This is a genomic window from Actinoalloteichus sp. GBA129-24, assembly GCF_001941645.1.
Lineage (GTDB): Bacteria > Actinomycetota > Actinomycetes > Mycobacteriales > Pseudonocardiaceae > Actinoalloteichus_A > Actinoalloteichus_A fjordicus.
Genome location: NZ_CP016077.1, coordinates 5,115,309 through 5,172,979 on the forward strand (window position 1 = coordinate 5,115,309; position 57,671 = coordinate 5,172,979).

The 57,671-nt window shown below is 70.8% G+C and carries 44 protein-coding genes (2 of these 44 cut by a window edge); 21 read left to right on the top strand and 23 right to left on the bottom strand.

The features are described from left to right. Positions 1 to 13, bottom strand: the beginning of a protein-coding gene (gene pyk / locus UA75_RS21825; protein WP_075741851.1) for a pyruvate kinase. The gene continues 1,412 nt to the left of window position 1, outside the view; the window shows 13 of its 1,425 coding nt (coding positions 1-13); its start codon is at positions 11 to 13; the stop codon falls past the left edge of the window. 234 nt (positions 14 to 247) lie between these two features. On the opposite strand from pyk, the gene UA75_RS33310 reads away from it, so the two are divergent. Further along, on the top strand, positions 248 to 688 hold the full coding sequence (locus UA75_RS33310; RefSeq protein ID WP_232237360.1) for a VanZ family protein: 441 nt from the start codon (positions 248 to 250) through the stop codon (positions 686 to 688). A gap of 138 nt (positions 689 to 826) precedes the next feature. On the opposite strand, the gene UA75_RS21835 is transcribed toward UA75_RS33310, so the two are convergent. After that, positions 827 to 2,212: a M28 family peptidase gene (locus UA75_RS21835; protein ID WP_075744066.1), complete on the bottom strand. Its 1,386-nt coding sequence runs from the start codon at positions 2,210 to 2,212 to the stop codon at positions 827 to 829. 369 nt (positions 2,213 to 2,581) lie between these two features. Between UA75_RS21835 and UA75_RS21840 the strand changes: the two genes are divergently transcribed. Continuing rightward, positions 2,582 to 3,424 carry a siderophore-interacting protein gene (locus tag UA75_RS21840; protein ID WP_075741853.1) on the top strand — a complete coding sequence of 281 codons (843 nt, stop codon included), beginning with the start codon at positions 2,582 to 2,584 and terminating at the stop codon, positions 3,422 to 3,424. Positions 3,425 to 3,484: 60 nt separating this feature from the next. Here UA75_RS21840 and UA75_RS21845 read toward each other — a convergent pair whose 3' ends face one another. After that, on the bottom strand, positions 3,485 to 4,990 hold the full coding sequence (locus UA75_RS21845; protein ID WP_075741854.1) for a glutamate synthase subunit beta: 1,506 nt from the start codon (positions 4,988 to 4,990) through the stop codon (positions 3,485 to 3,487). Further along, a complete protein-coding gene (gene gltB, locus UA75_RS21850) occupies positions 4,983 to 9,626 on the bottom strand; it encodes a glutamate synthase large subunit (RefSeq protein WP_075741855.1) in 4,644 nt (1,547 codons plus the stop codon). The genes UA75_RS21845 and gltB overlap by 8 nt, the downstream gene beginning before the upstream one ends. A gap of 511 nt (positions 9,627 to 10,137) precedes the next feature. Here gltB and UA75_RS21855 point away from each other — a divergent pair. The 5 genes from UA75_RS21855 to UA75_RS21880 all read left to right on the top strand — a co-directional run bounded on the left by UA75_RS21855 (position 10,138) and on the right by UA75_RS21880 (position 16,650). Beyond that, on the top strand, positions 10,138 to 11,124 hold the full coding sequence (locus UA75_RS21855; RefSeq protein WP_318533263.1) for an ABC transporter substrate-binding protein: 987 nt from the start codon (positions 10,138 to 10,140) through the stop codon (positions 11,122 to 11,124). A 512-nt stretch (positions 11,125 to 11,636) separates the two neighbouring features. Further along, a complete protein-coding gene (locus UA75_RS21865) occupies positions 11,637 to 12,728 on the top strand; it encodes a FecCD family ABC transporter permease (protein WP_412459526.1) in 1,092 nt (363 codons plus the stop codon). After that, positions 12,725 to 13,513 carry an ABC transporter ATP-binding protein gene (locus tag UA75_RS21870; RefSeq protein WP_075741857.1) on the top strand — a complete coding sequence of 263 codons (789 nt, stop codon included), beginning with the start codon at positions 12,725 to 12,727 and terminating at the stop codon, positions 13,511 to 13,513. The genes UA75_RS21865 and UA75_RS21870 overlap by 4 nt, the downstream gene beginning before the upstream one ends. A 13-nt stretch (positions 13,514 to 13,526) precedes the next feature. Next, positions 13,527 to 14,174, top strand: coding sequence for a hypothetical protein (locus UA75_RS33315; protein WP_157434358.1), 648 nt, complete (start codon positions 13,527 to 13,529; stop codon positions 14,172 to 14,174). Positions 14,175 to 14,856: 682 nt separating this feature from the next. Further along, the gene (locus tag UA75_RS21880; protein WP_157434359.1) at positions 14,857 to 16,650 is read left to right on the top strand and encodes a hypothetical protein; all 1,794 of its coding nucleotides are present in this window, start codon (positions 14,857 to 14,859) and stop codon (positions 16,648 to 16,650) included. Positions 16,651 to 16,741: 91 nt separating this feature from the next. Here the strand turns inward: UA75_RS21880 and UA75_RS21885 are convergent, their stop codons facing one another. The 5 genes from UA75_RS21885 to UA75_RS33320 form a co-directional block, all read right to left on the bottom strand. Continuing rightward, complete coding sequence (locus UA75_RS21885; RefSeq protein WP_157434360.1) at positions 16,742 to 18,961, bottom strand: NB-ARC domain-containing protein; 2,220 nt, start codon at positions 18,959 to 18,961, stop codon at positions 16,742 to 16,744. Between the two features lie 167 nt (positions 18,962 to 19,128). Next, on the bottom strand, positions 19,129 to 21,342 hold the full coding sequence (locus UA75_RS21890; RefSeq protein ID WP_075741861.1) for a thiamine pyrophosphate-dependent enzyme: 2,214 nt from the start codon (positions 21,340 to 21,342) through the stop codon (positions 19,129 to 19,131). A 282-nt stretch (positions 21,343 to 21,624) separates the two neighbouring features. Then, positions 21,625 to 22,548, bottom strand: a complete 924-nt coding sequence (locus UA75_RS21895; protein ID WP_075741862.1) for a LysR family transcriptional regulator — start codon at positions 22,546 to 22,548, stop codon at positions 21,625 to 21,627. Positions 22,549 to 22,596: 48 nt separating this feature from the next. Beyond that, a complete protein-coding gene (locus tag UA75_RS21900; protein WP_075741863.1) occupies positions 22,597 to 26,259 on the bottom strand; it encodes a caspase, EACC1-associated type in 3,663 nt (1,220 codons plus the stop codon). Then, complete coding sequence (locus tag UA75_RS33320; protein ID WP_157434361.1) at positions 26,256 to 26,852, bottom strand: hypothetical protein; 597 nt, start codon at positions 26,850 to 26,852, stop codon at positions 26,256 to 26,258. The genes UA75_RS21900 and UA75_RS33320 overlap by 4 nt, the downstream gene beginning before the upstream one ends. A gap of 156 nt (positions 26,853 to 27,008) precedes the next feature. On the opposite strand from UA75_RS33320, the gene UA75_RS21910 reads away from it, so the two are divergent. The 8 genes from UA75_RS21910 to UA75_RS21945 all read left to right on the top strand — a co-directional run bounded on the left by UA75_RS21910 (position 27,009) and on the right by UA75_RS21945 (position 36,524). Continuing rightward, a complete protein-coding gene (locus UA75_RS21910) occupies positions 27,009 to 27,989 on the top strand; it encodes an MBL fold metallo-hydrolase (RefSeq protein ID WP_075744069.1) in 981 nt (326 codons plus the stop codon). Positions 27,990 to 28,339: 350 nt separating this feature from the next. Then, positions 28,340 to 30,433 (top strand): UvrD-helicase domain-containing protein, encoded by a 2,094-nt coding sequence (locus tag UA75_RS21915; RefSeq protein ID WP_157434362.1) that lies wholly within the window; start codon positions 28,340 to 28,342, stop codon positions 30,431 to 30,433. Continuing rightward, on the top strand, positions 30,430 to 30,930 hold the full coding sequence (locus UA75_RS21920; protein WP_198042810.1) for an HNH endonuclease: 501 nt from the start codon (positions 30,430 to 30,432) through the stop codon (positions 30,928 to 30,930). Before UA75_RS21915 ends, UA75_RS21920 begins: the two co-directional genes overlap by 4 nt. Positions 30,931 to 31,352: 422 nt before the next feature. Beyond that, on the top strand, positions 31,353 to 32,429 hold the full coding sequence (locus UA75_RS21925) for a serine hydrolase (RefSeq protein WP_075741865.1): 1,077 nt from the start codon (positions 31,353 to 31,355) through the stop codon (positions 32,427 to 32,429). Positions 32,430 to 32,433: 4 nt separating this feature from the next. Then, positions 32,434 to 32,997 (top strand): ArsR/SmtB family transcription factor, encoded by a 564-nt coding sequence (locus UA75_RS21930; protein WP_075741866.1) that lies wholly within the window; start codon positions 32,434 to 32,436, stop codon positions 32,995 to 32,997. 109 nt (positions 32,998 to 33,106) lie between these two features. After that, positions 33,107 to 34,594 (top strand): alpha/beta fold hydrolase, encoded by a 1,488-nt coding sequence (locus UA75_RS21935; RefSeq protein WP_198042811.1) that lies wholly within the window; start codon positions 33,107 to 33,109, stop codon positions 34,592 to 34,594. Beyond that, positions 34,591 to 35,880 carry a sensor histidine kinase gene (locus UA75_RS21940; RefSeq protein WP_083683457.1) on the top strand — a complete coding sequence of 430 codons (1,290 nt, stop codon included), beginning with the start codon at positions 34,591 to 34,593 and terminating at the stop codon, positions 35,878 to 35,880. Before UA75_RS21935 ends, UA75_RS21940 begins: the two co-directional genes overlap by 4 nt. Beyond that, positions 35,871 to 36,524 carry a response regulator gene (locus UA75_RS21945; RefSeq protein ID WP_075741869.1) on the top strand — a complete coding sequence of 218 codons (654 nt, stop codon included), beginning with the start codon at positions 35,871 to 35,873 and terminating at the stop codon, positions 36,522 to 36,524. The genes UA75_RS21940 and UA75_RS21945 overlap by 10 nt, the downstream gene beginning before the upstream one ends. A 160-nt stretch (positions 36,525 to 36,684) precedes the next feature. Here UA75_RS21945 and UA75_RS21950 read toward each other — a convergent pair whose 3' ends face one another. The 10 genes from UA75_RS21950 to UA75_RS33325 form a co-directional block, all read right to left on the bottom strand. Continuing rightward, positions 36,685 to 38,241, bottom strand: a complete 1,557-nt coding sequence (locus UA75_RS21950; RefSeq protein WP_083683458.1) for an aldehyde dehydrogenase family protein — start codon at positions 38,239 to 38,241, stop codon at positions 36,685 to 36,687. 448 nt (positions 38,242 to 38,689) lie between these two features. Continuing rightward, the gene (locus UA75_RS21955) at positions 38,690 to 39,286 is read right to left on the bottom strand and encodes a GNAT family N-acetyltransferase (RefSeq protein ID WP_075741870.1); all 597 of its coding nucleotides are present in this window, start codon (positions 39,284 to 39,286) and stop codon (positions 38,690 to 38,692) included. Beyond that, complete coding sequence (locus UA75_RS21960) at positions 39,283 to 40,077, bottom strand: pseudouridine synthase (RefSeq protein WP_083683460.1); 795 nt, start codon at positions 40,075 to 40,077, stop codon at positions 39,283 to 39,285. Before UA75_RS21960 ends, UA75_RS21955 begins: the two co-directional genes overlap by 4 nt. Next, the gene (scpB, locus tag UA75_RS32110; RefSeq protein WP_075744074.1) at positions 40,064 to 40,963 is read right to left on the bottom strand and encodes an SMC-Scp complex subunit ScpB; all 900 of its coding nucleotides are present in this window, start codon (positions 40,961 to 40,963) and stop codon (positions 40,064 to 40,066) included. The genes UA75_RS21960 and scpB overlap by 14 nt, the downstream gene beginning before the upstream one ends. Positions 40,964 to 41,103: 140 nt before the next feature. After that, a complete protein-coding gene (locus UA75_RS21970; protein ID WP_075744075.1) occupies positions 41,104 to 41,949 on the bottom strand; it encodes a segregation and condensation protein A in 846 nt (281 codons plus the stop codon). 227 nt (positions 41,950 to 42,176) lie between these two features. Beyond that, positions 42,177 to 42,539 carry a hypothetical protein gene (locus UA75_RS21975; protein ID WP_075741871.1) on the bottom strand — a complete coding sequence of 121 codons (363 nt, stop codon included), beginning with the start codon at positions 42,537 to 42,539 and terminating at the stop codon, positions 42,177 to 42,179. A 76-nt stretch (positions 42,540 to 42,615) separates the two neighbouring features. Then, entirely contained in the window at positions 42,616 to 43,557 is a 942-nt protein-coding gene (locus UA75_RS21980) for a ParA family protein (protein WP_075741872.1), read from the bottom strand. Between the two features lie 244 nt (positions 43,558 to 43,801). Beyond that, positions 43,802 to 44,659, bottom strand: a complete 858-nt coding sequence (locus UA75_RS21985; RefSeq protein ID WP_198042812.1) for an SDR family oxidoreductase — start codon at positions 44,657 to 44,659, stop codon at positions 43,802 to 43,804. Positions 44,660 to 44,936: 277 nt separating this feature from the next. Next, positions 44,937 to 45,842 carry a site-specific tyrosine recombinase XerD gene (locus tag UA75_RS21990; RefSeq protein ID WP_075744077.1) on the bottom strand — a complete coding sequence of 302 codons (906 nt, stop codon included), beginning with the start codon at positions 45,840 to 45,842 and terminating at the stop codon, positions 44,937 to 44,939. A 548-nt stretch (positions 45,843 to 46,390) separates the two neighbouring features. Continuing rightward, a complete protein-coding gene (locus tag UA75_RS33325; protein ID WP_157434363.1) occupies positions 46,391 to 46,534 on the bottom strand; it encodes a hypothetical protein in 144 nt (47 codons plus the stop codon). Between the two features lie 43 nt (positions 46,535 to 46,577). Between UA75_RS33325 and UA75_RS34070 the strand changes: the two genes are divergently transcribed. From UA75_RS34070 to UA75_RS22025, 6 genes are all read left to right on the top strand, one after another. Next, entirely contained in the window at positions 46,578 to 47,174 is a 597-nt protein-coding gene (locus UA75_RS34070; RefSeq protein ID WP_075741873.1) for a DUF1707 domain-containing protein, read from the top strand. A gap of 72 nt (positions 47,175 to 47,246) precedes the next feature. Continuing rightward, the gene (locus tag UA75_RS32115; protein WP_157434364.1) at positions 47,247 to 49,238 is read left to right on the top strand and encodes a sensor histidine kinase; all 1,992 of its coding nucleotides are present in this window, start codon (positions 47,247 to 47,249) and stop codon (positions 49,236 to 49,238) included. Positions 49,239 to 49,240: 2 nt separating this feature from the next. After that, positions 49,241 to 49,945 (top strand): response regulator transcription factor, encoded by a 705-nt coding sequence (locus UA75_RS22005; RefSeq protein WP_075741874.1) that lies wholly within the window; start codon positions 49,241 to 49,243, stop codon positions 49,943 to 49,945. 155 nt (positions 49,946 to 50,100) lie between these two features. Further along, on the top strand, positions 50,101 to 51,315 hold the full coding sequence (locus UA75_RS22015; protein ID WP_083683463.1) for an alpha/beta hydrolase: 1,215 nt from the start codon (positions 50,101 to 50,103) through the stop codon (positions 51,313 to 51,315). Then, a complete protein-coding gene (locus tag UA75_RS22020; RefSeq protein WP_075741877.1) occupies positions 51,315 to 52,562 on the top strand; it encodes an acyltransferase family protein in 1,248 nt (415 codons plus the stop codon). The genes UA75_RS22015 and UA75_RS22020 overlap by 1 nt, the downstream gene beginning before the upstream one ends. Before the next feature lie 68 nt (positions 52,563 to 52,630). Continuing rightward, a complete protein-coding gene (locus tag UA75_RS22025) occupies positions 52,631 to 53,119 on the top strand; it encodes a DUF1707 domain-containing protein (protein ID WP_075741878.1) in 489 nt (162 codons plus the stop codon). 162 nt (positions 53,120 to 53,281) lie between these two features. Here UA75_RS22025 and UA75_RS22030 read toward each other — a convergent pair whose 3' ends face one another. From UA75_RS22030 to steA, 4 genes are all read right to left on the bottom strand, one after another. Continuing rightward, on the bottom strand, positions 53,282 to 53,971 hold the full coding sequence (locus UA75_RS22030; RefSeq protein ID WP_083683464.1) for an NUDIX domain-containing protein: 690 nt from the start codon (positions 53,969 to 53,971) through the stop codon (positions 53,282 to 53,284). Then, entirely contained in the window at positions 53,968 to 55,677 is a 1,710-nt protein-coding gene (locus UA75_RS22035) for a CTP synthase (RefSeq protein ID WP_404799998.1), read from the bottom strand. Before UA75_RS22035 ends, UA75_RS22030 begins: the two co-directional genes overlap by 4 nt. Before the next feature lie 143 nt (positions 55,678 to 55,820). Then, positions 55,821 to 56,855 carry a copper transporter gene (locus tag UA75_RS22040; RefSeq protein WP_075741879.1) on the bottom strand — a complete coding sequence of 345 codons (1,035 nt, stop codon included), beginning with the start codon at positions 56,853 to 56,855 and terminating at the stop codon, positions 55,821 to 55,823. Continuing rightward, positions 56,852 to 57,671: the 3' portion of a putative cytokinetic ring protein SteA gene (gene steA, locus UA75_RS22045; protein WP_075741880.1), read on the bottom strand. The gene runs 365 nt beyond the window's last position; the window shows 820 of its 1,185 coding nt (coding positions 366-1,185); the start codon falls outside the window, past its right edge — the gene reads right to left on this strand; its stop codon occupies positions 56,852 to 56,854. Before steA ends, UA75_RS22040 begins: the two co-directional genes overlap by 4 nt.

Here is a 57,671-nt window from a genome sequence, read left to right on the forward strand (position 1 = left end):
CACGTCGACTCACGTCTGGTCAGCGTAGTCCGCCCACTGGACCGATTCTGCCCCACGCGGCAGAAAAGTTGTCTCATTCTGCAGTCGATCAGTCGTTCGAGCACCGGGAGTGACCGGTCTGCCCACCCAGGGCAGCCTGGGCGAGCCGCTCACCTGCGCGGAGTGGGTGATCCGCGACTCGCAGCGACGGCGCAACCGGCCCGGCGCGCGGCCCGGCCGGTTGCGGCCGGCGTGCGAGACTGCTCGCGTGTCGCTCCGGCAGCTGCTCTTCCCCCTCGCCGTGCTGATCAGCCTCGTGGTGTTCTTCATGCCCGCGGGCGGGGTGCCCTCGGCGCCGCCCGGCACGGACAAGGTGGTCCACGGGGCGGTGTTCGCCATGCTGGCGGTGACCGGGCTCCTGGCGGCCGTCTCCCGGCTGCCGCTGTCGCTCGGCCTCGTCGGCTATGCCTGCCTCACCGAGGTGCTTCAGGCCGTCCTCCCGCTGGGCCGCAGCGGCGATCCATGGGACGTGCTCGCCGACCTCGTCGGGCTCGGCATCGGCTGGGGACTCGTCCGGTTCGGCGGGCGGCTCGCTTCGCGTCGCTCCTCGGCGTCCCGTGCCGACCCGTCGCAGGCGTCGGCCGCCCCGGCGGAAGCCTCGGCGACCGTCGCCGAAGCCCCGAGCCGGGATCTGAACGCGGCCTCCTGAGGCGGCAGGAGCAGCGCCGGGAGTCCGACGCCAGGAGACTCCCTCTGGTCGAGCCGGATCGTCCTCGGCACCGACGTCGGGCCTCGGCGGTTGACGGCGGACCGGGCCCCGCCATGCGACGAGGCCCGCTCACACCGCTCAGCGCGCCCTGGCCACCTCGTACACGGCCGAACCGACCAGTTCGAGGGAGACCTGCAGCCGTTCGTTGCTGACGTTGCCCGCCACGGTGTCCTCCGGCGTGTGATAGACGGGCTCCAGCAGGTGCGGTCCCGCCTCCCCTCGCCAGCTGAAGTTGGCCGCCGCGATCCCGCGCTCGTGGAACGGGACGTGGTCGCTGCCGCCGCGCGCCGTGGGGCCCGCGACGTCGGCCAGGTAGCCCAGTCGGGACGCGGCCTGGGCGACCGTGGCGGTGGCGAGGTTGTCCGCGCCGTCGACGGATAAGAGCCAGTACAGGTCCGCAGGCGGGTGGCTGGTGGCGACCATGTCGTTCTGGAAGCACGCGGCGATCCGACCTGCGGCATGGTCGTCGAGCTGGTTCACGTAGTAGCGGGAGCCGATCAAACCCTGCTCCTCCGAGCCCCAGAGCGCGAACCGCAGCGCCTTCTGGGTCGGCAGGCGCCGCAGGACGCGAGCCAGTTCCAGGCAGAGCGCCGAGCCGCTGGCGTCGTCGTTGGCGCCGGGCGAACCGGGCACCGAGTCGTAGTGCGCGCCCACCATGACGACCTCGTCTCCGGCGGGAAGGGAAGCAGGTCGTTCCGCGAGCACGTTGTACGAGGTGAGACCGGTGTGCGCCGTGACGATCACCCGCAGGCGCACCGGCCCGGCGACCAGCCGTCGACGCAGCCACTCGCCGTGGGCCTGGCCGAGACCGAGCACCGGCACCCCGACGGGCGCCGCCAGGGTGGGCAGGAACGCGCCTGCCTTGCGCTCCGGATCGGCGGACGCGGCGATCAGCAGCACGCCTGCCGCGCCGCGTTCGACGGCGCCGCGCACCTGAGCGTCCCGGTCGGCGGTCCGGTGGTCGATCAGGGCGAACTGTCCGGTGACGTCTCGACCGGAGTAGTCGGTGTCGTTCCCGACTCCCCCGCCGCGCACGTCCACCACGGCGGCCTGGACCTCCGTGTCGAATGCGCCCTGCGGAGAGGCGCTGGCCTGCCATCTCTCGCCGTCGGGCAGGACGAGGTCGGCGAGGTACTTGTCCGCGACGGGGAAGGGCTGGCGGGTGACCTGATAACCCAGCTCCTCGAACCGCGCGGCGGCGTAGTCGGCGGCGCGGTGCTCGGACTCGGTGCCGCCGATCCGAGGGCCGATGGTCCCGGCGAGATGCTGGATGTGGGTCAGGGCTCGCCGGGCGTCGACCGAGGCCGCCACCGCACGGTCTCCGAGCCCGAGCGTCGGCGCGGAGCCCGCACCCGGCCGCACCCTCGGCGCGGCGAACGCGTTCGAGGTGGTGGCGCCGACCATGGCGAACGCCGCCAGTGCGGCCGCTCCCCCGATGAGATCGCGGCGCTTGAGTCCTGACATCCGACCACTCCCCGCCCCGAGCGCGATCCGCTCGCAGAATTCGACCAAAAGTCACCGTGTGTAGCCATCAACCAAAATTCGGCACATCGTCACACGAACAGGTGCCCAAATTTGGAATCTACGGCGCGGGAAATCGACTGACAAGCATCGCTGCGTTCACGAGCAGCGGTTAGTTCCCCACTGGAGTGACACCGATCAGGGGAGGCGGGTTCGAAGGCGCAGGCGGACGGTCCCCGCCTGCGGCGCGGCGGCGAGCCGCGATCGGCGACCGACCGGCCTGCTCGCGAATCGCCCCCGGCGGGGCATGTTAGGGTGCCCTTAGTTCCTGGGGACGTATCGGCAAGACCGAAGGAGAGGCGACACCGGTCGATGGGCATCGCGCAGCAGGAGATCCGCGTCCTGCGTTACGAGCTGCGGCCTCGGCTGCTCCAGGTGACCAGGGTGGTTCGCATCACTCCGCGAACCACGCGGATCACGTTGGCGGGCGACGACCTCGACGGCTTCCAGACCAACGACTACGCCGACCACGTCAAACTGTGCTTCCCGGAGCCGGGCGCCGAACTGCCCACGATGCCCACCCTCGGCGAGCGAGGCATCGTCCCGCCGCCGACGGACGGGCCGCAGCCGATCTTCCGGGACTACACGGTGCGACGCTTCGACCCCGAGGCAGGCGAGCTGGACATCGACTTCGTTCTGCACCCGCACGGCATCGCGGGACGCTGGGCCACCGACGCCGTCCCCGGCGCTCGCCTCGGCGTACTCGGGCCGCGCGGTTCGCACCTGGTGCCGAACGACTTCGACTGGTATCTCCTCGCGGGCGACGAGACGGCGCTGCCCGCCATCGGGCGCCGCCTGGCCGAGCTCGCCGAGCTGCACCCGACCACCCGGGTGCAGGCCTTCGTCGAGGTCGACGGCCCCGCCGAGGAGCAGGACCTGCGTCGTCCGCCCGACACCCGACTGACCTGGCTGCACCGCGACGGCACCGAGGCGGGCGGGCGCGAGCTACTGCACGAGGCGCTCTCGGCGTTCACCACGCCCGAGGCTGCGGGTTACGTCTGGGTCGCGGGCGAGGCAGGCGACCTCAAGCCGATCCGCCGTCATCTACGGTCCCTCGGTCTCAACCGCAGGCACTACAAGGTCGACGGCTACTGGAAGCGCGGCGCGGTCAAGCATGATCACCATGTCGAGGACGACGGCGACGCCGAGGCGTGAGCCGTCGAAAGCGGTGAACGGGACGCCCGAGCGCGTCGGACGTCCCGTTCGGTGCTCTCGTCAGACCACGGCCAGCGGAAGGGCCGTGGGGTGTACCGGCGACGGCAGGATCGAGTCGCCGGTCAGGTACGAGTCGACCGCGTTGGCCACCGAACGGCCTTCGGCGATGGCCCAGACCACGAGCGACGCGCCCCGGTGGGCATCGCCGCAGACGAAGACTCCCGGCGCGCTGGTCTCCCAGTTCGAGCCGCAGCCGATGGTGCCCCGGCCGGACAGCGAGATCCCCAGCTCGTCCAACAGGGGCATCGGCTCGACGCCCTCGAAACCGATCGCCAGCAGCACCAGGTCGCAGGGCAGCCGATCAACCTCGGCGGAGGCGGGCACCACCCGCCGCACGCCCTGTTCGTCGCGCTGCACCTTCACCCGCCGCAGCTCGATCTCGCGGACGTGCCCGGCCTCGTCGCCGATGAAGCGTTCCACGGCGACCTCGTATCGCCGCTCGCCGCCCTCCTCGTGCGCCGGGTAGTTGCGCAGGATCAGCGGCCAGCTCGGCCACGGCGACCGCGCGTCGTCTCGCGCTGTGGGCGGCTTCGGGTACTGGTCGAGCTGAAGGACGCTCGCCGCCCCCTGCCGATGCGCCGTGCCCAGACAGTCGGCACCGGTGTCCCCGCCGCCGATGATCACGACGTGGCTGCCCTCGGCGCTGATCGACGTCGGTCCGTCGCCCTCGCACTCCCGATTGGCAGGCACCAAGTGCTCCATCGCCAGGTGCACGCCGGTCAGCTCCCGCCCGACGATGTCCGGGGCGTCCCGACCGCGCAGCGCGCCGACGGCCAGCACGACCGCGTCGTAGTCGGCGCGCAGCTGCTCGACGGTGAGGTCAACACCGACCTCGCATCCGGTCACGAACCCGGTGCCCTCGGCCCGCATCTGCGCCAGCCGCCGGTCCAGGACGCGCTTCTCCATCTTGAACTCGGGAATGCCGTAGCGGAGCAGGCCGCCCAGCCGGTCGTCCCGCTCGAAGACGGTGACGTCATGACCGGCTCTGGTGAGCTGCTGAGCTGCGGCGAGCCCTGCGGGTCCCGAGCCGACGACGGCCACCCTCCTGCCGGAGGAGATCGTCGCGGGCTGCGCGGCCACCGACCCGTTGTCCCAGTTCACGTCCGCGATGCTCTGCTCGACGCGCTTGATCGCGACCGCGCCGCCCGCCAGCGGCGACACCGCGAGCACGCAGCCCGCCTCGCAGGGCGCGGGGCAGAGCCTGCCGGTGAACTCAGGGAAGTTGTTGGTGGCGTGCAGCCGCTCGCCCGCCTCGGTCCACTGACCGCGCCGGACGAGGTCGTTCCACTCCGGGATCAGGTTGCCCAGCGGGCAGCCCGTCGTCTCGGAATGACAGAACGGAATGCCGCAGTCCATGCACCGGGCAGCCTGGGTGCGGACCTCGTCGTCCCGCCGCTCCGGTGGCAGCGCGGCGTAGACCTCCTGCCAGTCGCCCAGCCGCTCGTCGACGGGACGCTTGCCCGGCTCAGTCCTGCCGTGCTTGAGAAAGCCGTGTGGATCAGCCACGGGACGCCTCCATGATCGCCTCGTCCTCGTCGCGGCCCTCGGCGCGGGCGATGCGCACCGCCTCCAGGACACGCTGGTAGTCGCCGGGCATCACCTTGGTGAACCCTGGCGAACGGCGCGGCCAGTCGCCCAGCAGGGACGCCGCCACCGCCGAGCCGGTGGCCTCGTGATGCCGCTGCACGATCTCGCGCAGCCACCGCAGGTCGTCCGGACTGGGCCGCTGCAACTCGACCATCGCCGGGTTGACCATCCTCGGATCGAGGTCGAGCACGAACGCGATGCCGCCGGACATCCCCGCCGCGAGGTTGCGACCGGTTCCGCCGAGCACCACGGCCCGCCCCCCGGTCATGTACTCGAACGCGTGATCGCCGACGCCCTCGGCCACCAGCAGTGCACCCGAGTTGCGCACGGCGAAGCGCTCGCCGACCTGTCCACGGAGGAAGATCTCCCCCGACGTCGCGCCGTAGCCGATGACGTTGCCCGCGATCACCTGATGCTCGGCGACGAACGAGGCATCCGGATGCGGCCGCACCACGATCCGGCCGCCCGACAGGCCCTTGCCGACGAAGTCGTTCGCGTCGCCGATCAGGTCGAGCGTGATCCCCGACGGCAGGAACGCCCCGAGGGACTGGCCCGCAGAGCCGGTCAGCTCCACCGTGACGGTGCCGTCGGGCAGGCCTTCCCCGCCGAACCGGCGGGTCACCTCGGAGCCGAGCAGGGTGCCGACCGTCCGGTTGACGTTGCGCACCGGCAGCTCCAGCCGCACGACGTGGGCGTCCTCCAAGGCTGCCTCGGCGAGCTGGATCAACGTCCGGTCCAGCGCGTGGTCCAGCCCGTGATCCTGGTCGCGAACCCGACGACGCATCGTTCCGTAGGCGGCGGTGCCGTCCGCGATGCCGACCGGGACGGCGAAGACCGGGGTGAGATCCAGGCCCTCGGCCTTCCAGTGGTCCACGGCCTCGCGGGTGTCGAGCATCTCGGCGTGGCCGATCGCCTCGTCCAGCGTGCGGAACCCGAGCTCCGCGAGCAGCTCACGAACCTCCTCGGCCACGAACTGGAAGAAGGTCTCCACGAACTCCGGCTTGCCGGTGTAGCGCTTGCGCAGGTCGGGATTCTGCGTCGCGATACCCACCGGACAGGTGTCCAGGTGGCAGACGCGCATCATCACGCACCCCGCCACCACCAGCGGCGCGGTGGCGAAGCCGTACTCCTCGGCGCCGAGCAGCGCCGCGACGAGCACGTCTCGGCCCGTCTTCATCGCGCCGTCGACCTGCACGGTGATCCGGTCGCGCAGCCCGTTGAGCAGCAGCGTCTGCTGTGTCTCGGCGAGCCCGACCTCCCACGGCGTCCCCGCGTGCTTCAGCGAGGTCAACGCCGCGGCACCCGTGCCGCCGTCGTGACCAGAGATCAGCACCACGTCGGCGTGCGCCTTGGCCACGCCCGCCGCCACCGTGCCGACGCCGACCTCGCTGACGAGCTTCACGTGCACCCTGGCCCGCTCGTTGGCGTTCTTCAGGTCGTGGATGAGCTGGGCGAGGTCCTCGATCGAGTAGATGTCGTGATGCGGCGGCGGGGAGATCAGTCCGACACCCGGCGTCGAGTGTCGAGTGCGAGCGATCCAGGGATAGACCTTGTAGCCGGGCAGCTGCCCGCCCTCGCCGGGCTTGGCACCCTGAGCCATCTTGATCTGGATGTCCGTGGAGTTGACCAGATATTCACTGGTCACACCGAAACGACCCGACGCGACCTGCTTGATCGCCGACCGACGCTCCGGGTCGTAGAGGCGCGCGGTCTCCTCGCCGCCCTCCCCGGTGTTGGACCGACCGCCGAGCCGGTTCATCGCGATCGCCAGCGTCTCGTGGGACTCGGCCGAGATGGAGCCGTAGGACATCGCGCCGGTGTTGAAGCGCTTGACGATGGCCGAGACCGGTTCCACCTCCTCCAGCGGGATGGCGGGCCGTTCGCCCTCGCGGAAGCGGAACAGCCCTCGCAGCGTGCCGCCTGCCTTGGCCAGCCGGTCGACCTCGGCGGTGTACTTGCGGTACACGTCCATCTGACGGGTCTTGGTGGCGTGCTGCAGCAGAAAGACGGTCTCGGGGCTGAACAGGTGCAGTTCGCCCTCGCGGCGGTAGGCGTACTCGCCGCCGACCTCCAGCCGCCGATGCGACCGATCGGTCGGATTCTCGGGGTAGGCGAGCCGATGGCGGCGGGCCACCTCCTCGGCGAGTACGTCCAGCCCGACGCCGCCCAGCTTGGAGACCGTCCCGGTGAAGTACTCCCGGACGACGTCCCCGGCCAGCCCGACAGCTTCGAAGACCTGCGCTGCCGTGTAGGCGCCCACGGTGGAGATACCCATCTTGGACATCACCTTCAGGACGCCCTTCACCAGGGCCTGGACGTAGTTGCGCACCGCCTTGGCAGGCTCGATGCCGGTGATCTCCCCCGTCGAGACCATGTCCTCGATGGTCTCGAAGGCCAAGTAGGGGTTGACCGCAGCGGCTCCGTAGCCGAGCAGCAGCGCGATGTGGTGCACCTCTCGCGCATCGCCGGACTCCACCACCAACGCGACCTGCAGGCGTTCCTTGGACCGGACCAGGTGGTGGTGCACCGCCGAGACCAGCAACAACGCCGGGATGGGCGCGTGCGCGTGATCGGAGTCGCGATCGGACAGGACCAGGACCCTGGCGCCGCCCGCGATGGCGGCGCTCGCCTCGCGACGGACCCGGTCGATCGCCTGGACCAGCGCGTCGCCGCCCCCGTCGACCTCGTAGAGCCCGGAGACGACGCTACAGGCGAAACCGGGGAGGTCGCCGTCGTCGTTGATATGGATCAGCTTCGCCAGCTCGTCGTTGTCGATCACGGGCCGAGCCAGCACGACGTGCCTGCACGACGCGGGCGAGGGATCGAGCAGGTTGTGCTCCGGCCCCATCACCCGCGCCACCGACGTGACGATCTCCTCGCGGATCGCGTCAAGCGGGGGGTTGGTGACCTGGGCGAAGCCCTGCACGAAGTAGTCGTAGAGCATGCGAGACCGCGCCGAGAGCGCCGCGACCGGGGTGTCCGATCCCATCGAGCCGGTCGGCTCGGCGCCGGTGACGGCCATCGGCGTCAGCAGCACCCGCAGCTCCTCCTCCGTGTAACCGAAGGTGAGCTGTCGCCGGACCACCGAGTCGTGACTCTGCACGACGTGGTCCCGATCGGGCAGCGTGTTCAGCTTCACCATGCCCGCGTGCAGCCACTCCGCGTAAGGCCGCTCGGCGGCCAGGCTGCTCTTGACCTGGTCGTCGTCGACGATCACGCCGGCCTCGGTGTCGATCAGGAACATGCGGCCGGGCTGCAGTCTGCCCTTGGCCACCACCTGCTCCGGCGCGATGTCGAGCACGCCTGCCTCGCTGGCCAGCACGACGCGGTCGTCCGCGGTGCGCCACCAGCGCGCAGGCCGCAGGCCGTTGCGGTCGAGCACCGCGCCGACCAGGGTCCCGTCGCTGAAGGTGACGCACGCGGGACCGTCCCACGGCTCCATCAGGCTGGCGTGGAACTTGTAGAACGCCCGCCGAGCCGGATCCATGCCGGTGTGGTTCTCCCACGCCTCCGGGATCATCATCAGCACCGCGTGCGGCAGGCTCCGCCCGGTCAGGTGCAGCAGTTCCAGCACCTCGTCGAAGGACGCGGAGTCGGAGCCGTCCTCGGCACAGATGGGGAACAGGCGGTCCAGGTCGGCGTCACCGCCATCGGGGTTCGAGCCGTCGGCGTGCAGGCCCTCGGGGTTCGGTCGCCGCGCCAGGTGGTCGGAGGCCAGCAGCGCCTCTCTGGCAAGCATCCGGTTCCGGTTGCCGCGAATCGTGTTGATCTCGCCGTTGTGGGCGACGAAGCGGAACGGGTGCGCCAGGGGCCAGGAGGGGAAGGTGTTGGTCGAGAACCGGCTGTGCACCAGGGCGATGGCGCTGATCAGCCGGGGATTGCGCAGGTCTGGGAAGAACGCCGGGAGCTGTTCGGTGGTGAGCATCCCCTTGTAGACCAGGGTCCGGGAGGACAGCGAGGGGAAGTACACCCCGCAGCCCGCTCGCACGGTCTCCCGCTCGGCGCGCTTACGGAGGCAGAAGGCCATTCGGTCCAGCTCGAGCCCGGCGGCCTGCTCGCCGTCGGCGTTCGGCAGGCCCTCGGCGAGGAGCATCGCGAAGTGGGGCATACAGGAGCGCGCACTGGGACCGACGTCCGCGCCGTCGGGATCGACCGGCACGTCCCGCCAGCCGAGGACGCGCAGTCCCTCCTCCGCCGCCAACTCCGCCACCACGGCCTTCGCCGCATCACGATCCGTCTCGTCCACTGGCAGGAAGGCCATCCCCGCGACATAACGATGCGCGCCGCTCGCAGCAGGCTCGGGAAGCCGCACGCCGCTCTCCGCGCGAAGCAGCCGGTCCGGGAGCTGGAGCAGGATGCCCGCACCGTCCCCGCTGCTGGGCTCCGCGCCCGCAGCTCCCCGGTGGTCGAGATTCGCCAATGCGATGAGCGCATCGCGCACGATGTCGTGGGACCGACGTCCCTTGACATCGGCGACCATCGCCACGCCGCACGAGTCGCGCTCGTCCTCCGGGTGGTACAGGCCCTGCGGGCCCGGGATGGCGGAGAAGATCACGAACAGACCTCCCTCGTCGTCCTGTCGGCTTGGATCAAGCCGGTGGTGGGTGGTCGGGACGACGGTGGCCCGCGGTTAATGCGCCCGTAACCTGGGATGGGCGATCAGTACATGGGACTGTAACAGCCATGTGAATAATTACGAGACCCTCGAAAGTGATCCTCGCCATGCATGGTAACGCTTTGGCATACTGAACCGATACCACAGATCACCTGGTATTTCAGCGCTTCCAGCCAGGTTACCGTGCGCCGTTGCGACAGGCGTTTCGCCTGGTAGGGTCCGCTCGCCAGCAGGTCAACCGCCTGCAGGCGCCTCCAGATGGCCGAAGTCCGGTGCGAGTCCGGCGCTGTGCCGCAACTGTAATGCCCCGTCTCGGGGACGAGCCAGGTCGACCACCGGAGCGCGACGCCAACACTCCCGACGCAGGGGTTAACGCGTCCACCGGATCATCGTCTCCCACGGTCCTGCGGATCGCCGTCTACCCGACGTCGGCCGAGCACGAGGAACCGCTGTGATCAACTCGAACCCGCAGGCGCCCCTCGGCGCCACCCGCCGACGCCCGCATCGCGGGCCCGCCGCGCTGCTGCTCCTGGCGCTGGTGGGGGTGCTGGGACTCACGGGCTGCGCGAGCCGCGAAGAGTCCGTCGACACCTCGGCGGAGCAGGTCGACGGCGACTTCCCGGTGGAGGTCTCCGTCGCAGGCGGCGCGCCGGTCACCATCGACCGACGGCCCGTCCAGATCGTCTCGCTCAGCCCCAGCGCCACCGAGATGCTCTTCGCCATCGGCGCGGGCGATCAGGTCATCGCCGTCGACGACAACTCGGATTACCCGCCGGAGGCGCCGACCAGCGACCTCTCCGGCTTCTCTCCCAGCCCCGAGGCCGTCGCCGACCAGAATCCGGACCTGGTGGTCGCCTCCGCCGACTCCGAGGGGCTCGTCGAGGGCATGGGCGCCGTGGACGTGCCGGTGCTGCTGCTCCCGGCCGCCGAGGACCTGTCCGACACCTACGCCCAGATCGAGGCCCTCGGCGAGGCCACCGGCCACGCCGAGCCTGCCCGCGCCCTCGCCGCCGACCTGGAGAACCAGATCGACGAGATCGTGGCCGCAGCCGAGGTCCCCGAAGGACTGAGCTTCTACCACGAGGTGACCGAGGACCTCTACAGCGTCGGATCGGCGACCTTCATCGGCCAGATCTACGGCTTGTTCGGCATGACCAACATCGCGGACGAGGCAGCCGGGGGCGGCGACTACCCACAGCTCGCGAACGAGTTCGTCGTCGACGGCAATCCCGATCTGATCTTCCTGGCCGACGTCGACTGCTGCGGACAGTCCGCCGAGACGATCGCCGAACGTCCCGGCTGGGAGACGATGACCGCAGTCCAGACGGGTGCTGTCGTGCTGCTCGACGACGACGTGGCCTCCCGCTGGGGCCCTCGAGTGGTGGAGTTCGTCGACGCCGTCGCCGAGGCCGCAGGCACCACCGAACAGTCCGGCTGATCCCGACCCGCCCAGGCCGTGACGGCGTCGGGCGCGGGCCGACCGCCGCCCGCAGGCCTGCCGATGTGCCGAGCCGGTATTTGCAGGCCAAGGAAGTCGGGAGGGCGGCAGGTGACGAACGGCGGCAGGTGACGGAGCACAGCCGGCTACCACCCGTCGGTCTGGTCCGCGGCTGTCAGACCGGCGGCTGTCTGTGCGCGGCTGTCTGTGCGGCGGCGGTCAGGCCGACGGCTGTCTGTGCGGCGGCGGTCTGTGCGCCGGCTGTCCGTGCGGGGGGTGGCGCCTTGGCCCTCCGAACCGCAGCCGTCATCACCGGCTCGGACGGCCCTGACACCACCGACCAGCTCCCGTCCGCGCAGGGCGCCCGACGACCAAGGCGCCCGACATACTCAGGCCCGCCGCTGCCGACCGGCCGGATGAAGATCGAGGCGGCGGCGCCCGACAGCGCCTCCCGCCTGCTCTCGTCCCCGAACAGCCGGACCGCACGCCCGAGAAGGAGTCCCGAGCCCGCCGTGAGCACCTCCGACCCGCATCGGGGCCGCCGGACCGCATCCGCCGACTCGGCCCCGCCCGTCGCCGTGCTGCCTCGCCCCACCCGACTGCGGCCGCGACATCTCATCGTCGGCACCGCCGCGCTGCTGGCGGTGGTCACGGTCTCGGTGCTGATCGGCGCGGTCGACCTCGGCCCGACACGGGTGCTCGCCGAGATCGCCGCCCAGTTGACCGGTGGCGTCTCCCCGCTGTCGGAACGAGAGGCAGCCATCCTCTGGCAGCTCCGCGTTCCGAGGGTGGTGCTCGCCTGCCTGGTCGGCGCAGCGTTGGCTTCGGCAGGTGCCGCGTTCCAGGGTGTCTTCCGCAATCCCCTGGCGGACCCGTACCTGCTCGGTGCGGCTGCGGGCGCCGGGCTGGGCGCCACACTCGCGCTCACCGTTCTGCCCAGCACCGCAGACTGGGTCCTCGGCCCGGTCCAACTGGCGGCCTTCATCGGCTCGCTGGGTGGCGTCAGTCTGGCCTGGCTGCTGGGCCGATCGGCGGCGGCCGGGTCGGCGACGCTCGTTCTCGCTGGTGTCGCGGTCGCCTCCTTTCTGACGGCGGGACAGACGCTGGTGCAGCAACTGCACACCGAGGATCTACGGCGGATCTACGCCTGGGTGCTCGGCGGGATCAGCACGACCGGCTGGCACGACGTGCTGCTGGTCCTGCCGTACGTGGTGTTCTGCTCTGCGGTGTTGTGCGCCTGCGGACGGCTGCTGGATCTGCTCGGAGTCGGCGATGAGGAGGCCACCGCCCTCGGGGTGCGACCAGGCCGGGTACGCCTGGCCGTACTGGTCGCGGCCTCGCTGGCGACGGCCGCCGCCGTGTCCGTGGCCGGACTGATCGGCTTCGTCGGCATCGTGGTGCCGCATCTGGTACGGCTGATGGTGGCGAGCAGTTACCGGGTGGTCGTGCCGCTCTCCCTTCTGGGCGGCGGCGCGTTCCTGGCCGCCGCAGACGTGGTGGCTCGAACGGTTGTCGCCCCCGCCGAGCTGCCTATCGGAGTGATCACCGCCTTCGCAGGCGCCCCCTTCTTCGCCCTCATACTGCGAACGAGGAGTCGAGGATGACGGCACTGAGCATCACCGGCCTGACCGTGAGCTATCGGACCGGCCCGGTGTTGACCGATGCGGTCGCCACCGTCGGCGTGGGCGACTGGCTCGGAGTGATCGGCCCCAACGGCGCAGGCAAATCGACCCTCCTCAAAGCCGTCGCCGGCCTGGTGCCTCATCAGGGCTCGGTGACCGTCGATGATCGCCCGCTACACACGATGACCACTCGCGAGCGAGCCAGGGCGATCGGCTACTCCCCGCAGATCCCCCAGATCCCTCCCGGCATCTCCGTCACCGACTACGTACTGCTGGGCCGCGCCCCGTACCTGCCCGCGCTGGGCAGGGAGGGCCGTCGAGATCTCGCGGTGGTCGGCGATGTGCTCCTGAGGCTGGACCTCGTGTCGCTGGCTGATCGCGAGCTGCGAACCCTCTCCGGTGGAGAACGGCAACGGGCCGTGCTCGCCAGGGTGCTCGCCCAACAACCCCGCCTGCTCCTGCTGGACGAGCCGACCACCGGCCTCGACGTCGGCCATGCGCAGGCGCTTCTGGAGCTGGTGGATCGACTGCGCATCGAGGACGGGGTCACCGTCGTCAGCACGCTGCATGATCTGACCCTCGCGGGGCAGTACTCCACGCGCCTGCTCCTGTTGGATCACGGGCGGGTGGTGGCGGACGGCGCACCTCAGGACGTCCTGACCGAGTCGCTGCTCGCCGCGCACTATGACGCCACGGTCGCCGTCGTGACTGCTCCCGATGGCAGCCGAGTCGTCGCCCCGGTCCGTGGTCACACGACGGGGCCGTGACAGGCCGTGCCCCATGCTCGCATCGGTCGTGTCGGGAACATGGAGTTCGGCCCGGTTTCAGCAGATCGCCCGCGCCGTGCCGGACTCGGTCGAGACGAACGAGCGCCGTGTGCCGGGACGGCGGGGCAGGCCCCGTACGGCGACCACCGCCGGCTCTTTCCGAGCGGGAGTGGACCCGGACATCCTCACCGGGTGGCGAACCGCACCGGCACGGACGTCGATCAGCACCGCCACCATGACGCAGGCCGAGCCGAAGGGGACCGGACGTAGCGATATCGACGCACGCCGTGTGCACGCCGACGCAAGGTTGGCGGGCGGCCACGCGCGACGAACGCCTGCGGTCGGCGTGACGCCGTGGCTCGGGCCGCCCGCCGGGCGCAGGCTCTCGGCGGCCGCCAGCCGGCTGCGGAGCACGAAGATCGTCGAGCCTGCGGGGAGGCGGCGGATGCGTCGAGCCGCCTCGGCGATGTCGGAGACACGGCAGTCGATCGTGCAGCGCCCCGTGCAGGAGGCGACACAGGCGATGCAACCGGGAGGAGCGCGTCCCGGCCACGGCACGGGCGGGAGCACCGCGAGAGCCGACCCGGCGCCGGAGGCGATCGAGAACAGCATGGGTACGAAGTCGACGGGGAGAGACGGCGTGGGAGGCGCTGTGTTCTGACATGATTCGATGATCGAACACGTGTTCGATCATCGCAAGATATCGATCGAGTGGATCTCTGTCCGCTGTTGCCGTCATCGGCCCCACCAGCGACGAGAGAGCACGCAGGGTGCAGCACGAACACTCCGGCCACGCAGGGTCCAGGACCATCCGGCCCCAGGCCGGGAAAGGCGCCCACGGCGGCGACGAGCCGGGTCGAGGCCGACACCCACTCGACAGGACACGGCACCACGCTTCGCCGTCACCGGACGCACCCTGCCCACGAGAGGCATCGAGGCGCTCGAGCCTCGAAACCGAGGCGCATCAGCGTGCCTGCCGCGTCCGCGGCCGATCTCGGCAGACGACGGCGATCATCTCTCCGAGGCGGTCCCCGCCATGATCTCCTGCCTGTCAGGAACGTCGTGGCCCGAGGTACTCGTTCGCCACCACGATCGCCCCGCTGACCTGCGACGACTATCACAGCAGGTGCCGAGATGGTCATAGCGAGGTGGGCAACGCGGCGTGCGCGGGGACACCGAGACGTACCGGCCCGTTCAGAGACGTCCGCCGCCGGTCGAGCCGGAACGAAGCCGCCTGCGAGACGCAGGGAACAGCCGACCGACGCTCCGCATCACGGTAGCTTTGTCACCTTCGTCGGGTCACGGGAAAGCGTCGCGGACCGCGTGCACGTCAAGGAGGTCGGATGAGGCGTGGAGTCCGCCGCCACACGCGTCGAGACCGCCTGCACGCTGACCGCTGGGACACGGTGCGGCCCGAGCGCCGAGTGCTCGCCATCACGCGAAACGTCACCACCGTCGACCGACTCCTGGACGTGCTGCCGCTGTTGTCGGCAGATCGTCGGATCGAGATCTCCTTCACCGTGAACCACGGCTCCGCGTTCGAACCGGGACTGCACGAGTTCCTCAACGACATCGGTGCAAAGCTCCGCCCCTGGTCGGAGGCCGTTCGCGAGGATTTCCACCTGGCGGTGGCCGCCAACGTCAATGCGGGAATGCGGGGATTGCGCTGCCCGTTGATCGTGCTGCCGCACGGCGTCGGCTACAACCGCGTCGTGCCCTCGGCCACCGGCGATCACGTCTCACCGACCGGCCTGTCCCGGCGCGAGCTGATGCACCGCAGAAGGCTGATCCCCTCGGTGATCGGGCTGTCCCATCCCGAGCAGCTCGATCGGCTGGCCCGATCCTGTCCGCCCGCGCTCGCAGCGGCTCGGGTGATCGGAGATCCCGCACATGACCGGATGATCGCCAGTCTGCCCCGACGCGATCGATATCGGCAGGCGTTGGGCCTGACCACCGGGCAGCGGCTCGTGGTGATCAGCTCGACCTGGCACGATCAATCCCTGTTCGGCACCTGGCCGGACCTGCCGGACCGGCTGACCGCAGCACTGCCGATGGACGAGTATCGCGTCGCACTGGTCCTGCATCCCAACATCTGGTCCAAGCACAGTCCGTTCCTGGTGCGTTCCTGGCTCCGCAACGCCATGGACGCCGGACTGCTGGTGATCCCGCCGACCGACGGTTGGCGAGCTGCGCTGATCGCCGCCGACTGGGTGATCGGCGACCACGGCTCCGTGAGCGTCTACGGCGCGGCCCTCGGCCGTCCCGCGCTGCTCGCCGCCACGGGCGAGGGCGAGATCGCACCCGGTGCTCCGACCGCGACGCTGGGCCGAGGCCTGCCGAGGCTGGACCCGGCTGGCGATCTCTTGGGGCAGTTGCAGGAACTGGCATCCCGACACCGCGCGACCGAGCAGCACGCGCTCACTGAGACGGTGCTCACGGCGCCGGGGTCGGCGCATGCCGCGCTACGCAGCACCTTCTATGAACTGCTGGGCCTGTCCGAGCCTGCCCACGCCGCCCGATGCCCCCCGATCGGATTACCTCAGCCGGAGGCCGGGGAGCCTCCGACGGCGTTCCTGGTCGACGCCACGGCCCCGGACGCGTCAGGTGTCGTGACGATGCACCGCTATCCGGCGCTGCTGGACGCCGAACAGCCCGGCGGGCCGGTCGACCCGATGCTCGTGGTGGAGGACGACGAGGCCGATCCTCGGCTGCACCAGAGCGCGGACCTGGTGGTGAGCCGCAGCCCGGTTCCGACGGACGAGGCTGACGAGCGGGCAGCCGAGCTGGCGGGGCGTCATCCGGGGGCACGGGCTGTCGCGGTGACCGTGGCCGACGGCGGCGGCTGCCTGATCCGATCCGACGACGGCCGCACCGCGCTGGTGCATGATCGGAGTTCGCCCGGTGGCGTGCTCGATCCCGTGCTGACGGCGGCGGGCTGGATCGCCGCCTGCTCAGCGGCGACAGACCCGCCTGCGGAGTGGGGCATCCGCCTCGGCACGAGGGTTCGACTGCTCGCAACGGGCTCCCCCCCCCGGACGCTTTCACCCGGGTCGGCTGTCGACGGGCCTCCCGACACTCCTCCGCCAGAGTCCGCCGCCGATCCGCTCGACGGCTTGGCGGTGCCGCCGAGCAGTTGATCGGCATGGCCTGTGTCTCGGTGCGGACGGACCGCGAACAGTCGAGCAGAACGGACCGCGGTCGATTCGGCCAGACCGGTCCGCAGGCAGGTCACTGATCGCCGACCTCAGGCTCTCGCGCCGACGACGCGTCCGCAGCGCGTCGGGCACCTCGGGCGCGGTGGCGCTGCTCGGCCGACGAGGGCATCGACGTCGAGTCGATGGAACTCGCCGCCAGCTCCTCGAGCCGTCGACGATGCACCTCGGCGGCGGCGGTGTCGCCGAGTTCGGAACGAATCTCCCCCGCCGCGCGCCGCGCCTCTGCCTCCCGCCGAGACAGCCCGAGCGCGCTGGCGGATGCCGCAGCCGCCTCGAACTCCGCGACCGCCGCTGCCGACCGCCCCAGCTCGCGCAGCGTATGTCCCAGCATGATCCGCAGCTTGGCCGCGATGGACCCTTCTCCCTCTAGTCCCTGAATCCGTTGCAGGACCCTCGTCACCTCGTCGACCGCCTCGTCGAGGCGTCCACAGCCGTACAGCGCCTCGGCCAGGTGATATGTCTGCACCGCGACACCGTGTAGATCCTCCGCTGCCGCGTTGGCCGCCTTCGTGCGGCGGAACACCTCCACGGCGTCGGCGAACCGTCCCGAGGCACAGTGCACCAGCCCGGTCGACTCCAGCACGGCGGCCTCCACCTGGGCGTGCCCGGCGGATCGAGCCGCGACCAGTGCGTCGACCAGTTCGCGCCCTGCGGCGTCGAGTTCGCCGAGTTCCAGACGTGCCCGGCCGAGCTGGTTGTGCATTCGCGCCAGCGCCGCGAGATCACCACACCGCCGGGCCGCCTCGACGCCGAGCCGGTGTGACTCGATCAGGTCCGCGTGATGTCCCCGTTCGTGGTAGAGCTGCCACAGCGCCTCGCAGAACTGCCAGACCGCCTCGTCCATGCCCAGCCGGTCGGCGAGACGGACGGCCGAGATCAGGTTCACCCGTTCCTGATTCAGCCACTGCCAGGCCCGGGTTCCGTCGGCGAACACTCCCGCAGCGCCGGGTTCGGGACGGGCGAGCCGCAGGCGGGTCGGCGCCATGGTCACGTCGGCGGTCTGGACACCCAGCAGATACCAGGCCACTCCCCTGGCCTGCGCGGCCGCACGCTCCGCAGGAGATCCGTCGGCCGTCGCCTGTGCTGTGGCGTGCAGCAGGACCAGGGCATGGAACCGGTACCGATCCTCGGCGATCTCGGTGAGCAGGTGAGCCTCGCACAGTTCTTCCAGCGCGTCGTCGAGGTCCGGCTCCGCCAGCTCGGTGAGCACGGCGGCCACCTCGACGCCGAAGTCGGCACCGGGATGGTCGGCCAGCCGCCGGTACGCCTGCCGCGCCGTCGGCGACAGCTCCGCGTAGGCGGAATCGAGGTGGGCCTGCATGGTGACCTCCTCATCCGACGCGCCGCCGAGCAGTCGGCTGCCCTCGGTGAGCCGAGCGATCAGCCGTGGCAGGGAGCTGCGGCGCCGGGCGGCGAGCCCTCGACCCGCCACACAGAGCGCGAGAGGGAACCCGCCGCAGAGCCGGACGAAGTCACCGAGCTCGTCCGGACGCAGGTCGGGGCGGATCGCACCGAGCAGCTCTCCGACGAGGGCGATCCCGGCGTCCTGACTCAGCGGCGGGACGGGCAGCGGGCGCGCTCCCCGCACCACGAGGCCGCTCAGCTGCCGACGACTGGTGATCAACACCAGCCCCGTGCCGGAGGCGGGCAGCAGCTGTCTCGCCTCCGCGGGCTGCAGCACGTCGTCCAGTATCAGCAGGACCCTCCGGTCCGCCGTCCTGGCACGGTAGGCGTCCAGTCTGGCGCCCAGGCCTGCGGGCACCGCCTGGCCCGGCACGCCGAGGGAGCGAAGCAGGATGCCGAGGACGTCGGCGACGTCGACGCCGCCCCGATGGCGCAACACGCCGAGGTCCACGAACAACGTGTCATCGAACAGATCGCGATGTCGTCGAGCCCAGTGCACCGCCAAGGCCGTCTTGCCGACCCCGCCCGCGCCGTGGATCACGACCGATCGAAGGCGATCCCGCAGGGCGTGCTCGGCATGATCCGACAACAGAGCCAGCTCCGCCGCCCGATTGACGAAGTACGGCGGGTCCAGCGGCAGCCTGCCCGGTCGTTCGAGGGTGACGACCGGTGTGTGGAAGTGGACGTGACCGATGCTCCCCGCCTGAACGACCTGACCGGCGGCGGACCCGTCGATTCGGTTCGCGGCCGAGCCGTCCGGGCTGCCGATGTCCGACTGCTGCATGAGCACCGCCTCCGCACCGAGGATCACGGCGGTTCGCCCGCACAAGATCGAGACTGCTTACGGTGACGATCAATCTACGCCACGAATCCGAGCGGCGGAGCGCAATCAAGGGTCTGCAGGCGACCGGCGCAGGTCGGGGCGCGGCCGTCGTCACGCCGCGCACCCTCGATTCGCCGCGATCATCCGACCCGCCGAGGCCGGACGGGCCTCGATCAGGCCAGCATGTCCAGCGCGGCTGCCTCGATGGTCGCCTCGTCCACCAGCACCCGTTCGGCGGCCCTGCCGAGTGGAATGAAGCTGTCCTCGCTGGTCACGCGTCGAAGCCGCCCGTGGAAGCCGTGGTCGACGAGCGCGGTCACGACCCCTTCGGACACACCCCCGCTGCGCCGTGTCTCGTCCACCACCAGGACCCGGCCGGTCGCCTCGGCTTCGGCCACCAGGTCTGCGACCGGCAGCGGCGCCAGCCAGCGCAGGTCCACCACGCGCGCCCCGACGCCCTGTTCCGCCAGCCGGTGGGCCACCCGAAGGCTCATCCGCAGTCCGTTGCCGAAGCTGACCAGGGTGAGGTCCGGGCCGTCGCCATAACGGCGGGCCCGCCCGATCGGCACCGCTCCGGCGGGGCTCGCCGGTACCGGATACGGCGCCGCCCAGGCACCGTCGCCGTCTTCGTACAGGTCACGAGTGTGATAGAGCGCGATCGGCTCGAGGAAGACACACACCGCGCCGTCGACACGAGCGGCGGCGACGCAGGTTCGCAACATCGCGGCCGCGTCATCCGGCCGAGACGGCGAGGCCACCACCAGGCCGGGCACGTCCCGGAGTGCCGCCACCCCGTTGTCGTTGTGGAAGTGCCCGCCGAAGCCCTTCTGATAGCCGTAGCCCGCCACCCGCACGACCATCGGGTTCCGGTACTGCCCGGCGGAGAAGAACCGGAGTGTCGCGGCCTCGCCTCGGAGCTGATCGGCGGCATTGTGCAGGTAGGCGAGGTACTGGATCTCCGGGATCGGGAGCAGGCCTGCGAGGCCCGCACCCAGTGCGGTGCCCAGCACGCTCTGCTCGTCCAGCAGCGTGTCGAAGACCCGGAGCCTGCCGAATCGCTGCCGCAGCCCCTTCGTGACGCCGTAGACGCCGCCCTTGCGCCCGACGTCCTCACCGAAGACGAGCACGCCGTCGTCTGCGGCGAGCAGGTCGGCCAGCGACCGGTTGACGGACTGGGCGAGGGTGAGCGGGCCCTCCGACTCCGGGAGTCCGTCCGGAAACGCCGCCGCGCGGCGCGCGACGGGCGCCGCCGACGCCGCTCGCCGCGCCGTCTCCGCCGCACGCGGCAGAGCAAGGGGACGGACGATCTCCGCCGCCGAGGTCAGCTTCGGCAGCGTGACCGCCTCCGCCGCGACCGCAGCGACCTCGGCCCGCAGCTCCTCGTAACGGTCGAGGAGCCGACCCGGCGTGACGACGCCCGCGTTCACCAGCAGGCGGGCCGTGCTGGTCACCGGGTCTCGTGCGTGGTCGGCCAGGATCTCCGTCCGGCTGCGGTACCCGGACTCGAGGTCGGAGCCCGCGTGACCCATCAGCCGCACCGTCGACAGCCGCAGGAACACCGGACGCCGCTCGCTGCGCACCCGGTCGACGGCCGTCCTGGCGACCTCGAGCGCGGCAGGCAGGTCGGAGCCGTCCGCCTCCAGGTACTCGAGGCCGGGGCGGTCCCGGTGGCTTCGGCCGATCCAGCCTGCCGGGGTGCGAACGCTGATCCCGATGCCGTTGTCCTCACAGACGAACAGCAACGGCAACGGCACGCCCTGGTAGGCACAGTGCATCGCGGCGTTGATCGCCCCGGTCGCCGTGGAATGGTTGGCCGACGCGTCGCCGAGACTGCAGACGACCACCGCGTCCGAGGGCCGGTCGGTCGCGACGCCGATGCTCTTGGCCCGCTCCAACGCGAAGGCGAGGCCGACGGCACGCGGCAGATGCGAGGCGATCGTGGAGGTCTGCGGGATGACGTCGAGATCTCGGTTGCCGAAGACCTTGTGCCTGCCGCCCGAGATCGGTTCCGCCGCTGCCGCCACGACGCCGAGCAGCACGTCCCGCAGCGGGCGCTGCCCCGGCACCTGGGCGGCGCGCTCCAGGTAGAAGGCGCCGGAACGGTAGTGCAGCAGTGCGGGATCGGTCGGCCGCAGCGCGGCGGCCACGGCCGCGTTGCCCTCGTGACCGGACGATCCGATGCTGTAGAACCCCTGGCCCGCCGCACCGAGGGCGCGCGCGGCGAGATCGAGGTGCCGACTTCCGGCCTGCGCATCGAAGAGGCTGAGCAGCCGAGTACCGGTCACGCCAGGGTGGCCGGGGATCGGCGCGTCCGGGTCGACGGGGTCGACGGCGGCAAGCCCCGCGATCTCGGTCAGGAAGTACTCGTCCACCGGGTTCTTCGTCACACGCACCCCTCGCGCAGGCCGGGCCGGATCTCGACGGCCGCGCAGCCGCTCGGCGAGCGGTGGCCGTTCTCCACTCCAGCATGGTCGCCGCAGGCGACGCCGTCCAAGGGTCCGCAGCCGACCAATCGGTGGGTCTCAGCCGCAGCAGCCCTTCACTGTCCGGCGTGTCGAGGCGCGGTCGTCTGCCGACCGGGGTAGCGGCGGGCCCCGTGTCGGACGACGGCCGGGCAGTGGCCCGCGACGACGAGCCCGGCGAAACGGACCCGGCGGCTACCGGCTGGCTCAGGAGTGCGCCTCGTGCAGCACGGCACAAGGCAGTTCCGCGCTGACCTGTGCCAACCGCTCCAGCATCAGGGGAAGCAGCGGGTTGGTGTTGCCGGGACGGAACAGCGCCAGCACCCGTCGACACGGCTGCCAGCCGACCAGGCGCAACACGCGCAGCGACTCGTCGCTGATGGCCAGGCCGGGCAGCAGGGCAACGCCCAGCCCGCGCGCGACGAGGTCCCGGACCACCCCGTAGTCGTTGCTCCGACACACGATTCTGGGCACGAAGTTCGCCGAGGCTGCCAGCCTGGTCAGCGCCCGCGCGCCTGCGGTGTCCTCCCTGGTGCAGATCCACGCGTCGTCAGCAAGCTCGCCGATGCCGATCTCCTCCTGCCCGGCGAGGCGATGATCGGCGGGCACCGCCAGTCCGAGCACCTCGGTGAAGAGCTCGACGCGGGACAGCTCCACCGGCCAGGACCGGGGGTCGAGGTCATATTCGAAGACCACCGCCGCGTCGAGCGTGGCGTCCAGGACCCCGGCGAGCACCTCGTCCGGTTCTCCCTCGTCGAGATGTACCTCCGCACCGGGCCGGTCGGCCACGACCGCGGCCAACGCGGCAGGCAGCACTCGCGCGTTGGCCGTGGCGAAGCTGCCGATCCGCAGCCTGCCCCGATCGCCGACGACCATCGCCCGCACCTCGCGTTCGAGCTGGTGCAGCGCCCCGAGCGCGTCCCGGCTGCGCACGGCCAGCAGGTCGCCGACGGCGGTGCTGCGGACCGACCTCGCCGACCGCTCGAACAGCGGAGCACCGACGGCCCGCTCCAACAGCATCATCTGCTGCGACACCGCCGAGGCGGTGTAGCCCAGCGCCCGCGCGGCCTCGGCGAACGAACCGGTGCGCACGCACTCCTGCAAGGTCCGCAGGTGGATGGGGTTGAGCACCCCGAGGATGCTACGGACGCGAGCCGTCGGAATCGGCGTGTGGGGCGGCTACAGGACGGGACGATCGTCGAAGAGCCGCCACGCGGGCAGGCGCACGGCCGTCCTGCCCTGTTCGGCGTCGGTGAGCAGGGCGAGCCGGGCAAGTCCGGCCTGAAGGTGATCGGCCGCCGCCTCGGGTCCGTGTCCCCGGTCGAGGGCCACCGCGATGCTGCCGCCGTCCCGCACCACCTCGGCGTCCACCGGGTAGCCGCCGAGTACCTGCCGTAGTCGCGGAGTGCCCGGTTCGGACCTGAGTCGCTCATACATCAGCTGCATGAGGTCGTCCAGCGACTCATCGGGCGTGCCGCCGGACTGGTCCGACTCAGCGACGGCCGAGAGCTCCGCCGCGATCCCCGGCCTGTCCCGCCAAAAGGATCGGTCGCCGACCACGAGGAGGTTGGCCTTCGCCCGGCTGATCGCCACGTTCCACAGGGTGTGCTCCGCCTCCAGCCACGCCGTCGTCGTCGACTTCATCAGCGGCCCGGCGACCAGCGAGAAGACGATCACGTCGCACTCGCCGCCCTGGAAGGTGTGCACGGTGCCCACCCGGACGCGGGAGTATGCCGTGAGCTGCTTCTTGAGCAGAGCCGTCTGGCCTGCGAAAGGCGTGACGACGCCGATGGTCGCCTCGGGCGGCAGCCGGCGAAGGAGGTAGTCGACGGAGCGTTCCACCATGGACGACTCCGCCCTGTTCTGCCAGGACCCGCCCGCAGACCGGGACGGCTCACCCGGCGCATCCGCCCAGATCACGGCCCGGCGATCGGCGAGTCCCCGAAGACGCCGAACGTCGGTCCGCACGTCCAGGCCACCCCGATAGAACCGGGTGTTGATCAGTTCGGCGATCACCGGGTGGCAGCGGTAGTGCTCGTCGAGCAGCAGTGCCCCGCCCGCGGCCCGTTCCAGCGCGGCGAAAGCCGAGTACCGGTGATAGGCCAGCTTCCGCTCGTCGAGCCAGGAAGAGCGAAGCCCCACGGCTCGCCGGATGTCGGCCTCCGTGCCCGCTTTGAGCGTGGTCACCGGCTTGAGCTGCATCGCGTCGCCGATCACCAGGGCCCGCCTGGCGCGGAAGAGCAGCGGCAGGACGGCGGGGATCGAACACTGGCTCGCCTCGTCGATGATCACCAGGTCGAACAGCCCCGCCTCGGTGGGGAACCGGCGTGCGCTCAGGGCCGTGACAGCCCAGCCACGAACGTGCTCGACCAGCTGGGCCACCTGACTCCAGTCGCTCCGTTCTCCCGAGGCGACCGTCTGCAGGAGATCCTGAATCTGTCGTCGGCCGGTGACGGCGTCGGTGGCGACCACCGCCGCCAGCAGTTCCCGGGAGGCCGTGCGGACGGCGTCCTCGCGACAGGCAGCCTCGGTGGCCAACGAATCGTCCTCGGCGAACGTCGTGGCCTGTTCTCGTGCCGTTCGTAGGCGGAGTTCGACCTCCACGACCTCCGCGAGCAGCTCGCACGTCGACGCCGTGGCCTCGCCCCGCCAGCCCAGCGCGCGCAGCACGCGCCGCCTCCGCAGGCCAGCGAACCATCGGGCCCCGGCCGCCTGCCTGGCTCGCACCGCCCATTGCTGCGGTCTCGCCACCGCGTCCAGCAGGCTTGACAGTGCGGGGACGTCGATTTCGAGCCGGTCGAGGAGTTTCCTGCGTCGCATCGACAACGTCAGCAGCCCCTGCTCGGCCGCCGCCTTCGCCCCCAGCTCACCGATGACCTCCGCGAGATGTGCCGAGGCGCGGCGCAGTTCGGCGCGGGCCGTCGCCGTGCTCGTGGCGCCCCGCTCCAGGCTCGCCAACGCCGTGAGGCTCTGCTGTTCACACCGTCGTTTCTCCTGGCTCCCGGTGCGGACGATCGAGTCGGAGACCAGTTCCTTGCAGCCGTCGGCCACCTCGTCGACGGCGGTGTTGTTGCTGGAGGCGACGAGGACCTTCTCGCCGTTGGCCAGCGCCGTCGCCACCACGTTGACCACCAACTGGGTCTTGCCGGTGCCTGGCGGCCCGGTCGCCACGGTCAGTTGCCTGCTCATCGCGGCTTCCAGGACCCGCCGCTGCGCCCCGTTGAGTGGCTTCGGCGCGACCACGTCTCCGGTGAACGGAGCTGCCGCGACCGGTGGCTGGGCAACGTCCGGCCACAGCGCGCCCAACGCAGTCCCGGCGATCTTCGGCACAGGACCGAGTTGGGCGAGGTCCTTGTACAGCCGGCTGTTCGGATCCCATTCCGTGCGCTGGAGGTACAGCACGGCGGCGTTGCGGGCGCCGTCGCTGGGGACGCGTAGATCGATCCGGGGATCGAGGTGGCCGGGGCGCAGCTCCTGGACGCACTCCAGCTCGAAGTCGTGCATCAGGTGGTGTCGGATGTCCTTGACCAGCTGAGACTCCATGCCCGGCTGCCAGGTCGGCCGGTAGGTGTCCAACAGCCGATCGGCATCCTCCGCACCGAGGACCGCTTCCGCCAGCCCGCGATGCGGCAGCACCGGGCCGGAAGGCTTCAAGCGGAGACCGGCGTCCGAGGGCACCACCTCGACCTCGCGAATGAACAGCGGCGCGAACATCGGGGGTCGCAGAGCTCGGCCGTCTCGTGACCGCAGGAGGGCGACGGCGGGATAGCCGTACCAGAGCTTGTCTCGCTCTCCCGCCTTCGCCACCAGATCCGCCGCTGCCGAGGACAGCGGGATCATCTCGTCCTCGTCGAGCCTGCCGGTGAGAATCCGCTCGGCACCGGTGAGACAGACGGAGCGGCTCCCCACCTGGTCGACCCGCAGCAGGTCCGGCTCGACCTCGGACAGGGCGAGACAGTCCTGGTAGTACTCGAGCAGCTTCTTCCCGCTGCCTTCGTCCGGCTCCCCACGAGTCTTCCCGGCGCCCGTCGCCGAGCGGCGCGCCGAGCCACGGGGAAGCGGCGGCGCGGGAGCCAACGCGGGCCCGCGATAGGCCTTGGCGAACTCGATGACCCCGTTGACGTGCAGGGTCGAGGTCATCGGCGTCTGTACCGGAACGACACCCCGCATCTGCTCATCGACCCAACGACGCAGCTCGTCGACCGTGACCCTGCCGTCGCCGTCGAAGTCGGCCGACCCGCTACGCAGCGCGTCGAGGATCTTCCCGGTGAACACCGAGGGCAGCACTCGGCCCGCATCGCTCCTGCCCTGGAAGGAGGCCTCGGTGGCGTCGGAGGACGACAGAATGTAGACGGCCCGGCTGGTCAACGGGCTCCCCCGCTGCGACTTCGCGTGGCTGGTGGCGAAGTCCAGGGCGAAACCGCCACTGTGACAGCAGTCGAGGATCGCGACCTTCTGCCGGGCCCGGCAGAGTTGCAGATGATCATTGACGTAGGAGGCGCCGACCGAGGTGATCGTCAGCAGATCCCCCGGTTCGGTGTCTGCCGCGACGAAGTGGAACTCACCCTGGGCTGTGGTGCGCACGCCGTGCCCACTGATGTAGAGCAGCGCGAGGTCATCCGGGCCGAGGGGACCGAGGAAGTCCTCGATCGTTCGCCGCATCTCCGGCGCCGAGGCGTCGAGGAGGACCCGCACGGAGTCGAACGCGCCGATCGCGGGATGTTCCAAGAGCGGCGCGAGCTGCTCGACGTCGGCCCTTGCCGACGGCAACGGCGCGAAGTCCGGGCTCGAGTGCAGCTCGGTGCCGATCAGCAGGGCGTGCCTGCGCGGCGGGCCACTCACGGGGCGTCCTGGTCGAGCCAGCGGGCCAAGACCCGTTCCTGCGACTCGTCGAGGTCACCGGGAATTTCGATGAAGGACTCGCCTCGAGTGATCCGGATCGTTCGATCGCGCCCCTGCCTGGAATGCCAGGCGCGAATCTGTTCGACGACGATCCGTCCGGTCGTCTGTGTGACCGAGGCAAGGAAGAGCCAGAGCGCGGCATCGGCGATCACGGCACCGCCCTTGGCACCGTCCGGTTCGGCAGCGGGTTTCTCCGCAAAGCGTGCCTCGACGCCGTCCAGTCGCTCGAGTTCCACACGAAGCGACCTCAACAGGCGTTCGACGATCAGCGGACTGTCGTCGGAGGTGAGACGCACTTCTAAGCTCGGATTCACGACGGACACCGAAGGCACCGCACCTTTCCCAGATGAGCCACGGCAATGGCATTGAACTCGCGGAGTGATAACGCGCGACGCAGCGGTCGGCGGCGATCGCGGGATGTCGAGTAAGAAATGGTACGCAGCGCCGACGACCGGATCTCTCGCAGGTCGATCTCGACCAGAGAACACAGAGCCGACAAACGCGACATGCCGAAGAAATGGTTTCGTCGTCAATTATCTCCGTCGCCCTGTCGTCGCCGTGGTGATCGGGCGGCCACTCCGCCTCGGTCGGCATGACACTGCACTCCGGGAGATCAGGGTCGACGATGAGGGATGAACACCGGGTCGACCCGGATGGACGATGCCCCTGGCCGTGTGAGGCTGATGCGCATGATCAAGAGCACCTCGGCCGCCGTCGCACGGCGGCGCGCGCCTCGGTCGTTCGCCGACCGGGTGACCTCCCCGCCGCCCGGCACGAAGGACATGCTCCGGCTCTTCCTCTCCGGAGGTCTGCGCACGCCTGCCGGGGCGGGCGACCGCATACCCGTGCTGCGCAGGGGCCTGCCCGCGATCGAACCGGGCGCGGCAGGCATCACCTGGGTGGGACATGCGGGCTTCGTGCTCCGCATCGGCGGGGCCTGCGTGCTGACCGACCCCGTGTGGTCGACCCGGATTCCCGGCGTGTCTCGGCGGTTGACGCCCGCGGGCCTGGACTGGTCCCAGCTGCCTCGGGTGGATGCCGTCGTGATCAGCCACAACCACTACGACCATCTCGACGCGCCGACACTGCGACGCCTGTCCAGGGACACGCCGATGCTGGTGCCTGCCGGGCTTCGCGGCTGGTTCGTCCGGCGCGGCTTCCGGACGGTCGTCGAGCTGGACTGGTGGGAGTCCGCCGACGTCGCCGGGCTGCGGTTCGAATTCGTCCCCGCGCACCACTGGAGCCGTCGGCGGCTCTTCGACACGTGCCGGAGCCTGTGGGGCGGCTGGGTGATCGAGCAGCCGTCGGGGCATCGCCTGTACCACGCGGGCGACTCCGGCTACGGCCACTGGTTCACCGAGATCGGCCGACGTCACCCTGATCTCGACGTGGCGATGCTGCCGATCGGCGCCTACTCCCCGCAGTGGCTGTCGCAGCACTCCCATCTGAACCCGGAGGAGGCGGTGCAGGCCTTCGACGACCTCGGTGCACGGCGGATGGCCACCATGCACTGGGGGACGTTCGCGCTGAGCAGCGAGCCGGTGTGTGAACCGATCGAGAGGGTGCGTACCGCCTGGGACGCCACGGGCCGCGCGCGCGACGATCTGTGGGACCTCGCGGTGGGGGAGAGCCGGGTCCTGCAGTCCGAACCGGGGCGCGAGACGGCCTGAGATGCGATCCGGCCCGGCCGCACGATGGATCGAGGCGCCTGCGGACTCTCGGGGTCACCTCGACGACCGGTCCCGCCGAGCGACCGGGCCGCACTGGCCGACGCCGGAGATTCATCCTGCCGTCGCGGTGCTCACCCCGATGCACTCCGGCCGCGCGCCTCGACCGGCCGCGAACGCGTGCCCGCATCGGGGTGTCCCGGCGGCCGTACCAGCAGAGCCATTGTTGATCAGCGTTGACTTCGATCAACGCTGACACTATGGAGTGAAATGCAGTGACTCTCGATTGCAGAAAGTCACCATCGCGCCCGCCCAATGGGTCGGCTCACTTGGCCGTCCGAGTGAGGCCGCTGATGTTGATCGCTTTCGCGCACACTCGGCACTACGGTCGGCACCGGGTGCACGCTGACGCGGGGGTGATCCGATTGGCAGGCAAGGCGCAGGACGCTCAGCTGCGACGACTCATGGCCCGGCTTGCCGAGCTGAGCATCCATCACCCGCCCAGACCCGCCTGGCAACGCCGGGTGCTGAGCGCGTTCCTCGCCAGGTACGCGCTCGGCTGGCGGCTGCTGCTGCGGCGGCAGCCCGAGGCTGGCCGCGCCGACGCACTGCTCATCGGTCCGGCCGGAGTCTTCGCCGTCGTCTTCGCCGCGGAGACCGCCGAACCCGCCACCGGAGACCGCAGCAGCCGCCGTCTCCCGCCCGGGTCCCCCCGCGAGCAGGCCTCGGTGGCCCGCCATGCGGAAGAGGCGATGGCGGGCATCCCGGTCCTCGGTGGCCGCAGACTCGCGGGCGCGGCGGTCCGACTGGTGTCGATCGCAGACTCGGCCGCCGTCGACCCGCCTCGATCGACCGGCACGCTGCTCAGCCTCGACGAACGCACCCTGGACAGGCTCTTCACCACGGACTCGCCCCGCCTCCGACGCGCGGAGGTGCAGCAGATCGCCGAGGAGGCCGCCCGGCGCCTTCCCGACCACGACCTGGTCTCGATCGTCGACGAGGCGCCCGCGCCCGAGTCGGATGCGCTGTTCGATGCGGACACCGCCCACGAAGCAGCCAGGAGCAGGGCCGTCTCCGGCCCGTTCGCCTCCTGGCTGACCTTCCTCGACTCGCGGCAGATCGCCCTCGTCGAGCGGGTCTACTCCGGTCCGGCACGGATCAGCGGGCCTGCCGGAACCGGGAAGACCGTGGTCGCGCTGCACCGGCTCGCCCGACTCGCGCGACGCTCACAGGGCAGGCTGCTGTTCACGACCTTCGTCGCCTCGCTGCCGAAGGTCCACCAGCGGTCCTTCGAGCAACTGGCCCCCGAGGTGGCGGACCGAGTCGAGTTCGTCAGCCTGCACCGGTGGGCTCGTCGGCTGCTCGGCGAGCGGGGAAGACCGCCGACGGAGGACCAGTCTGCCGTCGAGAACAGCCTCGCCAGGGCCTGGAGCCGGCTTCGCGCGGACGGACTCGAATCGCTGGCGCCCCTGGGCTACTGGCGGACCGAGATCGATCGGGTGATCAAGGGCCGAGGTCTGACGTCGCTCGCGCAGTACCAGGGGGTGCATCGGCGCGGCAGACGGGTGGCCCTCACTCCGGATCAACGTGCCCAGGTCTGGGCTCTGTACGAGCAGTACCAGCGCAATCTTCTCGATCACGGTGTCCACGACTACAACGACCTGCTCTCGGCCGCGTTAGCGGAGATCCGTCGACGACCGTTGGACCCCCCGTATTCCGCCGTCGTCGTCGACGAGGTTCAGGATGTGGTCCTGCTGGGACTGCGTCTGCTCCATGCCCTCGTCGGTGATCAGCCCAACGGCCTGCTGTTGGTCGGCGACGGACAGCAGCAGGTCTATGCAGGCGGGTGGCGGCTGTCCGATGCGGGCATACCCGTGCAGGGCAGAGGCGAGATCCTGCGCACCAACTACCGGAACTCCGCCGGGGTCGTGGACTATGCCAGGAAGGTCGACGCCGTCAATCAGGTCGACGACCTCGACGGCGCGGCGGGTTTCGCCCTGCGTGACGTGGTGGTCGCGCATCCGGGCGGCCGGGTCGACCACTGGGCCGGGCCAGACCATGACTTCGACCCGAATCTCGTCGCGGCAGTGCGCGCGATACCGATCGACGACGCGGGTGACGTCGCCGTGCTCGCGGCCACCGTCGCGGAGACACGCCGGATGTTCCGCGCCCTGGCCGATGCGGGCATCGCCGTCTCGCACCTGGATCGCTACGACGGCACCCAGACCGACACGGTGAAGGTCGGCACCGTGCTGCGGGCGAAGGGACTGGAGTTCTCCTCGGTGTTCTGGGCACTCGGCACGGTCGGCGACGTCGGACTGGGCGACCAGGTACGACGCGAACGAGCCGAGCAGGCGGAGCGGCAGCGTCTGGTGGCGGCGACCAGAGCACGCGACTACCTGTGGGTCGGTCGCGTCACCGCCGGAGACGGACCGAGTGCCGCATGACCACGATGCGCAAGGGCGGTTCCTGCGGCAGGTCTCGACGGCACCGCAGCGTGCGTGAGAGGTTCTCCGTCGGGAAGGGCCGCCGCCGAGAGGATGCCGACAGCGTGACGGCGCGACTCCGCCAGTCCAATCGCGCGGACCGCCTTCGTTCTGTGCTGGATCGAGACGGCCCGACCTGCATCTGGTGCGGCCGCGAGTTCTCCTCGATCCGCCTGCCCACCACGGATCACCTGGTTCCTCGAGTCAAGGGAGGTCCGTCGTGGCTGGAGAACGAGGTGGCGGCCTGCGGCCGCTGCAATCGCAGCAGGGGGCACATCAGCCCGGTCGACTGGCTGACCGACTGTGAGCAGCGCGGCTGGCGACCCGACGCCAAGCGGGTGCTGCGCGCCCTGACCGCCTTCGCCCAGGCCGTCGCCGAGCGCGGCGGCCAACGCCGAGCCCGGCCGTATCTCCAGGGTCAGCTCCGCAGGATGCAACGCCGCTTCCCCGCCTGTTGAGGACCCGCGTCGAGACCTGTCTCGTGCGCGCGGGCTCGGCGTCGGCGGCAGGCCTCGAGCACCTCGAGCGCCTCGACACCGAATGTGCGCACCGGGACGCCCGCCTCCGACGCGACACCCGCGACAGCACACCCGGCCGTGGCCGCCGGTCGTCGGGCCCGGACTGGCTGGTCGGACGCAGGCGGCGGCGCAGTGGAGGCGGAGGCACGGGCCGCTGTCGTCTCGGCCGGATCACCGCAGCCTCGCCCCGTTCCGTCTTTCCCATCCCGCACCGCGCGTGTCCAGCACGCTCGACGACGAACATCCGACCTGGTCAGCAGGCCGCATCGCCTTTCGCGCGCCGCCACCGTGAGCCGAACGGGTGACGCCCCTGCTACCCTTCCTCCAGAATTCCGTAATTACGAATCGATGGAGGCTCCCGTATGCGATGGCAACCGTTCCTGCTGTCCGGCCTGCTGCTGTTCGGCACCGGATGCGGCGCGAGTTCGGCGAGCACGCCGCCGTCCGCAGGCGCCGACTCGCCGGTGGAGTCGACGTCCTCGGCGGCGTCCACCCCTGGCGAGGACCTCGACTGGTGGGCCTATCTCGCCGAGAACTCCGAGTCCGTCGGTCTGGTCTTCGACGACGGGCGGGGGACCACGTGGTCCACCGGGGCCGACGAGCCGAAGCCGTTCGCCTCGACCCGCAAGATCCTGCATCTGGCCGCGTACTCGCTGGCCGTGGCCGACGGTGAGATCGACCCGGCGTCGACCGTCACGCTGGGCGAGTGGGAGGCCTACTACCTGGAGGGAACCGACGGCGGTGCGCATCCCGCCGCCCTCGAGGAGTTGGGCATCGACCCGGCGGACAAGGACCAGGAGGTGCCCATCGACGACGTCGTCCACTCGATGATCAAATTCAGCGACAACACCGGGACCGACCTGCTCCGCGACCGCATCGGCGACCAGCGGATGCTCGACGCCGCCGCGCGCATCGGCTGGGAGCCGACCGAGCTGCCCAACTTCCTCGGCGCCGCCATCGCACTGCTCATGCCCGAGCACGCCGACGAGGGCCACGACGCGCTCGCCGAGCGCTACCTCGCCGACGAGGAGTTCCGCTCGGCTGTCCTCGAGCAGAAGCTGCCGAACTGGGACGAGCAGGTCGCCTGGGCCGAGGAGCTCGGGCGGGTGGAGCCTCGACACATCGACGAGCTGCACCGCCGACTGGTCGAGGACGGGCTCGGCGAGCAGGCCGCTGCCGAGATCGCGGTGCCCCACCTCTCCTGGACCCAGTTGGAGGGCGTGACCGCCAAGGGCGGCAGCTTCCCCGGACAGCTCTCCGACAGTTGGGCGCTGCGGCACGACGACGGCACCCTCTCCTCGATCACCTTCGTGATCACCGGGATGTCCATGGAGGACTGGGGCGCAGGTCTGGGCGGCGGCCATCAGATGGTGATCTACGAGGCGCTGCAGGATCCGGAGGCGGCTGAACGACTGCGTGAGGCAGTTGGCGCAGAATGACACGATGACCGACATCGAACAGCGAGTGGCCGAGCTGGAGGCCAGGGTCCTCCGGTTGGAGGCCGAGCTGTCCGAGGCAGCACCGGCCGACGTCCCAGGTCCGACGGGTCGCGGGAACGGTGCGGGCTCCACCGCCGAGGGTCCGTCGGCGGGCGACACTCCGGACCAGGGCGGGACGGCCGAGCACTCCTCCGGGGCTCGAGGCGTGGTCGGCTACCAGGGCGAGACGGACTGGGCAGGCGGCGTCCACTGGCAGATCGTCTTGAGCGCCGAGCGCGTCATGTCGCTGCCGCTCCCCCCGGCCGCAGGGGTGCTCAGCGCACTGGGGCACCCCGGCCGGGCGGCCATCGTCCGCAGGCTGTTGGCATCGTCGGCCACGGCCGTGGAACTGCAGGAGAGCGCGGGCCTGAACTCGACGGGCCAGTTCTATCACCACCTGCGCACCCTCACGGGGGTCGGACTGGTCGAGCAGGACGGCCGAGGGAGCTACCGGGTGCCGCTCACCCGGCTGATCCCTGTCGCCGTGCTGTTGGTGGCGGCCAGTGACGTCGCCGGATCGCTGCGGTGAGGCCGGCTGCCCCCTGCCTGCCATGCCCTCGCCGGCGGGCAGGCGGGGGGGGCGGTTGTAGGGACAACGTCGATGCGCGATCATGCGGACGAGCGGCAGGGTCATCGTCATGTTTCCGATCCTCGGCAGACCTGTCCTCGGCGGCCTTCTCGTCGCGCTCATCGCGGTCGCATCCTGCGGAGCACCGGCATCCCCTCAGCCCGAGGCACCCGCAGCGCCGCGCCCGGCGACGGCGCTGCCTGCCGGGCTCCCCTCCCCCGCAGGGAACCTGGACTGGCAGGAGTGTGCTGAGTCGCAGGCGGTGCAGTGCGCCACGCTCGACGTCCCGGTCGATCACGCCGTTCCGGCCGGAAGACAGATCAGTCTCGGCCTCGCGCGGCTCCCCGCCCAGGACCCGACACAGCGACGCGGCACGATCATCTTTCATCCCGGCGGACCCCAACCCGCGCTGCCGTTCGTCATGAGGCCGGACGGGCGAGAGCGGCTCGCCGAGCTCACGGCCTGGTTCGACGTGGTCACCTTCGATTCGCGCGGATACGGTTCCAGCACGCCGATCTGCGACGACGCCGCAGCGCCGCCGATCGGCGCCCTACTCGACTCGGCGACGGCGTATCGACGGAATCAGGCCGCCGTCGGCCGATACGGCGAAAGCTGCGTGGATCAGGACTCCGAACTGGCCGCGAACGCCGATGCCGAGTCGGTCGCCCACGACATCGACGCGATCCGCGTAGCCCTGGGCGAAGAGAAGATCACCTTCTACGGCAACTCCTACGGCACGGTCTTCGGTCAGGAGTACGCCGAGCATCACGGCGATCGACTCGACCGGATCTACCTGGACAGCGTCCTCGACCACACCTCGTCCTACGAGGAACGCATCGCAGCAGGTGCACGGCACACAGAGAACCTCCTCCACGGTGCCGCCGACGCCTGTGATCGGGATGAGGCGTGCGCGCTGCACGGCCGAGACGTCCTCGCGGTGTTCGACTCGGTGGCGGCGGCCGCCGACTCGGCGCCGCTGCCCGCCGGTCCGGACCGGACGCTGAACGGGTTCGCGGTCCGGCTGGCGGCAGGCCAGGCTGCTCGGGTCGGCCACCAGGTACTCGCCGAGGCGTTGGTTGCCGCAGCCGATGGTGACGGCACGAGACTGGCCGAGATGCTGCCGCCGACGGAAGGCTTCGACGCAGACTCCGGACAACTGACCTACTGCCTCGACTTCCCGGTGACCCCGGACGACTGGGCAGGTCAGTCGGCGATCGCCGAGCAGATCCGAAACGATGCCCCCCGAGTCGGCTGGCTCGACCCGACAAAGGAGGCCTGGCGCTGTGCAGGCTGGCCGGTGCGGGACGTCAACCCACCCGGTCCGCCCGCCGAGACGGCGGCGCCTGCCGCGTTGATCGTGAACTCCACCGAGGACCCGGCCACCCACCTCGACGGGGCACACGCCGTCGCCGGGTCGTTCCCCGGCAGCGTGGTGCTGCCCTATGCGGACTTCGCGCACGCCGTCTATCTCGGCGGAGACCCCTGTGTGCGCGACGCGGTGCACGACTATCTGCTCGCGGGCACGCTGCCGATGCCGGGCACGACCTGCGCGCCGTGACCGCCGGACCCGCCGACGCACCGGCAGCGCGACGGCGCCCATGGACGTGGCCGTCGCTCCGGCACGGCGCACGCCTCGTGGTGTGCGACCCGTTGTTCGCCGTCCTCGGCGGGCTGACCGGGGCGGCGACCACGACGACGGCCCTCGCCGTCCTGTTCATCGTCCTCCGACCCGACCCGGTGATCATCACGCTGGCACTGGCCGTGCTGCCTGCGCTGCTCCGCGGTCTCCTGCGAGGTGAACGACTTCGCATCGGGCTGTTCACGGGCCAGGCGATCCCGACACCGGCGCAAGCGCGCCGGGATGAGAGCCGACGGACCAGGGTGCTGCGGTATCTGGCAGGCGGAGTCAGCGGGCGCGAGGTCGGCTACCTGCTGCTCATGTGTCCGCTGGGACTGGGCGGCCTGGTGGTGTGCTTCCTGGTCTGGTCCTGGTGCCTCGGGGTGCCTGCCCCATCGGTGTGGGCGTGGGCGATCGAGATCATGACGTCGTTCGGCGTCGACCTGTCGCGGATTCCGCCGCCCTCCTCGTGGGCTGCACTGCTGATCGCCCTCCCCGGCGCCGTCCTGCTCGCCAGGGCGATCACCATCGGACAGATCGCAGCGGCACGGACGCTGCTCGATGCCGAACATCGGCGACGCTTCACAAGCCGGATCGAGGAGCTGACGGCGGGACGAGCCAGGCTGCTGGCCGCGCAGGCGGCGGAACTACGCCGGATCGAACGTGATCTGCATGACGGAGCGCAGGCACGACTGGTCGCGCTCACGATGCAGCTGGCATTGATCGATCGATCCCTGCGCACAGTGGGCGAGCAGGGCGAGCAGGCCCGAGCACGGCTCGACTCCGCCCGGACGACCGCGTCGACGGCGCTGACCGAACTACGCGGCCTCGTCCGAGGCATTCATCCGCCCATCCTCACCGACCGAGGCCTGGAGCCCGCGCTGGAGGCGTTGGTCGCCGATCATCCGCTGCCGGTGGAACTGAGCGTGAGCCTGTCCCGCAGGCTGCCGCCCGCAGCGGAGTCGGCGGTGTACTTCGTGGTGGCCGAGGCCCTGTCCAACAGCGCGAAACACGCGAGTGCCTCAGCCGTCACCGTGGGGCTGTGGGCGGGCCGGGGCAGGACGGTGACGCTGCGGGTGGCCGATGACGGCGTCGGCGGTGCCGACCCGACGGGACCCGGCCTGGCGGGGCTGACGGATCGGATCACGGCGCTGGACGGAACACTCTCGGTGGACAGCCCGCCGGGCGGGCCGACCATCGTGGAGACGAGACTGCCGTGCGCATAGTCATCGCGGAAGACCTCCTGCTGCTCAGGGAGGGACTGGCCCAGATACTCGCCGCCGAGGGGCATCAGGTGGTCGCCGCCGTCGAGGACGCTCCGGCTCTGATGTCGGCGGTCGGCACGCTGGCTCCGGATCTGTCGATCATCGACGTCCGGTTGCCGCCGGGGTTCCGCGACGAGGGACTGCGGGCCGCCGTCGCACTGCGCAGGCGGCTGCCCGACACGCGGGTGCTGATCCTCTCGCAATACGTCGAGCGCGCCTACGCCGCTGAGCTGCTCTCCGACGGGCGGGGCGGGGTGGGCTACCTGTTGAAGGATCGGGTCGCCGACCTCGACGAGTTCATCGCCACCGTCGAACGCGTCGCGGCGGGGGGAACGGCGATGGACCCCGAGGTGGTGGCCCAGCTCCTCAACCGCAATCGGCGTGATCCGACTGTCCACTCGCTCACTCCGCGAGAACACGACGTGCTCGCCGAGATGGCCGAGGGCCGGTCGAACACGGCGTTGGCCGCGCGGTTGCACCTGTCACTGGCCTCGGTGGAGAAGCACATCCGCAGCATCCTGACCAAGCTGGATCTCCCGCCCGACCAGGACACTCATCGCAGGGTGCGCGCCGTGCTGGCCTATCTCGATCATCGCAGGAGATGACCGAGGCGAGGCGTCACGTCGAGCCTTCCGCCCCCAACGTCCGGGGCCACCGACCACGGTGGTGCGGCCGAGACGGTCGCAGCTGCCGAGACGGCTCCCCCGAGAGCGCACTGGGCCGCCCGGCGGCGGTCGCCGGGCGGCCCGTGCGAGCCGTGGTCGATCAGAGCCGGAAGTCCAGGTCGGGCTCGATCGTCGCGACGTCCATCTGCGCCTTCTGGAGCTTCCCGGAGAAGTCCCAGTTCAGCGACTGCCAGCGGGTGAACTGGTCGAGCACCCAGATGCCCGACTGCCTGCTGCCGTTGCCGGAGCGTCCGTTACCGCCGAAGGGCAGGTGCGCCTCGGCACCAGAGGTCGAGTTGTTCACGCTGACCATGCCCGCGCCGATCCCGGCCCGGAACCGGAACGCCGTCGCGGGGTCCGTGGTGTAGACGCTGGCGGACAGCCCGTAGCCGGGACGGTCGGCCAACTCGAGGGCCTCGTCGAAGGTCCGGTAGGTGGTGACGCCGACCAGCGGGCCGAAGGTCTCCTCCAGAAACACCTGGTCGTCGGGACGGACACCGTCCAACAGCACCGGGTGATAGAAGAGACCGGCCGAGTGATCGCCGACGAATCCGGTACGCGGGGCGGCGTCGGTGATCCGACCGGTCGCGGTCGAGCCGAGCACCGTGTGGTGGTCGGCCACCCAGCCGAGCAGGCGCTCGTAGTTGTCGGCGAACTTCTGGTCGAGCATCGGGCCGTAGAGCACGTCCTGGCGAGGATCGCCGACGACCGCGTTCTCGACCGCCGTGGTGAGCCTGCGGACGAACTCGTCGTGCACGTCGACGTGGGCGATGATGCTGCCCAGCGAGGTACAGCGCTGACCTGCGGTGCCGAAGCCGGAGAACAGTGCGCCCTCCACCGCCAGGTCCAGGTCGGCGTCGGGCGCGATGACCATCGGGTTCTTGCCGCCCAGTTCCAGGCACGCCGACTGGAGGTGCCTGCCTGCCAGCTCGCCGACCTTCACTCCGACGGCGCTCGAGCCGGTGAAGCCGATCTTGTGGACCGTGCCCTCCGTCAGGGCCTGCTCCAGGCCTGCGAAGGTGTTCTCGCCGTCGGCGTACACGAGGTTGAGCACTCCGGCGGGGACACCTGCGCGCCACGCCAGTTCCGCAAGCGCCCGAGCGCTGGCCGAGGCGTACTCGGCGGGCTTCCACACCACCGCGTTGCCGCACAGCAACGCGGGAACCAGGTACCAGGACGGCACGGCGACGGGGAAGTTGCCCGCCGTGATCACCGCCGCGACGCCCACCGGCACGCGGAAGGTGAAGAGCTGCTTGTCCGGCATCTCCGAGGGCACCGTCTGCCCGTAGAGCCGCCTGCCCTCGCCGAGGAAGAAGTCGGCCGTGTCGATGATCTCCTGCACCTCGCCGAGGGCCTCGGCGAGCGGCTTGCCGATCTCGCGAGTGACCAGTTCGGCCAGCGTCTGCTTGTTGGCCTCGACGAGCCTGCCGAACGACGCGATGACGCGACCGCGCACCGGCGGCGGCACGGCCGCCCACTCACGCTGGGCGCGCTTCGCCGACCGGGCCGCGTCCGCGAGCGTCGACGGCCCGCCCAGGGTCACCGTGGCCACCACGTCGTCGAGCCGCGACGGGTTCCGGGACAGGTACTCGCCGCCGCCCGGCCCGGTCTCCTGACCGTCGATCACCGAACTGATCACCTTCGCGGTGGATGTCACCGATGCGCTCCTTCGCTTCTTCCTGGGCCGACGACCGGTTCTCGGCCGTCGCTGCCGCCGGGGCGGGGAGTCACCGACCACGTCGAGTCTGCCCGCCGCCACGCTCCACGAGAGCGTGCCCGGACCTCGTGCTTCCTGTCGAGTCGCATGGGGGGCCGGACCGCCGCCGCTCGACAGGCACGCACGCCTCCCCGAGTCTGCCTGGCCGAGCACGACGCGGGGAAGACGACACAGCGCGGCTGATGCCTGTCAGGTGCCTAAGCAACGCTGGCGCTGGCCTTGCAGCGACGGGGCTCGGTGCAGTTCCCGCAGCAGGTCGTCGGGCCACTCCCCGGCTCCGCCGCTCGACCCGGCTCGGCGGCGCCTCCGAGCAGGCAGTGCCCGCCCGCTGCGGTCACCGGTCAGCCCGCCCAGTCGACTCGCCCGGCCGACTCGCCCCGCAGCCGAACTACTCCGACGACAGACGCCCCTCCGGCACGACCGGCGGCGCGGACAGCACCGCCCGCCACACGATCTCGCCGTCGATCTCCCGTTTCGTCGGCCGCAGACCGGCGGAGGCCGCCACCCGTCCCGACGCCCGGTGCTCGGGGTGGATGCAGGCCTGAAGGACCTGCACACCCCGCTCACCGAGCCACGCCGTCATGGCGAGTGCGGCTTCCTTGGCCAGCCCTCGGCCCTGCCACGGCACGCCGAGCACCCACGACACCTCGGCGGTGCCGCCCGATCGATTCGCGACGACGGTGGCCCCCACGGTGCCGACGACCCGGTCGTCGGCCCTCGTGCGCAGGGCCCAGTTGCACCAGGAGACCCCGTCCTCCCTCGGTCCCGCCAGCAGCGTGCGGTAGCGGACGCGCAGCTGCTCCGGACTCGCGGGGCTGCCGCCCATGAAGGTGTGCAGCCGGGGATCGGCCAAGGCCTGGGCCATCGGCTCGGCGTGGTCGAGGAGCAGCGGCTCCAGGATCAGTCTCGGCGTGCCGATCGCCTCGGCCCGCACCGCCGACGTCCCGGCTCGGCCCGTCCGGGGATCGGCGGCGGCGCGACTCACAGCCCGACCGCGCGATAGAGCGACCCGATCTCGGGATGGTTGAGCTTGCGCATGCTGCCCGGCCGCTGGTCGCCCAGCTTCACCTCGCCGATGGAGGTCCGCACCAACCGCTCGACCGGGTGCCCGACGTGGTCGAGCAGCCTGCGGACGATGTGCTTCCTGCCCTCGTGCAGGACGATCTCCACCATCGCCTTGGAGCCGTGGGACTCGATGACGCGGAAGTTGTCCACGCTGGCCGGGCCGTCCTCCAGTTCGACGCCCGCCTTCAGCGTCTTGGAGACGTCCCTGGCGATCGGGGCGGAGACCTCGGCGAGGTAGGTCTTGCTGACCTCGTAGGACGGGTGCATCAGCCGGTGCGCGAGGTCGCCGTCGTTGGTCAGCAGCAGCAGGCCCTCCGTGTCGGCGTCCAGCCTGCCCACGTGGAAGAGCCGCTCCGAACGGCTGGTGATCAGGTCGCCGATGCACGGCCTGCCCATGTCGTCGGACATGGTGCTGTGCATCCCGACCGGCTTGTTCAGTGCGAGGTACTCCAGGTCCTCCCGGACCACCACGCGATTGCCGTCGACGTGGATGGTGACCGTCGTCGGATCGACGCGGCGCCCCATCTCGGTGACGACCTTGCCGTCGATGCTGACCCGCCCGGCGGCGATCAGCTCCTCGGCTGCGCGACGCGACGCGATGCCCGCGCGGGAGAGCACCTTCTGCAGTCGGATGCCCTCCGGGTGATCGTCGCCGGGTGCGGCGGGGCGCTCGCGACGCGGCGGACGACTGCTGTGCTCAGAGTTGCTCATCGATGGAATCCACTTCGGGTAGCAATGGGGCGATCGGCGGGAGCTGCTCCAGGGAGGACAGCCCGAGACGTTCGAGGAACAGCTCGGTGGTCCGGTAGAGCAGACCGCCGGTCTCCGGGTCGGTGCCGGTCTCCTCGACCAGGCCACGACCCAACAGGGTACGGATGACTCCGTCGACGTTCACCCCGCGTACTGCGGCCACTCGGGATCGTGTGGTCGGCTGCCGGTAGGCGATCACCGCCAACGTCTCCAGCGCGGCCCTCGTCAGCTTCGCCCGCTGCCCGTCGAGCAGGTATCTCTCGACATAAGGCGCGTACCGATCACGGGTGTACAGGCGCCAGCCCTCGCCGATTCGACGGAGTTCGATGCCGCTCTCGGCCGCGTCATACCGCGTGGCGATTCGGCGCAGGGCCGCCGAGATGCGCCCGGCAGGCTGATCGAGCGTCCCCGCGAGCAGCTCCTCACCCGCCGGGACGTCCACGACCAGCAGCAGGGCCTCCAACGCCGCGTCGAGGGCGGGGTCGTCGGTCAGGTCGGGGGCGTCGTCTCGCGTCGAGGACATCCGGTCTCGCGCGGCCGATGGGGCCGACGGGGCCGGTGTGGCCGGGGGTGCCGGTGCGGCCGGGGATGCGGCCGCCCCCGCAGGCGGCGCAGGCACGTCCGGGTCGGGCACCTCGGGCTGGGGAACCGCAGGCTGGGGCACGTCGGGCACGGGGGCGGCGGGTTCTGGAACGTCCGGGACCGGCACGTTCGGCACCGGCACCTCGGGGCCCGGCTGGTCGGGTCTCGGCTGCTCGGGTTCCGGCTGCTCGGGTTCAGGGTGCTCGGGTTCAGGGTGGTCCGGTTCCGGCTGGGCCGGTTCCGGTACGAGCGGGTCGGGCCCGATCGGATCGGGCACGGCGGGGTCCGGCACCGTCGATGCGCTCGAGATCGATCCCTGGTCCGCACCTGTGCCCGCGAACAGACCGGCAGTCCCGGTCGGCGACGACGAGTGGCCGCGCCGCCCCTCGTCCGCGCTCTCCTGATTCACCCGTACTCCTCGTCCTCGACGCCTGCCCGATCGGACTCGGCGACCGCCCTGGCATGCTCGACGCTGCCGCCGACCCACCGCACCCGCAGGTCGCCCAGCGGATCGGTCTGGTCGAAGAGCACCGAGGTCTCCCGGTACAGCTCCAACAGGGCGAGGAACCGAGCGACCACCTCCACGGTCTGCTCGCAGTCCTCGGTGAGCTCGGCGAAGCTCGCCTCACCGCGCTCCGCGAGCAGGACCCGCAGGTACGCCGCGTGCTCCCGCACCGACACCCTCGCCATGTGCAGGTGCTCCAACGACACGGCAGGCGGCGGGCGCGGCCGGAACACCGCGGCCGCCACCTCGGCGAATCGATTCGCGTCGACGCCGAGGAGCACCTCGGGCAGCAGTCCCTCGAACCGCTCCTCCAGGGTCACCGACCTCGGGTACCGCCGGAACGCGCCCGCCTCCAGCTCGCTGAACAGCGCCGCCACCTGCTTGTAAGCGCGGTACTGGAGCAGTCGGGCGAACAGCAGGTCCCTGGCCTCCAACAGTGCCAGATCCTCTTCGTCCTCCACGTCCGCGGCGGGCAGCAGCCGCGCCGCCTTGAGGTCGAGCAGGGTCGCCGCGATCACCAGGAACTCGGTGATCTCGTCGAGGTCCCATTCCTCGCCCAGCCCTCGGATGTGGGCGATGAACTCGTCGGTGACCTTGTGCAGGGCCACCTCGGTGACGTCCATCCGATGCTGCGAGATGAGTTGCAGCAGCAGGTCGAACGGTCCCTCGAAGTTGTGCAGATGCACGGTGAACCGACCGCCGTGCGGGGCGGGGTCGGCCGGCGTCGAGGCCGGGTCGAGGGTCAGTTCTGTCTCGGGATCGAGGGGGCCTGCCCGGCCGGGATCGATCCGCGTCTCGAGCTGCACCGGATCGACCGCCCCGGACGTCGACCCGACGTCGGCGGCGGACGCTGCCGGAGACGCCGGAGACGCCGGAGACGCCGGAGACGCCGGAGACGGATCAGACCGGCCAGGCTCGCCGCCTGGCTCCGTCGCCGCCACGGGCGCGAGCACCGGTTCCCGCTCGCGACCGGTCATCCCGCCGCCTCCCCGCGCAGCCGCTCGACCAGGATCGAGTCGGCGCCGCGCGCCTGAAGGTCGGCCAGCACGACCGCGACGGCCTCCCGGACGACCCGACCTCGATCGGCGGTGACGCCGTGTTCGGCCAGCAGCACGAGCCGGGCCCGTTCCAGCGCCACCAGTTCCTCGGACGAGACGTAGACGGTGATCTTCGTGTCGTGTCGCCTGCGGCCGGAGCCGCGGGTCACCGCCGTGTCGACGGCAGGGGACAATACGTCGGGCACGTCGGTCGAGGCCTCGCCCGAGGGCCGGCCGGTCTCCGGCGTCGTGGACCTGAACAGCTCGGCGGCACCCGGTAGTGCGGCGCGTCGGGTCACCTGTGCTCCCGGCCTGCCTTCGAGTGCCACGCCCCGCTGCGGAGTCCCGCCGCGAGAGACGAGACCACGAGCCCGGTCATCGCGCGATCACCTCGCGCGCCAGCGCCCGGTAGGCCTTCGCGCCCGCCGAGCGGGGTGCCCAGCGAGTGATCGGCTCCCCCGCGACCGTCGTCTCCGGGAATCGCACCGTCCGGTTGATCACCGTGTCGAACACGATGTCGCCGAAGGCCTCGACGACTCTGGCCATGACCTCGCGGGAATGCAGGGTACGAGGATCGAACATGGTGGCGAGTATTCCGGTGATCTCCAGATCCGGATTCAGCCGCTCCCGCACCTTCTCGATGGTGTCGATCAGCAGTGCCACGCCACGCAGACTGAAGAACTCGCACTCCAGCGGAATGAGGACGCCGTGCGCGGCGGCCAGCGCGTTCACGGTGAGCAGGCCGAGCGAGGGCTGACAGTCGACCAGGATGTAGTCGTAGTCGGCCAGTACCGGCCGCAGGACCCTGGCCAGCGCCTGCTCCCGGCCGACCTCGACCACGAGCTGGACCTCGGCCGCCGACAGGTCGATGTTGCTGGGCAGCAGGTGCATGCCCTCGGTGGAGGTCTCCTGCACGACCTCCTGAACGGAGACCTGTCGCTCCATGATCACGTTGTAGATGGTGGTGTCCAGATGATGCGGATACACGCCGAGACCGACCGACAGGGCGCCCTGCGGGTCAAAGTCGACGAGCAGCACCCGTCTGCCGCACTCGGCCAGTGCCGCGCCGAGGTTGATGGTCGAGGTCGTCTTGCCGACCCCGCCCTTCTGATTGCACATCGCCAGCACCGTGGCGGGGCCGTGCCGGTCCAGTAACGGCGGGTCGGGAACGTGACGGCGGGGCCTTCCGGTGGGCCCGATCTCGCCCTCGAGTGCCTCAAGGGCCTCTTCCTCGGTGGGGTCGGCTGCCCTGGGCGTGAGGCCCAGGTCGACCGCCGCACCACGCGGCCGACCGGCCGAAGGCGACGGTGTCGACATGGTGGCTCGCTCCTCGCATCCAAAGGTTCTCGTGCGGCGCAGCCCGGTGGCGCTTGTTCACGCCTTGCGAAGCCGCAGCGGAACCGTTCTGCCTGCGATCCAACCACCGCCGGGCGCGACCTGATCGCCAAGCCCCACTCCTGCCGCACTCTAAGCGGCAGGCGAAGAAGCGGCAACGCACCTCGCCGTGGCCACATCGCAAGCTTGCCCGCCGCAGGTCGGACCGCGCAGGAGAATCGATGGATCAATTCCGCGTGAGCAGTTCCACACTGTCGGGATGAGTCCGCAGGAATTCCGCCAGGGACAGCGGATTCCGTCCGGTGAGCTGGGCCACGACATCGCCGCGCACGGCCATCTCGCCGGTCGAGATCGCCGCGTAGGAGGTGACCCAGCCCTCCAATTCCCAGTCTTCGGCACCGTGACCGGACCGGGATGCCTTCGCCTCGGCCAGTGTCTGTTCCTGGTAGGTGATGGGGCGGTGGGCGAAGGTGGAGAGCACCGCCGCCGATCGGGCCAGCGTCAGCAGTTCCGGACCCGTGACGTCGTAGACCCGGCCCGCATGACCGGTTCCGGTGAGGACCGACCGGGCGACGCGGGCGACGTCGTCGCGGGAGACCCACGCGACCTGGCCGTCGCCTGCCGGCCCCCTGATGACGCCGTCGTCGGCCACCCAGGTGGGCAACAGGTCCAGGTAGAGACTGGGCCGGAGGAAGGTGAACTCGACGCCGCTGGCGCGGATGTACTCCTCGGTGCGGAAGTGATCCCTCGCGAAGGTGAACGTCGCGTCCGGGTCGGCGCTGAGGAACGACAGGTACACGAGGTGTTCGACGCCGGCGGCGACGGCGGCGTCGACCGCCGTCCGGTGTTGCGGCACCCGCTCCGGGTCGGCGTCGGCGGAGACGAGGAAGAGGGTTCGCACGCCGTCGAACGCGGCACGCATTCCGTCGGCGTCGGAGTAGGAGGCAGCGCGGACCGACGATTCCGGCAGCTCGGGTGCGCGTCCGGCGTCGCGGACCACCAGCCGGGTCGCCGTGCCCTGGTCCGCGAGCAGCCGCGCGATTCGGCCGCCGACTGCTCCGGTGGCTCCGGTCACCCCGATCATCGAACCTCCTACCCGAGCGGCATCCCCTGAATGCGGGATGGATTCACGTTAAGACCTCCTCGGGTTTCCTGCCTCATGATCAGCCTCACCGCAGGCGACGGCCCGTCTGCTCGGCAGCCCCGCGATCGAGAAAATCCGCATCAAGGGCTCTCCGTCTGCCCGACGGTGCGCCGCGACGGCCGGAATCGCACGCATCCCCGTTCCCGATTCCGACGCGTACTGACGATCGCCTGCTCCGCACGGCGGCGCGGCGCCCGACGCGACATGCGCGGGCGACTCAGTCGGGGTCACGCGCGCGAGGATGCGCGAGCGCGTAGACCTCCCGAAGCGCGTTGATCGTGACCAGCGTGTAGACCTGCGTGGTGGTCACGGAGGCGTGGCCGAGCAGTTCCTGCACGACGCGCACGTCCGCGCCCGCCTCCATGAGGTGCGTCGCGAACGAGTGCCGGAGGGTGTGCGGCGAGACGGAGTCCGCGAGGCCCGCCGCTGCGGCGGCGGTCTTGAGCACCTGCCAGGCGCTCTGCCGCGACAGACGCCCGCCCCTCGCGTTGAGGAATAGCGCCGGGCCGCCTCGGCCCGCCGCCGCCGACGTCGGCCTGCCCCGCACCAGGTAGGCCTGCACCGCCGCCAACGCGGGTCGTCCGATGGGGACGAGTCGCTGTCGTCCGCCCTTGCCTGCCAACAGAACGGTCCGCCCTTCGGTATCGACGTCGTCGACGTCGAGACCGACGGCCTCGGAGATCCGGGCTCCCGTCGAGTACAACAACTCCACGACGGCGCGGTCACGCAGTCCACGCGGATCTGATCCGCCGCTGCCGTCGATGAGCCGCAGCACATCGTCGACGGGCAGGGCCTTGGGCAGCCCGCGCGGGATGCCGGGCGGCGAGACCTCGGCCGCCACGTCGACCGCGACGACTCCCTCCCGATGAGCGAATCGGTGCAGCCCGCGCACCGCGATGAGCGCCCTGGCCGCCGATCCCGCCGACAGCGCCGGTCGGGACGGCCCGCCCTCCCGAAGGGCGGCGACGTGGGCGGTGACGTCCGCACGAGAGACGTCGGCCAACGTCGTCACCTCCCTGGCGGCGAGGCTCCGCAGATAACGACGCAGGTCCCGGCCATAGGCGTCCAGGGTGTTGCGGGCGGTGCCGCGTTCGACCGCCAGATGGTCGAGATACTCGGTCAACCGTCCGACGAGCTCGTCGGACGGCTCTGGTTCGTCCGGGTCGTCGCAGGCCTGAGCGGCTCCGGGGTCCCGGGGATCAGAAGAGCCGCGCCCGACGTCGTTCGCGCCCCCGAGCCGGTCGGGCCCGGCGGTCTGCCGAGCAGCGGTCTCCGCAGGACGAACTCCGGCCGAGGCCCGGTCCGCCGGGGCCGCCGACGCCTCGATCTCCGAAGAGCCTGTCTCGACCTCCTGACCACCGGTCATGTCCGCACCGCCCGTGGTCTGCCGAGGCACGTCGGCCCGTCGTCGCGCCGTCGACCAGGGAACGCAGCCGCCAGAGCCCAGGACACGACGAGGCAGACGACAGGCGGCCCGGCTTGCTCGCCAAGCTCCGTTCCCGCATCGGCGACACCCCGAAACTGACGGCCGCGAACGGCGGAGGTCCGCCATCTCGGTCGGGGCCGCCCGCACCGGCGCTCGTGACAGGCGACCTCGCGGGGCACGCCGATCCGCATCGAAATCCCTTCGACGGGTCCCGGCAGGCAACGGCCTGCCGCCGACGCCCCAGCCTAGGGTCTGCTCGGCGCGGGCCGCCGCGCGATCTCCTCGGCCCAGTGGTGACGCCCTGGAGTCTCGTCGGGGCCGTCGTGCGCCTCATGCACCTCGCGCGCCGACTCGAGGTCGGGGCAGCCCTGGGCTCGGATCAGGGACATCACCGATCCCGCGCGGCTCGCCGTAGGCCTACCGTCTACAGGCATGGCCTCCTTCGCCAACACCAACGGTCTCCGCATCGGCGACGCCGAGCGCGGACAGGCGATGCAGTTCCTCGGCGACCACTTCGCCCAGGGCAGGCTGACGATAGAGGAGTACGAGGAGCGGATCGGGGCCGTGACCCTGGCCCGCACCCGCTCGGAACTCATCGTGCTGTTCAACGACCTGCCCGGCACTCACCAGCTGGCTCCCGACCTCACGGTGGGCGAACCGGAGCGCACCCCGGCCCCCGCGCCGACGAAGACCACCGGCACAGCGCCGAGCATCGGGGACTCCCTCGGCCCGTTCGTCCGGTCGGCGGGCGAACTCGCCGACTCACTCGGCCGTTCGCTCAACCGCGCGATCTCCTCCGGAGACGTCCAACCTGCGGCGGGCGAGTCACCGAGGTATCGCGTGTTGGCGGGCGTCCTGCAGATCGTGCCGTGCTTCGGCGCAGGTCGGTTCTACACCGGTCACGTCAAGCTCGGGCTGGCCCAGTTCCTGCTCTCCTTCATCGGGGTCGGCCTGCTCTGGTCCTTCGTCGACGGCGTGCTACTGCTCGCCCACGGCGGCGAGGACGCCGAGCGGCGCGCGCTGCGCTGATGCTCCGGTAGGGGTTCGAGTCACCTCCGCAGTCCGATGTCGCCCAGTGTGGAAAGACTTAGCATCGGCCCGGTGACAACGGAGGCACCGACGAGGAACACCGACAAACCGGAGCGGCTGCAGCCACGTGCCCTGATCAGAGTGGCGACCCTGGTCCTGCTGACCGGTCCGGATCGTTTGCTGGGCACGCCACGTCCACGGATGTCGCGTCTGCTTCGTTGGACGATGTCGCCACTCGTCACCGCCTTGCTCTTGGCGAACGTCGCATTCGGTGTGTCCCGGCTCGATCCGCTCGTGAGCAGCCCCGGACCCGGGGCAGACGCCCCGCTCGCACCGGTACCTCAGCTAGCGCTGCTGGCCTCGGCGGGCATCTGCGCCTTCGCCTTCTTTCGACCGCTGATCGCCTGGCGGCTGGCGACGGCCACGATGGTCGGCTGGGTGTTCCTCTTCCATGAGGTCCTCGGCGACCTGCTGCCCTTCTGGTCGAACTACCTCACGGTGATGTTCCTGGTCGCCTTCCGCCATGCGAAGTGGATCGCGGTGACGACCGCGACATGCGGATTCGGGCTGTTGCTGTCCGTACTCCCCCTGGCGATGGACGAGGCCGTCGGCACTTTTCCGGTCACCGAGCTGCTGCTGTCCGGCGTCATCGTCGTACTGCTCGGCGGCGTCCTCGGCCGGTTCCGCACCAGCGCCGTCCTCCAGAGCTCTCCCACCGCCGAGGGCGAGGACCCCGAGGGGCATGCCGAGCGCAGGCAGCGGGAGGAGCTCGCCGGGCTCGTCGCCGAGACAGGCAGGGCCGTGCGGTCCTGGGCACGCACGGCGGGCGCGCTGCTGTCATTGGTGCTGATCAGCGGCACCGATACCGCACTGGCCCGGCGCGGACACACTCCACGCCGATGGCGACGCCAAGTCCGCGTGCCGTTGATCGCCGCCTACGCACTGACCGTGACGATCGCAGGCGTCGACAACTTCGCGGACCAGCAGGACACCATCTGGCCCGAGATCCTGGCATTCGCAGGCGGCGGGATCGCCGTCCTGGCGTTCGTCCTGCCCATGGTCGCCTGGCGAGCCAGCATCCTGGCGATCGTGACGGCCTTCGTCACCGTTCCGGCGGACCTCGGGCGGATGCTGCCGATGTGGGTGGTCGTGCTGACCGTGCTGTTCCTGGTCGCCTACCGACACACCGCGCGGATCGTACTGGTGATCCTGGCGGTGACCTGCGTGGTCGTATGGATCAGCGCGGCACTGGCCGAACGATCGTGGGGGATGATCAACCTCGGCGGAGTGCTCGTCTCCGCGATCGTGGTGGCGCTGCTCGCCTACTCCCTCGGCTCCGCGCACCGGGCCCGCCGAGACCTCGCGGCCGAGGAGCAGCGCACCTCCGAGGCACAGGCCGAACAGGTGCGGCTCAGCGAGCGCAACCGGATCGCCAGGGAGATGCACGACGTGGTGGCTCACCACATGTCGATGATCGCGGTGCGATCCGAGACCGCCCCCTACCGCCTGCCCGATCTGTCCGAGTCCGGCAGACAGGAGATCGCCGAGATCGGCGAGGCCGCCCGCGCAGCGATGTCGGACATGCAACGACTTCTCGGCGTGCTCCGCGACGCCGATCACCAGCCCGCCCGCGCGCCGCAGCCGGGCCTGAACGATCTGGCCGACCTCGTCGCCACCAGCGGCGACTCCGGCATGCCGGTCACGATGAGCCTGCCGGACGGCCTGGAACAGGTCGTCGGCGAGGCCTTGGGCCTGACCGCATACCGCATCGTCCAGGAGGCGCTGACCAACGCAAGCCGCTACGCCCCCAATGCGCCGATCCGGATCGATCTGACCCGCGACGGGGCTAAGCTGATCATTACGGTGCGGAACGAACCACCGTCCGAACCGCCACAGGTCGCAGTGCGCCGATCGGGCGGCGGGCACGGCCTGACCGGCATGCGGGAGCGGGTCGACCTGCACCGGGGAACGCTGACGGCGGGTCCGACCGCGAGTGGCGGCTTCCAGATCCGGGCCGTGCTGCCTCTGACCGACGACGCACCGTCCGACGACGCCGAGGAGTAGAGATGATTCGCGTCCTGGTGGCAGACGACCAGGCGATGGTGCGGGAGGGGTTCTCGGCGCTGCTCGCGGCTCAGTCCGACATCGAGGTGGTCGGCTCGGCCTCCGACGGTCGCGAGGCGGTGACCGAGACCCGGCGGCTGACCGGCGAGGGCGTCGGGCCGGACGTGGTGTTGATGGACATCCGGATGCCCGTCCTCGACGGTCTCGCCGCGACCCGACTGCTGATGGACCTGCCCCGTCCGGCCGACAGCTCGCCGCCTCGCGTGCTGGTGCTCACCACCTTCGACCTGGACGACTACGTCTACGAGGCGCTGCGCTCCGGCGCCAGCGGCTTCCTGCTCAAACACGCTCCGTCGGCCGATCTGCTGGCCGCCGTCCGGGTTGTGGCCGAGGGCGAGGCACTGCTCGCTCCCTCGGTGACCCGGCGGCTCATCGAGGACTTCGTCCGGACGCGGCCGGTGGAGCCGCCGCTCCGAGGAGGGCCTGGTCGCCCCGATCCCCTCCGTGCGCTGACCGATCGGGAGACCGAAGTGCTGACCCTGGTCGCCAGAGGTCTGTCCAACACCGAGATCGCAGGCCGCCTCGTGCTCGCCGAGCAGACGGTGAAAAGCCATGTCAGCCGGGTCCTGGCCAAGCTCGGGGTGCGGGACCGAGCCCAGGCCGTGATCGCCGCCTACGAATGCGGGCTGGTGACGGTCGGCTCCTGACCCGTACCCGGGTAGGGGTACGAACCGCCCGTAGGCCACCTCTCGTAGCACCTCGGATTCGCTACCGTCGCGGGGCGATTCGAGCCCGCTCAGCCTCTTAGCGTTCAGCCCGATCGATCACGAAGGCGGATCGGTCGGGAAGGACGACGAGGATCATGGGCACCAGAGAACGAGCGGTTCGGCAGCTCCGATCGATCGGCCGCCCGACGGCTGCGGTGCTCGGCCTGAGCGTGCTGGTCGGCCTCACCACGGCACCCGCATCGACGGCGGCGGCCCCCTTCGCGCCCGCAGCCTCGGCGGCGGCCGCCTGGGCGCAGGATCGTTCACAGGGCAGGCCGCTGCCGCCGCCTGATGCCGAGCCCGCCGTGATCGCCGCGTTCTTCGCCGCCACCGGTCCGGCCGAGGCCGAACGTCTGGTCGACGCCCATCCCGCCGTGCTGGGACAGCTGGACGGCGCGCCCGCCGCGCTGCGGTACGCCGCGAACCGGCACCGCTCGGACGAGTCGGAGCCTGCGGCCGGACCCGACGAGGCAGCGGTCCGTCAGGAGCAGCTGTTGCTGTTCGATCCGCAGGGGCGCGGCCGGGTCGCCGTGGTGCTGGGCGATCTGGACGAGGCGCGGGACGTCGCGGTGCTCGTCCCCGGTTCGGACGTGGACCTGGCTCGGTTCGCCGAGTCGGAGCTGCCGCTGCGCAGGCCGATGGGCATGGCTCGGGCGCTCCATGACGAGCTGACCACCCGGTCCCCCGGCACGCAGACCGCCGTCATCGCCTGGCTGGGCTACCAGACGCCCGAGGGTATCGGGCTGGACGCCGTCGGCGGGCGGCTGGCGCGTGCCGGCGCCCATGAGCTGGTCGACTTCGCCACCGGCCTGCGGACCCAGAACCCGGACCAGCGGATCAGCCTCGTCTGCCACAGCTACGGCGCGGTGGTCTGCGGTCTGGCCGCGCCCGAACTCGCCGCCGACGAACTCGTGTTCCTCGCCGCACCAGGCGTCCGCGCCGAGTCGGTGGAGGAACTGGACACCGAGGCACGAGTCTGGGCAGGCCGAGGTGAGAACGACTGGATCTCGGCCGTCCCGAAGCTGCGTCTGGGGGACCTCGGTCACGGCGGCGACCCGACGGTCGAGACCTTCGGCGCTCGCAGCGTGCCTGCTCGGGACGTCGCAGGACATGACGGCTACTTCGAGCCGGGCACCGACTCGTTGACCGCCGTGGCCGAGATCGTGCTGGGCTCCGCCGCGCCCGATGTCGCGGCCGTGTCCGCCGAGGCGGCCCCGGAACCTGGCGTTGTTCCCGGCGACTCCCCGGTCGGCGCAGCAGGCCGCCCGGCGCCGCACCCGACTGACGACGCCCACTCGGCGGTGCGCTGATGACGACCCGTGCCCGGCCCCGGGACCCGTCGATCGACCTCGTCCGTGCGGTCGCGGTGTGCGGAGTGGTGCTCGGCCACTGGCTGGTCACTCCCCTGACTGCGAGCCGGGACGGGTTGGTCGCAAGCAGTCCGCTGGCATCGCTGCCGACGCTGACACCGCTGAGCTGGCTCCTCCAGCCTCTCGGCCTGTTCTTCCTCGTCGGTGGCTACCTCGCCTCGGCAGGGCGGCGAGCAGGGCGAGGGGAACGGGCCTGGCGGCTGGGGCTGCGGCGATTCGTGCTCCCGGTGGCAGCCCTGTGCGGCGGTTGGGCCGTGGTGTTCGCCGTGCTCGCCGTACGCGGCCTGCCGCAGCAGACGGTGGTCACGACCGCACAGCTGATCGTCTCCCCGCTGTGCGTCCTCGGCGTCTACCTGCTGCTGCCGGCCGTGACACCGCTGGCACGGCGGCTGGACGCCCGGTTCGGCCTGGCGGCCGCGCTGCTGCCCGCCGCCCTGGCACTGCTGGCGGAGGCCGTGGCCGCGACGTCGCCCAGCGGGCTGGCGCAGGCCGTGGGTCTGACCACGGTGGTGACCGTGTGGTGGGTTCCGTGGCAGCTCGGCACGGCGTTGGCCGCCGGACGGCGACCCGGCAGGCTGTCGAGTGCGGTGCTGGTCTGCGTCGGGGTCCTCGGCATGGCGATCGCGGTGACGGTCTTCGGCTACCCGGCGGCCGGGATCGGCGTTCCCGGCGCCGAGCGGTCCAACCTGCTCCCGCCCTCCCCGGTCGCGCTCGCGCTGGCCGTCGCGCAGATCGGCCTCGTCCTGCTGCTGTGGCAGCCGTTGCACCGCATCGCGACACACCCGATCATCACCCGCGTGGTCACGGTGCTGAACCAAGACGCCATGGGGATCCTCCTGCTGCATCAGAGCGCCCTGGTCGTGGTGAGCCTCGTCGCCGCACGGGCAGGCGTGCTGCCCGGCCTGCACACTGTCGCCGACGACCCCGGCTGGCTGCTGCTGCGGCTGGCCTGGCTGCCGGTGTTCGCGCTGGTCCTCCTGCTGCTCCTTCAACTCACGGCACTCGGTCCTCGGCGGGTTCGCAGGCGGCGGGGGACTGTCCCGACGCGGGAGCCTGAGATCACGACGGCCTCAGCGTGCGCAGCTACGACGATCGGCAGGCTCGAGGACCCGGACTGCCCTGCCGTGCCCGGCGGCGACGGACGGCCGCGGCGAGAGCGGAGCATCCACGAAGGGACTCGGCCATGACCGGCCGTCTCCGTCGGGAAAGCAGACAGTGATACTCGGTAGGGGTCGAAGGGCGCTACGGTGATCCAGTGGCAGGCGCAGACAATCTCCATCAGAAAAGAATCGGCACCACGGAACGCGAATCAGCCGTGAGTGCGCTCGGCATTCATCTCTCCGAAGGCAGGTTGAGCCTGGAGGAGTACGAACAACGGCTCACACACACGATGGACGCGAAGACGAACGGGGACCTGCTCGCGATCTTCAGCGACCTGCCCGTCCCGCATCCGACGCTGCCGGGTGTGGCGACGCTCCGGCCCACCGCACCGCGTCCCCCGCAGGCACCGCCTCCGTCCGACGTCGTCGTCTACTCGTCGAAGTCGAAGATCGCCGCAGGCGTCCTCCAGCTCATTCCGAGTTTCGGCATCGGCCGCTTCTACACCGGACACATCGGAATCGGCCTGGCCCAGCTTCTGCTGACGCCGGTCTTCGGCATCGGCGTCCTCTGGTGCTGGATCGACGGAATCCTGCTGATCGCCAACGGCGGACGCGACAGCCGGGGCCTTCCCCTCCGCGACTGATCGCCTCGGCGACCGAACGGCAGGCATCGCATCGGGCCCGTTCCCGGCCGGGTCGGGCACCGATGCACTTCGCCGAAAGGCCCGAGTCCTGCCGAGACGGCCTCTCGACCGGAGGGCACGGCGAGGCGATCGACTCGCCTCGCCGTGCCCGCGCAGCCTCGATCAGTCCGAGCCCGCCGTGCGCCTCGCCCATCGAGTCGGCCGATCCGGCCACGGCGCGGTGGTCTCTCTGGCCTCGGCCAGGCCCGTCAGCACGGCGCGCGCCGCCAGCAGACCCGCCGAGGTCGAGGCGTTGACGATCTCGCCTGCGACCACCATGCGCACCGCCTCGTCCAGAGGCACGCGATGCACCACGAGGTCGGCCTCCTCATTGCCCTCGGCGGTCATCTCGGCCACCTCGTGCAGGTCGAGGGCGAGGAAGACCCGGACCACCTCGTCGGTGAAGCCCGGCGAGGCGGCGACGTCGACCAGCACCGACCACCGCGAGGCCGACAGCGCGGCCTCCTCGGCGAGTTCGCGCCGCGCGGTGTCCACCGCAGGCTCGCCCGCCACGTCGAGCAGTCCCGCAGGCAGCTCCCACAGTCGTCTGCCCAACGGATGCCGATACTGGTGGATCAACACCACCCGGCCCTCGTCGTCGACGGCCACGATCGCGACCGCACCGGGGTGCTCCACGACCTCACGACGACCCGTGCCGCCACCCGGCATGGCGATCTCGTCGACGCGCAGGGCCATCACTCGGCCCTGGTACAGGTCCTCGCTGCCCACGATGCCGAACTCGTGGGCGCCCCGAGTCCGCCGCACGCCGTCGGACGACGAGGCAGGCGGCGAGGACGGGTCGGACGGCGTCATCGAGACGCTCCGGCCTTGCTCGGCGCCGCCTCGGGCAGCTCCACCGGAAGCCGCTCCTGCGCCTTGTAGTCCGCCGCCGCGCGCACGAAGGCCGCGAACAGCGGATGCGGCCGCGTCGGCCTGCTCTTGAGCTCGGGATGGGCCTGCGTGCCGACGAAGAACGGATGCACGTCGGCAGGCAACTCCACGAACTCGACCAGCCGGTCGTCCGGCGACAGGCCGGAGAACACCAGGCCCGCCTCGGCCAGCCGCTCCCGATAGGCGTTGTTGACCTCGTAGCGATGCCGATGCCGCTCGGAGACGTCGGTGGCGCCGTAGGCCTTGGCGGTCACCGTCCCGGCCACCAGCCGCGCGGGGTAGGCGCCGAGCCGCATCGTGCCGCCCATGTCGCGCTCCCCCGCGACCACGGCCTCCTGATCGGCCATGGTGCTGATCACCGGATGCACGCAGTCCTCGCCGAACTCGGCCGAGTTCGCCCCGTCCAGGCCCGCGAGGTCTCGCGCCACGTCGATCACCATGCACTGCAGCCCCAAGCACAGGCCCAGCATCGGAATCCCGCGCGTGCGCGCGTACCGGATCGCGCCGACCTTGCCCTCGATCCCCCGCACGCCGAATCCGCCGGGGACGAGGATTCCGTCGACGCCTGCCAACGCCGCCGACGCACCCGCGTCGGTGTCGCACTGGTCAGAGGGGACCCAGACGATCTCCACCTTGGCATGGTGGGCGAACCCGCCCGCCCGCAGTGCCTCGGTGACCGAGAGGTAGGCGTCCGGCAGGTCGACGTACTTGCCGACGAGCGCGACCCGCACCGTCTCGGCGGGCTGGTGTACCCGGTCGAGCAGGTCGCCCCACACCCGCCAGTCGACGTCCCGGAACGGCAGACCGAGCCTGCGGACTACGAAGGCGTCCAAGCCCTCGGCGTGCACGACGCGCGGGATGTCGTAGATCGAGCGCGCGTCGGGCGCCGCTACCACGCCGTCGGTGTCGACGTCGCACATCAGGGCGATCTTGCGCTTCAGCGCCGCCGGGATCTCCCGGTCGGACCGGCACACGATGGCATCGGGCTGGATGCCGATGTTGCGCAGCGCGGCCACCGAGTGCTGCGTCGGCTTGGTCTTCAGCTCGCCGGACGGCGCCAGGTACGGCACCAACGAGACGTGCAGGAAGAAACAGTTGTCGCGCCCGAGGTCATGCCGTACCTGACGGCAGGCCTCTAGGAACGGCAGCGACTCGATGTCGCCCACCGTGCCCCCGACCTCGGTGATCACCACGTCGGGGGTGATCCCGTTCTCGTCCGGCTCGGCCATCGCCCTGATGCGGGACTTGATCTCGTCGGTGATGTGCGGAATGACCTGCACCGTGTCACCGAGATACTCGCCGCGCCGTTCCTTCGCGATCACCGTCGAGTACACCTGGCCGGTGGTCACGTTCGCGCGACCGGACAGGTCGCGGTCCAGGAATCGTTCGTAGTGGCCGACATCGAGGTCGGTCTCGGTGCCGTCCTCGGTGATGAACACCTCACCATGCTGGAAAGGGTTCATCGTGCCGGGATCGACGTTGAGATAAGGGTCGAGCTTCTGCATGGTGACCCGAAGGCCACGGGCCGTGAGCAATTGCCCCAGGCTGGATGCCGTCAGCCCCTTCCCGAGGGAGGATGCGACTCCTCCCGTGACGAACACGTGCTTGATCGTGCGTGCCTGCAGCACCAAGAGGGCTCCCCGTGGTTCCCGATTCACCGACCGTCACCGGATCGGACTAGCTTCTGGGAGGACGGCGTGATACCGATCCACGGGGTCTTAACGTAACACCACGTGCCATGAACGGCCCACTCACGGGGCCGGATCGCAGGTCATCCGCCACCGGCCCCCGCCGGAACGTCGTCGTCGACAGCCGCCGCGTCACGCCCCTCGGCTGCGGACTCCGGCTCGGGCGGCGCACCGCCCGCAGGCGCCTGTGCGTCCGGGGCGGGCCCCTGTGCACCCTCCGCGACGCCGTACTGACCGGCCGCGCCCTCGTTCTGCTCCCGCAGCGCCAGGATCACCGCGATCCGACCCGCCGCCCGGTCCACTTCGTCCACTGTGGACAGGCTTCCGGTGACCGCTCGATCGGCCCGCACAAGCCCCACCGAGCCGGTCCCCGTCGCGGAGCCCGCCCGGCCCGCGAGGACGGCCCCGGCGCCGGACCGGTCGAGCTGGGCGGCGAGCCGGGCCACCACTGCGGCACGGTCCCCGGCAGCGTTCGCGGCACTGACGCCGCCGTCGAGGACGAGGACGAGCCTGCCCGGCTCGACATCGCCGCCCGCCTGGACGAAACCGCCGTCGACCAGCCCGCCGAGTGCCGCTGCACTCTCCTCGGCAGACGCCTGCGGCTCGTCGGTCTCGGGGTCGGTCGACAGCAGCGCACCCAGCAGGCCGCCCGCCAGCGTCCCGGGGTCCACGGCGGCAGGCAGCTGGGCCCCGGCGGGCAGCACGCCCCGCACGAGGTCACGCAGCTGGTCGGCCCGAGCCGGATCGGTGAAGCCGTCGGTGAGCTGGATCTCACCGGACACGGTGCCGCCCGCCGCGCCGATCAGCTCGCGGATCGCATCCCGGTCGGCGGCGTCGGCCTCGACCGTGCTGACCAGCGCCACGCTCTGCCCGTCGAGCGCTCCGGCCACCGTCTGGCCGCCGACGGCGGCGGTGAACGCCTCGGCGTCGCCCAGCCGAGCGGCCAGGTCGTCACGCTCCGTCTGCAAGGTCGCGATCTGCTCGGCGGACGACGGCCCGTCCGAACCGATCCCCGCGAGCAGCCGATCGGCGACCGCCGTGGACCCCAGGACCACGCCGACGGCCAAGGCCAGGAACACCGAGGCCATCGCGACCAGGTGATAACGCAGTGTGATCACGAGAACAGCCCCTTCACCCAGCTGTTGAAATCGGTCATTCCGTCGATGGCGATCTGGCCGTAGACGGGTGCGAGCCCGGAGACGGCCACCGCCGTCACCAGCACCGTCGCGACACCCGCCAGCAACAACGCCACGGCACCCGAGGTGACCCGGCTCCGATGCAGCACGGAGACGGCCTCCGCGTCGATCAGTCGCCCGCCCAGCCGGAGCCTCGTCAGCACCGTCGACGGATTCGACCCGGTCCGCCCCCGGTCCAGGAACTCGTGCAGCGTGGCCTCACAGCCCACCGCCACGATCAGCTCGGCGCCCTTGTCCTCGGCGAGCAGCAGGGCCAGGTCCTCCGGATTGGCCGTAGAGGAGACGGTCACCGCGGGCAGGCCGAGATCCTGGGCGAGATCGAGCCCCGGTGCCTCACCACTCGGCCAGGCCGGCACCACCAGCTCGGCACCACAGCGCAGCGACTCCACGGAGATCTGCTCCGGGTCGCCGACGATGACGTCCGGCCGCAGCCCCTGCGCCCGCAGCGTGTCGGCGCCCTGCTCGACGCCGATGAGCACCGGTCTGGACTCCTTGACGAACCGGCGCAGCCGCCGTAGATCGGCCAGGTGATCGGGCCCCGGCGCGACGACCACCACTCGCCGACCGCGAAGGTCGACGCCCAGCTCCGGCAGACCCGCACCGTCCAGCAGCAGCGCCCGTTCCTGCCGGAGGAACTCCGTCGTGTTCGCCGAGAACGCCTCCAGCTGCGCGGACATCCCCGCCTTGGCCTCGACGAGCTGATCGGCCACCGAGTCGGCGGTCTGCTCCACGCCCTTG

Excerpts from the sequence above, each read along its gene's own strand:
- UA75_RS21835 (WP_075744066.1), bottom strand. The coding sequence starts at position 2,212 with ATGTCAGGACTCAAGCGCCGCGATCTCATCGGGGGAGCGGCCGCACTG.
- UA75_RS21840 (WP_075741853.1), top strand. The coding sequence starts at position 2,582 with ATGGGCATCGCGCAGCAGGAGATCCGCGTCCTGCGTTACGAGCTGCGG.
- UA75_RS21870 (WP_075741857.1), top strand. The coding sequence starts at position 12,725 with ATGACGGCACTGAGCATCACCGGCCTGACCGTGAGCTATCGGACCGGC.
- UA75_RS33315 (WP_157434358.1), top strand. The coding sequence starts at position 13,527 with ATGCTCGCATCGGTCGTGTCGGGAACATGGAGTTCGGCCCGGTTTCAG.
- UA75_RS21880 (WP_157434359.1), top strand. The coding sequence starts at position 14,857 with ATGAGGCGTGGAGTCCGCCGCCACACGCGTCGAGACCGCCTGCACGCT.
- UA75_RS21910 (WP_075744069.1), top strand. The coding sequence starts at position 27,009 with ATGATCAAGAGCACCTCGGCCGCCGTCGCACGGCGGCGCGCGCCTCGG.
- UA75_RS21915 (WP_157434362.1), top strand. The coding sequence starts at position 28,340 with ATGTTGATCGCTTTCGCGCACACTCGGCACTACGGTCGGCACCGGGTG.
- UA75_RS21920 (WP_198042810.1), top strand. The coding sequence starts at position 30,430 with ATGACCACGATGCGCAAGGGCGGTTCCTGCGGCAGGTCTCGACGGCAC.
- UA75_RS21925 (WP_075741865.1), top strand. The coding sequence starts at position 31,353 with ATGCGATGGCAACCGTTCCTGCTGTCCGGCCTGCTGCTGTTCGGCACC.
- UA75_RS21930 (WP_075741866.1), top strand. The coding sequence starts at position 32,434 with ATGACCGACATCGAACAGCGAGTGGCCGAGCTGGAGGCCAGGGTCCTC.
- UA75_RS21935 (WP_198042811.1), top strand. The coding sequence starts at position 33,107 with ATGTTTCCGATCCTCGGCAGACCTGTCCTCGGCGGCCTTCTCGTCGCG.
- UA75_RS21960 (WP_083683460.1), bottom strand. The coding sequence starts at position 40,077 with ATGAGCAACTCTGAGCACAGCAGTCGTCCGCCGCGTCGCGAGCGCCCC.
- UA75_RS21980 (WP_075741872.1), bottom strand. The coding sequence starts at position 43,557 with ATGTCGACACCGTCGCCTTCGGCCGGTCGGCCGCGTGGTGCGGCGGTC.
- UA75_RS21985 (WP_198042812.1), bottom strand. The coding sequence starts at position 44,659 with ATGATCGGGGTGACCGGAGCCACCGGAGCAGTCGGCGGCCGAATCGCG.
- UA75_RS33325 (WP_157434363.1), bottom strand. The coding sequence starts at position 46,534 with ATGTCCCTGATCCGAGCCCAGGGCTGCCCCGACCTCGAGTCGGCGCGC.
- UA75_RS34070 (WP_075741873.1), top strand. The coding sequence starts at position 46,578 with ATGGCCTCCTTCGCCAACACCAACGGTCTCCGCATCGGCGACGCCGAG.
- UA75_RS22005 (WP_075741874.1), top strand. The coding sequence starts at position 49,241 with ATGATTCGCGTCCTGGTGGCAGACGACCAGGCGATGGTGCGGGAGGGG.
- UA75_RS22015 (WP_083683463.1), top strand. The coding sequence starts at position 50,101 with ATGGGCACCAGAGAACGAGCGGTTCGGCAGCTCCGATCGATCGGCCGC.
- UA75_RS22020 (WP_075741877.1), top strand. The coding sequence starts at position 51,315 with ATGACGACCCGTGCCCGGCCCCGGGACCCGTCGATCGACCTCGTCCGT.
- UA75_RS22030 (WP_083683464.1), bottom strand. The coding sequence starts at position 53,971 with ATGACGCCGTCCGACCCGTCCTCGCCGCCTGCCTCGTCGTCCGACGGC.